Here is a 57,671-nt window from a genome sequence, read left to right as displayed (position 1 = left end):
TGCTGCTCAGCGAGACGGCCGGCTTCACCCTGACCCTGCCCGGCATCGCCGGTCTGATCATCGCCGTCGGTGTCACCGCCGACTCCTTCATCCTGTTCTTCGAGCGCATCCGTGACGAGATGCGCGAGGGCAAGTCGATGCGGGTCGCGGTGGAGACCGGCTGGAAGCGCGCGAAGGTGACTCGCCTCGCGGCGAACACCGTCTCGCTGCTGTCCGCCGCGGTGCTGTACATCTTCGCGACCGGGGCGGTGAAGGGCTTCGGCTTCGCGCTCGGCCTGTCCACGCTGATCGACCTCGCGGTGCTCTTCTGGTTCACCAAGCCCGCGGTGTCCTACCTCGCGCGGTACACGTTCTTCAACGGCGGCGGCCGCCTCTCCGGCCTCAGCCCCGAGACGCTCGGCATGGACCGGGTCCCCGCTGGAGGTAACGCCTGATGGGCAAGTTCTCCCGGCTCGGCAACGAGCTCTACAACGGCCGTCGATCGATCGACTTCGTCGGCCGCAAGCCCCTCTGGTACGGCATGTCGCTGGTGCTGGTGGGTCTCGCCATCGGCGTCATCGTGGTCAAGGGCCTCAACTTCGGCATCGAGTTCACCGGCGGCACGCAGTACCGCGTCGCCGTGGGTGCCTCGGCGGCCACGCAGGACAACGCCGACGCGCTCCGTGAGGCCGTGGCCGACGCGGGGGTCGAAGGTGCCGAGTCGCCCGTCGTCACCACCGCCGGCGAGTCGCTGCTCATCCAGGTCGAGGACCTCGACGCGGAGGAGAACGACCGGGTGGTCGCGGCCATCACCGACACCGTCGCGATCGACGACCCCCTCAACGACATTTCCCAGGACGAGATCGGCGCGAGCTGGGGCCAGCAGGTCGCCGAGCGCGCCGCCATCGGCGTCGCGGTCTTCCTCGCGCTGACGATGATCTTCATCTGGATCTACTTCCGCGAGTGGAAGATGTCGATCGCCGCCATGGTGGCGCTGGCCCACGACATCGCGATCACGGTCGGCATCTACGCCCTGTCCGGCTTCCCGGTGACCCCCTCGGCGGTGACCGGCCTGCTCGCGATCCTCGGCTTCTCGCTCTACGACACCGTCGTGGTCTTCGACAAGGTCCGGGAGAACACCAACGAGTACCTCCAGCCCGGCCAGTCCTACTCCGACGCTGCGAACCTCGCCGTCAACCAGACCCTTGTGCGCTCGATCAACACCGGCATCGTCGCGCTGATCCCGATCGGCGCGATCCTCTATGTCAGCGCGATCCAGCTCGGTGCGAGCTCGCTGCAGGACCTGGCGCTCTCGCAGTTCGTCGGCATGGCGGCCGGCGTCTACTCCTCGGTGGTCATCGCCCCGCGCGTCCTGGTGCACCTGAAGTCCACCGAGACCGACGTCAAGCTGCAGGAGCGGCACGCCAAGGCCAAGGCCCGCGCCCAGGCCGACCGGTACGCCATGGTCCCCGCCGTCACCTCCGACGCACCGGTGGCCGACCAGGCCTGGGACCCCGAGGCGGACCCGGAGCTGCTCGACGACGACACCCCGGAGGTGCAGCGGCCGGTAGCGACGACCCCGCAGCGGCAGCCCGAGGCGAGCGGCCGCGGCCGCGTCGTGCCGGAGGCCAAGGGCGAGGTGCGCCCGAGCGGTGCCGCCGGCCGGGCGCAGCCCTCGCGTGTCACCCGCTCCAAGCGCGGCAAGAAGTAGCGCCCCGGTGACCTCCACGCAACGCGGGTCGCGCCTGGTCGCGGCCCGCGAGGCGCTCGAGCGCCTGGTGGTCGACGTCCCCGACTTCCCCGAGCCGGGAGTCGTCTTCAAGGACATCACGCCGCTCCTCGCCGACCACCAGGGACTGACCGCAGTGGTGGAGGCGATCGCCGAGGCCGGCCGCGACGCCGACGGCAACCCGGTCGTCGACAAGGTCGTCGGCATGGAGGCCCGTGGGTTCATCATCGCTGCGCCGGTCGCGCTCGCCCTGGGAGCCGGCTTCGTGCCGGTGCGCAAGGCGGGCAAGCTGCCGCGCGGCGCGCACGCTGTCTCCTATGCGCTGGAGTACGGCGAGGCGACCCTCGAGCTGCACCACGACGCCGTGTCCGCGGGGGAGCGGGTGCTGCTCGTCGACGACGTGCTGGCCACCGGCGGCACGGTGCGTGCGGCCCGCGAGCTCGTCGAGGCGTGCGGCGCCACACCGGTCGGCGTGGCCGTGCTGATGGAGCTCGGCTTCCTCGGCGGCCGGGACGTCATCGGCGACCTGCCGGTCCACAGCATCGCGGTCATCTGACCGTCCCGCGACGGCCTAGACTGGATCGTGTGACCGAGGACCGCACGCCCGCCAAGACCGGCGGGCGCGCGCCCGCCCGGCCACGGCCGCCTCGTCCGACACCGGCGGAGTCCACCACCTCGCCGCCGTCGAGCACCCGCGGCATGCGTGCGCGCCTGGCGCGGATGGGCACGCGCAGCCAGCCGACCAACCCGGTCCTCGAGCCGCTCTTCCGCTCGGTGCGCGCCAACCACCCCAAGGCCGACCTGGCCCTCCTCGAGCGCGCCTACGACGTCGCCGAGAAGATGCACGGCACGCAGATGCGCAAGAGCGGTGACCCCTACATCACCCACCCGCTCGCGGTCACCACCATCCTGGCCGGCATCGGCATGACCGAGCCGACGCTGGTGGCTTCGCTGCTCCACGACACGGTCGAGGACACGCCGTACACCCTCGACCAGCTGCGCAAGGACTTCGGCGACGAGGTCGCCCAGCTCGTCGACGGCGTGACCAAGCTCGACAAGGTCGTCTACGGCGACACCGCCGAGGCCGAGACCATCCGCAAGATGATCGTCGCGATGTCGCGCGACATCCGGGTGCTGGTCATCAAGCTCGCCGACCGGCTCCACAACATGCGGACCCTGCGCTACGTCAAGCAGGAGACCCAGGAGCGCAAGGCCCGCGAGACCCTCGACATCTACGCGCCGCTGGCCCACCGCCTCGGCATGAACACACTGAAGTGGGAGCTGGAGGACCTCGCCTTCGCGACCCTGCACCCCAAGATCTACGACGAGATCGTCCGCATGGTCGCCGAGCGGGCGCCGTCGCGGGACCAGTTCCTCGCCGAGGTCATCAGCCAGGTCGAGAACGACCTGCGCGAGGCGAAGGTCAAGGCCACCGTCACCGGGCGGCCGAAGCACTACTACTCGATCTACCAGAAGATGATCGTCGGCGGCCGCGAGTTCACCGACATCTACGACCTGGTCGGCATCCGGATCCTGGTAGAGGACGACCGCGACTGCTACTCCGTCCTCGGCGTGCTGCACTCACGCTGGAACCCGGTCCTCGGCCGGTTCAAGGACTACGTCGCGATGCCGAAGTTCAACATGTACCAGTCGCTCCACACGACGGTCATCGGTCCGGCGGGCAAGCCGGTCGAGGTGCAGATCCGCACCTTCGCGATGCACCGCCGCGCGGAGTACGGCGTCGCCGCGCACTGGAAGTACAAGGAGGACGGCCGCGCCGGCCTCGACACCGACCGGCTCGCCGACGGCGACGACATGACCTGGGTCCGGCAGCTGCTGGACTGGCAGAGCGAGGTGGAGGACCCGGGGGAGTTCCTGGAGTCCCTGCGGTTCGAGATCAACCGCGCGGAGACCTACGTCTTCACCCCGCGCGGCGACGTCATCGCCCTCCCGGCCGGCTCGACCCCGGTCGACTTCGCGTACGCCGTGCACACCGAGGTCGGGCACCACACGATCGGCGCGCGCGTCAACGGGCGCCTCGTGCCGCTCGAGTCGACGCTCGAGAACGGCGACGTGGTCGAGGTCTTCACCTCCAAGTCCGAGAACGCCGGACCCTCGCGCGACTGGCTGACCTTCGTGCGGTCCCCGCGCGCCCGTTCCAAGATCCGCCAGTGGTTCTCCAAGGAGCGCCGCGAGGAGGCGATCGAGCAGGGCAAGGAGCAGATCGCCAAGCTCATGCGCAAGGAGGGCCTGCCCCTCAAGCGGCTCATGTCGCACGAGTCGCTCACGCTGGCTGCCCGGCACTTCAACATCGCGGACGTCTCCGCGCTCTACGCCGCCGTGGGCGAGGGCAACCTGTCGGCCCAGTCGGTCGTCCGGCGCGTCATCGAGGAGCACGGCGGCAGCGAGGCCGCGCAGGAGGACCTGGCCGAGGCCGTCACCATCACCGGCCGCCGCGGCCGCTCGAAGGTCGCACCCGCCGGCGGTGACGCCGGCGTCATCGTCAAGGGCGCGCCGGACGTGTGGGTCAAGCTCGCCAAGTGCTGCACCCCGGTGCCGCCTGACGACATCCTCGGGTTCGTCACCAAGGGCGGGGGGGTCTCGGTCCACCGCCAGGACTGCACGAACGCCGCCTCGCTGAAGTCCCAGCCGGAGAAGCTGCTCGACGTCGAGTGGGCGCCGACGGGATCCTCGTCGTTCCTGGTCAACATCCAGGTCGAGGCCCTCGACCGGGCCCGGCTGCTCTCCGACATCACCATGGCGCTCTCCGACGCCCACGTGAACATCCTCAGCGCGAACCTCTCGACCACCCGCGACCGGGTCGCCAAGAGCCGCTTCACCTTCGAGATGGCCGAGGCCAAGCACCTCGACCAGGTGCTCAAGACCGTCCGCGGCGTCCCCGGCGTCTTCGACGCCTACCGCGTCACCTCGTAATCCTGCGGGAAGCAGACCCACCGCGGGGCAGGAACCGGGTCGCATCGCTCGGGACCCGCCCGCTTGGCCCCGGGACCGGTCTGCGGGTGACTTCCAGACTCCCCGCGAAGCACCGCTGCGCGGGTGATATCTCGTCGCGGCTCAAGCTACACCTCGGGACTGAAACACGGCCCTTTCGACGGCGCGGAAACCCAGCATGAATGTTCGTAGCGGAATCTCTGAGAGGTCTTGTTCCCGAACCACGGCCATGGTTAGATGCGCTAACCATCAACTCGGGGCATACCAACAGGCGACTCCTTCGATAGCCATGACGTTCGTCGAATGAATGCTCCCGCTAAACAGAGGAGTGCGGTCTTGAGTCGACTATCAGTTTCCAGCGTGATTGCGTCTGCGCTAGCGGTGGTTGCATCGATGCTATGGGCACCTGCCGCGGTAGCGTCGATTCCCGACGCGGGCGGTGGCACTTGTTCGCGTTCAGTTTCGTCGAGTAAGCCCACTACTTCGACCGTGAAGTACACGTGGACCATCAAGTGTCCGCACGGCGTGAGTTACATCTACCATGGCATGACCTTGCAGGGACCGCCAGGCGTTACGACCAATTCCGGCGCATGTCGCAGTCTGGCAGGCAACCTCACAAGTTGTACGAAGTCGATCACCATTTCAGGCGACAAGGCTGGCCAGCAGAAGTACCAAGGAATCGACGAGTGGTGCGTCGGCTGGGACCCGAATGCCGTGACTTGCATGGTCTCTGGCACTTGGGGTCCAATTTCCTATTACCGCTGAGTTAGTCATCAGTCGGCGAAGATAGACGCGTCAAAGGCCCTCGGCCCAGCCGGAGCACGGCCTTCACAATCCATACCTCGTCCGTTTCGACGCTGACTCGATGACGACGCGAGGTGATAACCCCGGCGATCGCGGTTCGTAGTTGCAGAAAGCGCAGGGCGTCGCGACTGCCTGTGCTACGCCGCAAGCGCGAGGCGCCGTCCAGATGTTACTGGCCGGCGCCTCGTGCTCTTCGAGGGTGCAGTGCGTGTTCGTCTGTTGGTATCGCGGCTGCCGATGGCTCGATCAGCAACTCCGTGTACCTACGCGCGAAAGCCGGCCGCATGCGTATCGCGTCGTCGAGCGGTGGCGTATTGGGGAGGCCGAGAAAGTGCAGCTCCACGGGCCACCGCACCGCCGTCCGGACGTTGCCGGCATTGAGCGTGTCGGCCATCACGTTGTCGGAATTCGGGCGAGTGGCTCGGGAGAGTCGGCCGGGAGGGTCGTCGACCACTGAGTGCACCTAGTGGTGGCTGATCCTGGCCCGGCTTTTGTACGCGGGTGAATGTCGTCGGTCGACCGTGGACTTTCCACCTGCCAGCCTCGGGGATCTTGCCGGGCTTCTTCACATTGACGCGGACCAACTCACCAGGCGCGTCGCGTTCGTAGCGCACCGCGGTGGTTTTGGGTGATCGGCACCTCGTCGGTCGTGGTCGCACTCGCGTAGGTAAAGCACCCATTTGGCGCAGAGCCCGTGACACGGCGCGTGTCGGGATGCCCGAACTCGCGGCCGAGCCAGTCCTGGCCGCGGTTTTCCTGTAGGCGTTTCGCCGCGATACGTTCAGGGGTCGCCACGCGGGCATTGGTGGGGTCGGGAGGAGCGGCCGTGCAGACCGACCTCGCTCTGCTCAGGAAATCGCTTGATCGAATGGTGTGCGCACTGGCGGAGACGTCCTGCGTGTTCCCGGCTTGGGCAAGCGCCCAACCCTGCTCACAGGATCGCTTGACGGGAGAGTTGCCACCCACGCACGTTCAGCCTTGGCACTTCCGTGAGAAACGAAGACCTCCGGAGGGTAGGCGATCTAGAGAACGCCCACCACAGCCGGAGGTCCTCGCTGCGTCGACACCCGTTCCTGAAGGGTCACACCGCCGCCCGGATAGACATATAGCGGGCCAGACTTGTAAGCAACTTCGCTCCGAGCGGTGAGTCAGCCGGAGAAGTCCGCGGAGGCCTTCCGGGCCATGTCGAGGAACTGCTGGCGGGAGGCGAGGTTCTCCTCCAGGTCGCGCACCTTCTTCTCGTTGCCCGCGGCGCGGGCCCGGTCGAGCTCCGCCTGGACCTGGGCGATGGCGGCCTCGAGCTTGAGGACCATGTCGCCGGCGCGGGCCGACTTCTCAGGGTCCGAGCGCTTCCACTGCTCGTCCTCGACGGCGCGGATGGCCTGCTCGACCTTGCGGATGCGGCCCTCGAGCTCCTTCATCCGGTCGCGGGGGACCTTGCCGGCGGCGTCCCAGCGGTCGGCGATGTCGCGGAAGGCGCGCTTGGCGTTCTCCACGTCACCGACGGGCAGCAGGGCCTCGGCCTCGACGAGCAGCTGCTCCTTGACCCCGGCGTTGGCCGCGAACTCCTGGTCCTGCTCCGCCGCCGCGGCGTCGCGGTTGCCGAAGAACGTGTCCTGCGCGGCCCGGAACCGCTTCCAGAGCGCGTCGTCGACCTCCTTCGGTGCGGGGCCGGCGGCCTTCCAGTCCCGCATCAGGTCGCGGTAGCGTCCGGCGGTCGGACCCCACTCGGTGGAGTCGGCGAGCTTCTCGGCCTCGACGACGAGCCGCTCCTTGACCGCCCGCGCGGCGTCGCGCTTCTCGTTCTGCTCGGCGAAGTGCGCCTTGCGGCGCCGGGTGTACGCCGTGCGTGCGGACGAGAACCGCCGCCACAGCGAGTCGTCGGAGGCGCGGTCGATCCGGGGGAGCGCCTTCCACTCGTCGAGCAGCTCGCGCAGCCGGTTGGCGCCGTGCCGCCAGTCCGAGCCCTGGGCCAGCTTCTCCGCCTCGCCGACGAGCTTCTCCTTGGCGGCCTTCGCCTCGGCCGACCGCGCGGCCTTCTCGGCCTTGCGGGCCTCGCGCTGGGTGGCGATGACCGGCCCGAGCGCGTCGAGGCGGGCGCCGAGCGCGGCGAGGTCGCCGACGGCGCGGGCCTCGGTCAACTGGGCGCGGACGGTCTTCACCGACTCGGCCGCCTCCTCGGGGGAGAGCACGCCGGAGCGCACCCGTTGCTCGAGCAGCTCGACCTCGAAGGACAACGCGGCGTACCGCTCGGTGAAGAAGGCCAGCGCCTCCTCCGGGGTGCCCTCGGGGTACTGACCGACGGGGCGCTCCCCGTCTGCGGTCCGGACGTAGACGGTGCCGTCGTCGTCGACTCGGCCCCACTCATGGCTCGTCACTGCTGGTCCCTCGCATCGGTGGTCGCGGGCGGCTCGCTTCCGCAGGCAACGATCCTAGTCAGGTACGGCGCTCGGCGTGGGCCGCGTGCGGCTGCCGGGCCGAATCCCGGTGCGACCGACCGGCCGACCCACGGGTAGCCTGACCCGGTGCTGATCGCCGGATTCCCCGCTGGGCCCTGGGGGACGAACTGCTATGTCGCCGCCACCGGGCCCGGCTCCGAGTGCGTCGTGATCGACCCGGGCAAGGACGCCGCCGACGGCGTGGCGCAGGTCGTCCGGGAGCACCGGCTCAAGCCGGTCGCCGTCCTCGTCACCCACGGGCACGTCGACCACATGTGGTGCGTGGCCCCCGTCGCCGGGACGTACGACGCCACCGCCTGGATCCACCCCGACGACCGGCACCTGCTGTCCGATCCCATGGCCGGCATGTCCCGCGAGACCACGCAGATGATGCTGGGCGGCTCCTACGAGTGGGCCGAGCCCGACGACGTCCGTGAGCTGTCGGACCGCCAGGAACTCGAGCTGGCCGGGCTGCGCTTCGTCGTCGACCACACCCCGGGCCACACCGAGGGCTCGGTGACGTTCCGCTCGCCGTACGAGCAGGAAGGGGTCAGCGAGGTCATGTTCTCCGGCGACCTGCTCTTCGCCGGCTCCATCGGCCGCACCGACCTGCCGGGTGGCGACCACCCGACGATCCTGCGCAGCCTGAAGGAGAAGGTGCTGACGCTGCGCGACGACGTGGTCGTCCTGCCCGGCCACGGCGAGCAGACCTCGATCGGCCGCGAGCGGGCGATCAACCCGTTCCTCCTCGACCTGCAGGACACCGACCTCGACGGCGGCCCGGCCGGCGGCACCGACCCCGTGACCCGGGGGCTGTGACCATGGCCAAGCCGACCCCGCTCAGCGGGTTCCCCGAGCTGCTCCCCGAGCAGCGCTTCGTCGAGCAGCAGGTCGTCGACACCCTGCGCGAGGTCTTCGAGCTGCACGGCTTCGCCGGCATCGAGACCCGCGCGGTCGAGCCGATGGACCAGCTGCTGCGCAAGGGCGACACCTCCAAGGAGGTCTACGTCCTGCGCCGGCTGCAGGAGACCGACGCCGGCACCGACGCCGGGCTGGGCCTGCACTTCGACCTCACGGTGCCGTTCGCGCGCTTCGTGCTGGAGAACGCCGGCAAGCTGGAGTTCCCCTTCCGCCGCTACCAGGTGCAGAAGGCCTGGCGCGGCGAGCGGCCCCAGGACGGCCGCTACCGCGAGTTCACCCAGGCCGACATCGACATCGTCGGCAAGGACGAGCTGCCGTTCCACCACGACGTCGAGGTCACCCGCGTCATGGTCGAGGCGCTGTCCCGGCTCGCCGACCCCGATGTGCTGGGCCTGCCGCCGTTCCGGCTCCAGGTCAACAACCGCAAGCTGATCCAGGGCTTCTACACCGGCATCGGCGCCCCGGACCCGGCCGAGGTCATGCGGCTGGTCGACAAGCTCGACAAGCTCCCGGCCGAGACGGTCAGGGGGATGCTCGTCGACGAGGCCGGCCTCACCGCCGAGCAGGCCGACCGCTGCCTGGAGCTGGCCACGATCCGCAGCGCGGACGACTCCTTCGTCGAGCGGGTGCGCGCCCTCGGCGTCGAGGACCCGCTGCTCGAGGAGGGCCTGACCGAGCTCGCCGCGCTCGTCCGCGGCTGCGCCGGGCTGACCGGCGACAAGGTCTCCATCGAGGCCGACCTGTCGATCGCGCGCGGGCTGGACTACTACACCGGCACCGTCTTCGAGACCCGGCTGGAGGGCAGCGAGTCGCTGGGCTCCATCTGCTCCGGCGGCCGCTACGACGCGCTCGCCAGCGACGGGCGCACGACGTACCCCGGCGTCGGCATCAGCCTCGGCGTGAGCCGCGTGCTGGTCCCGCTGCTCAACCGCGGCGCGCTTTTCGCCGACCGCAAGGTCCCCTCGGTCGTGCTCGTGGCGCTGACCAGCGAGGAGACCCGCGGGGAGTCGGACGCGATCGCGACCGCGCTGCGCGCGAACGGCGTGCCCTGCGAGGTCGCCGCGACCGCGCAGAAGTTCGGCAAGCAGATCCGGTACGCCGAGCGCCGGGGCATCCCGTACGTCTGGTTCACCGGCGACGCGCCGGGTGAGCACCAGGTCAAGGACATCCGCACCGGGGAGCAGGTGGCCGCGGACCCGGCCACCTGGACGCCCCCCACCGACGACCTCCGACCGAAGGTCGTGTCGAGCACAGATCAGGAGCAGCAGTGATCCGCACCCATGACGCCGGCGCCCTCCGCGCCGAGCACGTCGGCCAGACCGTCACCCTCGCCGGGTGGGTGGCCAACCGTCGCGATCACGGTGGCGTGGCCTTCATCGACCTGCGCGAGGCCAGCGGCGTCGTCCAGGTCGTCATCCGCGACGAGGAGGTCGCCCACCAGCTGCGTGCGGAGTTCTGCCTCAAGGTCACCGGCGAGGTGACCGCGCGCAGGGAGGGCAACGAGAACCCCAACCTCGCCACCGGTGCGATCGAGGTCGTCGCCACCGAGGTCGAGGTGCTCAGCACCGCCGCGCCGCTGCCGTTCCCGATCAGCGACGCTCAGTCGTCGAGTGGGGAGGTCGGCGAGGAGGTCCGTCTCAAGTATCGCTACCTCGACCTGCGCCGCTCCGGCCCTGCCGCCGCGATCCGCCTGCGCAGCAAGGTCAACAAGGCCGCGCGCGACGTGCTCGACCGCCACGACTTCGTCGAGGTCGAGACCCCGACGCTGACCCGCAGCACGCCCGAGGGAGCCCGTGACTTCCTCGTCCCCGCGCGCCTGCACCCGGGCAGCTGGTACGCCCTGCCCCAGAGCCCGCAGCTGTTCAAGCAGCTGCTGATGGTCGGCGGCATGGAGCGCTACTACCAGATCGCCCGCTGCTACCGCGACGAGGACTTCCGCGCCGACCGGCAGCCGGAGTTCACCCAGCTCGACATCGAGATGTCCTTCGTCGAGCAGGAGGATGTCATCGCGCTGATGGAGGACGTCCTCGCGGAGATGTGGAAGCTCATCGACGTCGAGATCCCGCGCCCGATCCCGCGGATGACCTACGCCGAGGCGATGGCCAAGTACGGCTCGGACAAGCCGGACCTGCGCATGGGCAACGAGCTGGTCGAGTGCACGGACTACTTCCGGGACACGCCGTTCCGCGTCTTCCAGGCGGAGTACGTCGGCGCCGTGGTCATGCCCGGCGGCGCGAGCCAGCCGCGCAAGCAGCTGGACGCGTGGCAGGAGTGGGCCAAGCAGCGCGGCGCGAAGGGCCTGGCCTACGTCCTGGTCCAGGAGGACGGCACCCTCGGCGGCCCGGTCGCCAAGAACATCACCGACGAGGAGAAGGCCGGCCTGGCCGCCCACGTCGGGGCCGAGCCCGGCGACTGCATCTTCTTCGGCGCCGGCGCCACCAAGTCCAGCCGCGCCCTGCTCGGCGCCGCCCGCCTCGAGATCGGTCGCCGCTGCGGCCTCATCGACGAGTCGGCGTTCGCCTTCACCTGGGTCGTGGACGCACCGCTCTTCGAGCCGGCCAGCGAGGCCGTCGCCAGCGGTGACGTCGCGGTCGGCGGGGGAGCGTGGACCGCGGTCCACCACGCCTTCACCAGCCCCAAGCCGGAGTTCCTCGACACCCTCGAGGAGAGCCCCGGCGAGGCGCTCGCCTACGCCTACGACATCGTCTGCAACGGCAGCGAGCTCGGTGGCGGGTCGATCCGTATCCACCGCGAGGACGTGCAGAAGCGCGTCTTCTCGGTCATGGGCATCGGCGAGGAGGAGGCCCAGGAGAAGTTCGGCTTCCTGCTCGACGCCTTCAAGTACGGCGCGCCGCCGCACGGCGGCATCGCCGTCGGCATGGACCGGATCTGCGCGATCCTCGCCGGCGCGGACTCCATCCGCGACGTGATCGCCTTCCCCAAGTCCGGCGGCGGGTTCGACCCGCTGACGGCGGCTCCTGCGCCCATCACGCCGGCGCAGCGCAAGGAGGCCGGCGTCGACGCCGTGCCGGCGAAGGACGACGCGAGCGGGCCCGAGCAGGCCTGAGCTGGCCTGAGCCGGCCTGAACGACCCGGGGACGGACCGTCCCCGGGGGCTGTGACGCACCGAGCGGACTGGTTGGCCAGATCGTTATACGCCGGTGACCGATTCCTACTGGACGGTCGCTTAGAGTCGCTCCGGCGCCGGGGCGATCCCCCGGCCGGCGCGGGGTCCAGTACCCCCGTCCGGCACGAACCAGCCGATCGACCACCCAACGAACGCACAAGGCAGGACATGACTGCACCGCTCAGCCCGGAGAGCGCGCTCGAGAGCCACTTCGTGGACGAGGAACACGACGACGGCGACTCCGGCCCCATCGTCAGCAAGTCCCCGGGGCAGCTGGCACGGGCCCGCTTCCTCCAGGACAAGCTCTCGATGGTCGCCCTCGTCATCGTGGTCCTCTACGTCCTCGCCGCCATCTCGGCGCCGCTCCTGGTCAAGGTCGGCTTCCTGGACCCGTACGGTTCCAACCAGGACCTGCTCAACGAGTTCCAGCTGCCCATCGGCGCGTGGGGCGGCATCTCCGGCGACCACTGGCTCGGCGTGGAGCCGGGCATCGGCCGCGACGTCCTGTCCCGAGTCTGGTACGGCATCAGCTTCTCGCTGGCGATCTCCCTGACCGCCACGGTCATCGCGGTCCTCATCGGCGTGACCTTGGGCATCGTCTCGGGCGCCTCCGGCGGCTGGGTCGACGCGATCATCGGTCGCGCGATCGACCTGACCCTGGCCTTCCCGCAGACGCTGATGCTCCTGGCCCTCTCCACGGTGGCCATCGCGTTCATCACCGAGGTGCTGGGCGTCCCGGCCGGCCCGCCGGCGCAGTCGCTGTACGTCGTGGTCGTGCTCGGTCTCTTCGGCTGGACCGGCGTGGCGCGCATCGTGCGGGGACAGGTCCTCTCCCTGCGTGAGCGCGAGTTCGTCGCCGCCTCGCAGATGATGGGTGCCTCGAAGTTCCGGCTGTACTTCCGCGAGATCCTGCCGAACCTGTGGGCCCCGATCCTGGTCACGTTCACGCTGATCATGCCGGCCTTCGTCTCCGCCGAGGCGGCGCTCGCGTTCCTCAACGTGAGCATCCGGCCGCCCACCCCCACCCTCGGCAACGTGCTGTCCGACTCGCTGAAGTTCGCCGAGAACGACCCGGTCTACTTCTTCGTACCGGCGATCCTCATCGCCGCGATCGTCGTGAGCTTCAATCTGCTCGGCGATGGCCTGCGCGACGCGCTCGACCCGAAGGGCCACCGGTGACCCGTCCCGGGGCACCACACCGAAGTTTCCGAGGTTTTCGGCGGCACGTCGTCGTCGAAGCTCCCGCCGCTCCTGCGCGGCGCACTAAAGGAGGAAGTGAATGGGAATGAAGCTGAGGAGGACGGTGGCATCGACCGCCGCCTCGGTCCTGGGGCTGACGCTCCTGGCCGCCTGCGGGGGTGGCAGCGACGACGAGTCCGGGAACAACGGCTCGGGCAACGCCGCCGTCGCCGGGGAGAAGGGCGGCACCCTCAAGGTGCTGCAGCACTTCCCGTACGAGGCCGCTGACCCGCAGCGCATCTACTACGGCGTCCAGCTCGCCTGGTACCGCCGCCTGATCTACCGCGGCCTGCTCGCGTTCCCCATGTCGGAGGATGGCGAGGTCGCGACGACCCCCGTGCCCGACCTGGCGACCGACACCGGCACCTCCTCCGAGGGCGGCAAGGTCTGGTCGTTCACCCTCAAGGACGGCGTCAAGTGGGAGGACGGCAGCGACATCACCTGCGAGGACGTGCAGTACGGCACCTCGCGCGTGTTCGCCAACGACCTCATCACCGGTGGCCCGAACTACACGCTGAGCTACATCGACGTCGAGGACTACCCGGGTCCGTACAAGGCGACCCCGGAGCAGCAGGCCGCCTACGAGGAGGCCGTGAGCTGCGACGGGAAGACCATCACCTTCCGCTTCAACAAGCCGTGGGCGGACTTCCCCCAGGCTGTTGCGGGCATGATGATGACCGACCCGTACAAGGAGGAGTTCGACGAGGGCGCCAAGAGCCAGTGGAAGGTCCTCTCCAACGGTCCCTACAAGGTCGAGGGCGGCGAGTGGAGCAAGAACCAGGGCGCCACGCTGGTCCGCAACGAGAACTACGACCCGGCCACCGACGACCCGGAGGCCCTGCGCCTCGCGCTGCCGGAGCAGATCGACTACCAGATCGACCCGTCCGACACCGCCGGTGAGCTCTTCAACGACCGGCTCATCCAGGACGCCGCGGACGTGAAGAACGCCATCACGACCGCCCGCGTCGCGCCGACCCAGTTCCCGCAGATCACCGGCCCGGTCGAGGACCGCTACGTCAACGTCCTCTCGCCGTACAACCAGTACCTGTCGCCGAACTTCAACAACGAGGTCATGCAGGACGTCAACGTCCGTCGTGCGCTGGCGATGTCGCTGAACCTCAACGGCTACGTCAAGGCTCTCGGTGGCGAGGTCGCCGCCGCTCCGGCCGAGACGATCGTCAACCCGGGCGTCTCCGGCTCGACCGAGAACCCGGCGTTCGCCGAGGACAACAACAACGACGGCGACCCCGACGCCGCCCGCGCGCTGCTGGAGGAGTCCGGCGTCGACATGCCGGTCGAGATCAGCCTCGCCTACCCGACGTCGCCGACCGCCGACAAGGCGATGGCGGTCGTGCAGGAGGGCTGGAAGGCTGCCGGCTTCGACGTCACGCTCGAGCCGCAGGGTGACACCTACTACGACGTCATCTCGCGTCCCGACGACGAGTTCGACATCACCTGGGGTGGTTGGGGTGCCGACTGGCCCTCCGCGATGACCGTGATCCCGCCGCTGTTCGACAGCCGCCCGAACTTCTCGCCCACCACGTGTGGCCAGAACTACGGCTGCTACCAGAGCGACGAGTTCGAGGCGCTGGTCGACGAGGCCGCGAACGCCTCCGACGTCGACGCCCAGGTCGAGAGCCTGGTCGAGGCGGACGCGAAGCTGGGCGAGGACGTCGCCTACATCCCGCTGGACGTCAGCAAGTTCAACTGGCTGTACGGCTCGGAGGTCACCGGCTTCACGACGACCGCCGCTTCGTCGTCCTACCCGGAGATCGGCCTCATCGGGGTCCAGCAGTGACCACTGCCTGACCCAGCACGGCTGAACACCTGAGGTGCCGGGTGTGCGAGGACCGCACACCCGGCACCTCACCCGGTCCTGGGCCCAGGACCACGGCTCGACACACCCTGCGTCGAGCCACGTAGACATGCACCCCCACCGGGGTGCTCCCCGACGACCTCGATTGAGGTGAGACCCGACCGATGTGGGCATACATCGTCCGCCGGTTGTTCATCGGTGTCGCGCTGCTCCTAGCGCTCACCCTGGTGACCTTCGTCCTCTTCTTCGCCGCCCCTGTCGACCCGGCGCGCTACGCCTGCGGCAAGAACTGCAGCGAGGAGCAGCGCGACCAGGCGCGTGCGGCGCTCGGCTACGACAAGCCGGTCTACGAGCAGTGGGGGCTGTTCATGAAGGGCGTCGTCGCCGGCCGTGACTTCCCCGCCGACGAGGAGCTGCGCGCAGCGGCACCCGAGGTGGTCACGCACTGCGCCGCGCCGTGCCTGGGCTACTCCCACCTGAACTCCGCGACGGTCAACGACCTGGTCGTGGACGCGGCCCCGGTCTCGATCTCGCTGGCGCTCGTGGCGCTGGTGATGTGGCTGGTCGGCGGCGTGCTGTTCGGCATCCTGGCGGCGGTCTTCAAGGGCTCCTTCATCGACCGCGGCATCGTCGGCCTCACCCTGGTGGCTTATGCCTTCCCCACCTTCTTCATCGCGGTCTTCTTCCTGAAGTACTTGTCGGTGAAGTGGGAGCTGTGGCCGTACCCGACGTACATCTCGCTCGAGGACGGCGGCGTGGCCTCCTGGCTGGGCAACCTCCTCATCCCGGCGTTCACCCTCGCACTCGTCTTCATGGCCGGCTACGTGCGGATGACCCGCGCCTTCATGCTGGAGTCGATGACCGAGGACTACATCCGCACGGCGAAGTCCAAGGGCCTCAAGCAGCGGAGCGTGCTGTTCAAGCACGGCCTGCGCGCGGCGCTGACCCCGCTGGTGACGATGACCGGTCTCGACTTCGCGACGCTGCTCGGCGGGGCGATCATCACCGAGTCGGTCTTCGCCTACCCGGGTCTCGGTCTGCTGACCGTGCAGGCCAGCGACGCCTGGGACCTCCCGACCGTCATCGGCGTGGTGGTGCTGGCCGGGGCGTTCGTCATCCTCATGAACATCATCGTGGACATCTCCTACGCCTTCATCGATCCCCGAGTCCGGCTCGGGTAGGAAGAGACTCATACGGTGGACAACTTCCTCAGCGTGCGAGACCTCCGCGTGCACTTCCCGACGCCGGACGGCGTCGTCAAGGCGACCGACGGTCTGTCGTACGACCTGGCCAAGGGCAAGACCCTCGGCATCGTGGGCGAGTCCGGCTCGGGCAAGTCGGTCTCCAGCTCGGCCATCCTCGGCCTGCACCGCGGGACCAGCGCCCAGGTCAGCGGGCAGATCCTGCTCGAGGGCACGGACCTGCTCACGATCACCGACGAGGAGATGCGGCTGCGGCGGGGCAAGGAGGTCGCGATGATCTTCCAGGACCCGCTGTCGGCCATGCACCCCTACTACACGGTCGGCAACCAGATCGGCGAGGCCTACCGGGTCCACCACGACGTGAGCAAGAAGGCCGCCCGCACCCGGGTGATCGAGATGCTCGAGCTCGTGGGGATCCCGCAGCCGGACCGGCGGGTCGACGACTACCCGCACCAGTTCTCCGGCGGCATGCGCCAGCGCGCGATGATCGCGATGGCGCTCATCAACGACCCGGGGCTGGTCATCGCCGACGAGCCGACGACCGCGCTCGACGTGACGGTCCAGGCGCAGATCCTCGACCTCCTGCAGCAGCTGCAGAAGGAGTTCAACACCGGGATCATCATCATCACCCACGACCTCGGGGTCGTCGCGGAGATGGCCGACGACGTCCTGGTGATGTACGCCGGCAAGGCCGTCGAGTACGGCCCGACCAAGGAGCTGCTCACCCACCCGGAGATGCCCTACACCTGGGGCCTGCTCTCGAGCGTCCCGGACCTGACCGCGGACGTCGAGGAGAAGCTCGTCCCGATCCCGGGCACCCCGCCGAGCCTGCTCAGCCCGCCCAGCGGCTGTGCCTTCCACCCCCGCTGCCGCTACAAGGACCAGGTCGCCGGCGACCTGTGCGTCACGCAGCAGCCGGATCTCACCCCCGGTTCGCGCGGCCCGGGGCACCTCAAGCGGTGCCACCTGACCGACCCGACCGTCCCGAACGAGGAGGAGGTGGCCCAGTCATGACCGTGACCGATGCGGCCCCCACAGGCCCTTCGACCGCCACGGACGGGAGCGCACCCCTGCTCGACGTCCGTGACCTGAAGATGTACTTCCCCGTGAAGTCGTCCGGGCTGATCCGACGTACCGTCGGGCACGTCCAGGCGGTCGACGGCATCAGCTTCCAGATCGAGTCCGGCGGCTCGCTCGGCCTCGTGGGGGAGTCCGGCTGTGGCAAGTCCACGACCGGCCGCCTGGTGACGCGGCTCTACAAGCCGACCGACGGCAGCATCCACTTCGAGGGTCGCGACATCGCGAACCTCGGTGCCCGCCAGCTCAAGCCGCTGCGCCGGGAGATCCAGATGATCTTCCAGGACCCCTACGGCTCGCTGAACCCGCGGCACACCGTCGGCAGCATCGTCGGCGCGCCGCTGGAGATCCACGACGTGGTGCCCAAGAAGCAGGTGCTGAGCCGGGTCCAGGAGCTGCTGGAGATCGTCGGCCTCAACCCCGAGCACTACAACCGCTACCCGCACGAGTTCTCCGGCGGCCAGCGCCAGCGCATCGGCATCGCCCGCGCGCTGACGCTCCAGCCGAAGCTGCTCGTCGCCGACGAGCCGGTCTCCGCACTGGACGTCTCCATCCAGGCGCAGGTCATCAACCTGCTCCAGGACATCCAGCGCGAGTTCAACATCGGCTTCCTGTTCGTCGCCCACGACCTCGCGGTGGTCCGGCACTTCTGCCCGGAGATCGCGGTCATGTACCTCGGCAAGATCGTCGAGATCGGCGAGCGGGACGCGATCTACCAGCACGCCAACCACCCCTACACGCAGGCGCTGCTCTCCGCGGCGCCGGACGTGAAGCAGGCCGCGATCGGCGGCCGGCGCGAGCGGATCCAGCTGCAGGGGGACGTGCCGAGCCCGATCAACCCGCCGTCGGGCTGCCGGTTCCGGACCCGCTGCCCCTTCGCGCAGGACATCTGCGCCGCGGTGGAGCCGCCGCTGATGCAGATCGGTCGCCGGCACAAGGTCGCCTGCCACTTCGCCGGCGAGATCGGCCACCACCCGGCCGAGCCGGTGACCGCGCCGCTGCTCGGCGTCGACCGGCACGGCGACCCCGTCCCCGGGGCCGACCGGAACACCGACATCGGCACCGACTCGGGCTACAGCGACACCTGGTACGACTTCCCGGGCCGCCGGATCGTCCGGGACGAGAGCGCCTGAGCCCGACCTCGTGGAAGGGCTGTTCGACGCGGAGGAGCCGCGGCCGGTGTCCGGCCGCGGCTCCCTGTCGTCGGCGGCCCATGCGTCCAGCCCGCTCGCGGTGCGGATGCGACCGCGGACCCTGGACGAGCTGGTCGGCCAGGAGCAGCTGCGCGCGCCCGGCGCGCCGCTGCGGCAGCTGATCGAGAACGAGCAGTCGATGTCGCTGCTGCTGTGGGGACCGCCCGGCACCGGCAAGACCACGATCGCCTCGATCGTCAGCCAGCAGACCGACCGCCGGTTCGTCGAGGTCTCAGCCGTCTCCGCCGGGGTCAAGGAGGTGCGCGCGGCCATCGACGCCGCGCGCTCCGAGCTCGTGGCGACCGGCCGCGAGACGGTGCTGTTCGTCGACGAGGTCCACCGGTTCAGCAAGGCCCAGCAGGACGCGCTCCTGCCGGGGGTCGAGAACCGCTGGGTGACACTCGTCGCGGCCACCACCGAGAACCCGTTCTTCAGCGTGATCTCGCCGCTGCTGTCCCGCAGCCTGCTGCTGCGGTTGGAGTCGCTCACCGACGAGCACGTCCGCGGCGTGCTCGACCAGGCGCTGGTCGACGAGCGCGGGCTCGCCGGCCGGTTCACGGTGGAGGAAGAGGCGCTCGAGCACCTCGTCCGGCTGGCCGGCGGGGACGCGCGCCGCTCGCTGACGTACCTCGAGGCCGCCACCGGCGCGGCCGCGGCCCGCGGCTCCGAGGTCGTGACGCTGGAGATGGCCGAGACGGCCGTCGACCAGGCCGCGGTCCGCTACGACCGGCAGGGCGACCAGCACTACGACGTCACCAGCGCCTTCATCAAGAGCGTGCGCGGGTCCGACGCGGACGCCGCGCTGCACTACCTCGCGCGGATGATGGAGGCGGGTGAGGACCCACGCTTCATCGCGCGCCGGCTGATGATCCTCGCCAGCGAGGACATCGGCCTCGCCGACCCGACGGCACTGCCGACCGCGGTCGCGGCGGCCCAGACGGTGCAGCTGATCGGCATGCCGGAGGCCCAGCTGACGTTGGCGCACGCGACGATCGCGCTCGCGGTCGCCCCCAAGTCCAACGCGGTCACGACCGCCATCGGTGCGGCCGTGGCCGACGTCCGCGCGGGCAAGATCGGGCCGGTGCCGGCGCACCTGCGCGACGCCCACTACTCCGGCGCCAAGAAGCTGGGGCACGGGTCGACCTACCAGTACAGCCACGACCAGCCCTTCGGCATCGCCGAGCAGCAGTACGCACCCGACGTCGTGCTCGACCGGGAGTACTACCGACCGACCTCGCTCGGCGCCGAGGCGGCGGTCAAGGAGCGCTGGCAGCGGGTACGCCGCCTGGTGCGCGGAGCGGGTGGTCCGGAGGCGAAGGGCACCCGGTCCGGACGGTAGGGTCGGGCACCATGGTCGAGGAGTGGAGCCTGCCGGGCTGGGCGGTGGTCGCGGCAGCCGTGGCGGTGCTCGTCCTGCTCGCGCTCGCGGTCGCGCTGGGCGTCGCCGGCGCACGCGGCCGGCGTCGTGCGGAGCGGGACCTCGCGGCCGCCCGCGCCGAGGCCGAGGAGCTCCGCACCCGCGTCGAGGCGGTCGAGCAGCGGCTGCTCGCTGCGGACCGAGCGGCCCCCAACGCCGCCGCGGAGGAGTACGTCATCACCCGCGTCGGCGACCTGGACGCCGACCCGTCGGCCGACGGCGGCGTGCGGGCACCCGCCGTACCCGCTCCGCTCTTCGCCGACCTGGTCCTGCGGGAGTCGGTCGTGCAGGTCGCGTCGCTCGCGGCCGGGGTCCGGCGGGCGCTGGCGCCCGAGACCCGCAACCGGATCCGGTTCGAGGTCAAGCGGGAGGTCCGCCGCTCGCGCAAGCAGCGCCGTGCCGACCTGCGGGCCGCCCGCCGCCACGTACCCGGCAGCCCGGCATGAGATCACCCCACGAATCCGCTCGCTGCGCTCCCGGATCCGCAGGGACCCCGAAATGAGTCGCGGCCTCTGGTTCGTCGCCGGGGCCGGAGCGGGGGTCTACGCCATGGTGCGGGGCCGCCGCGCCGCCGAGGCGCTCACCGCCGACGGGCTCCGCGACCGGTGGAACGGCCTGGCGCACGGCGCCCGGCTGCTCCGCGACGAGGTGGCGCAGGGCAGGGCCGACGCCGAGGTCGACCTCCGGGCCCGGCTGGGCCTGACGCCGGCCGGGACGCCCGAGCTGGCCGCGCCGGCGGGTCCGACCGCCCCACCGACCGATCACACCGATACCGAAGCACCGAACGAGGAAGGCACCACCTGATGGAGACCGCGGAGATCCGACGGCGGTTCGTGGCCCACTTCGAGGCCAACGCGCACACGGTGGTGCCGTCGGCGTCGCTGCTGCTGGACGACCCGAACCTGCTGTTCGTCAACGCCGGCATGGTGCCCTTCAAGCCGTACTTCCTCGGGCAGGAGTCCGCGCCGTACGACCGCGCGGTCAGCGTGCAGAAGTGCGTGCGCACCCTCGACATCGAGGAGGTCGGCAAGACCACGCGGCACGGCACGTTCTTCCAGATGTGTGGCAACTTCTCCTTCGGCGACTACTTCAAGGAGGGGGCGATCCGCTTCGCCTGGAGCCTGATCACCGGCTCCGTCGAGGAGGGTGGCTTCGGCTTCGACCCGGAGAAGATCTGGGTGACGGTGCTGCCCTCGGACGACGAGGCGCGCGACCTGTGGCGGTCGATCGCCGGCCTGCCCGACGAGCGGATCCAGGAGCGCGGGCTCAAGGACAACTACTGGTCGATGGGCGTGCCCGGGCCGGGTGGTCCGTGCTCGGAGATCTACGTCGACCGCGGGCCGGAGTTCGGCCCCGACGGCGGCCCGAACGCCGACGAGGACCGGTTCCTGGAGATCTGGAACCTCGTCTTCATGCAGGAGTCGCTCAGCGCCGTGCGCGCCAAGGACGACTTCGACGTCGAGGGGCCGCTTCCGGCGAAGAACATCGACACCGGCATGGGCCTCGAGCGGGTCGCGTACCTGCTCCAGGGCAAGCAGAACATGTACGAGATCGACGAGGTCTTCCCCGTCATCGAGCGCGCCAGCGAGCTGACCGGGCGGGCCTACGGCGCGGACCCGGAGGACGACGTCCGCTTCCGCGTCGTGGCCGACCACGTCCGCAGCGCGCTCATGCTGATCGGCGACGGCGTCACGCCGGGCAACGAGGCCCGTGGCTACGTCCTGCGCCGGCTGCTGCGCCGCGCGGTCCGGTCGATGCGGCTGCTCGGCTACGAGGACCGCGCGCTGCCCGAGCTGCTGCCGGTGAGCATGAGCCGGATGAAGGCGTCCTACCCCGAGCTCGAGGCGGACTTCGAGCGGATCAGCCGGGTGGCGTACGCCGAGGAGGACGCCTTCCGCAAGACGCTCCAGGCCGGCACCCAGATCTTCGACCAGGCCGCCCATCAGGTGAAGGCGTCCGGGTCGACCCGGCTGGCGGGCGACCAGGCGTTCGCGCTGCACGACACCTACGGCTTCCCGATCGACCTCACGCTCGAGATGGCCTCCGAGGCCGGGCTGAGCGTGGACGAGGAGGGCTTCCGCGCGCTCATGACCGAGCAGCGCGAGCGGGCGAAGGCCGACGCGCGCGCGAAGAAGGGCCAGCACGCCGACACCGGTGTCTACCGCGGCATCCTCGACGCCCACGGCCCGACCGAGTGGCTCGCCTACGAGACCCTCGAGACCGAGTCCCGCCCGCTGGCGCTGCTCTCCGGCGGCGCGCCGGCCCGGTCGCTGGCGGCCGGCGAGGTCGGCGAGCTCGTGCTCGACCGCACGCCGTTCTACGCGGAGTCCGGAGGCCAGGCGGCCGACGCCGGCCTCATCGAGTTCGACGGCGGCCGGCTCGAGGTGCTCGACGTGCAGCGGCCGGTCCGCGGGCTGGTCGTGCACCAGGTGCGGGTGGTCGACGGTGAGCTCGAAGCCTCCTCGACGGCACAGCTGCACGCCCGCGTCGACCCCGAGTGGCGCACCGGCGCACGGCAGGCGCACTCGGGCACCCACGTCGTGCACGCGGCGCTGCGCGAGGTGCTCGGCCCCACCGCGCTGCAGTCCGGCTCCTACAACCGGCCGGGCTACCTCCGGCTCGACTTCGGCTGGACCACCGGCCTGAGCCCGCAGCAGGTCCGTGACATCGAGCAGGTCTCCAACCACGCACTGCGCGCCGACCTGCCGGTCTCCTGGCAGTACATGACGCTCCCCGAGGCCAAGGACTGGGGCGCGATCGCGCTGTTCGGCGAGACGTACGACGACTCCAAGGTGCGCGTGGTCGAGATCGGCGGCCCGTGGTCGCGCGAGCTCTGCGGCGGCACGCACGTGGACCACTCCTCCCAGATCGGCACGATCGTGGTCACCGGCGAGTCGTCGGTCGGGTCCGGCAACCGCCGGATCGAGGCGTTCACCGGCGTCGAGGGCTTCGCCTACCTCGCCCGCGAGCGCGACGTCGTCAGCCAGCTCACCGGGCTGCTCAAGACCCAGCCCGACGACCTCGTCGGCCGCGTCTCCGAGCTCGTCGAGCGCCTCCGCGCGGTCGAGAAGGAGGCCGAGAAGGCGCGCGTCGCCCAGCTCCTCGCCGCCGGTGGCCAGCTGGCGGCCGGCGCCGAGGTCGTGGCCGGCGTGCACGTCGTGGCCCACCGCGCCGACGGAGCGGGCGGCGGCGACGTGCGCACGCTGGCGATGGACGTCCGCAGCCGGCTGCCGCAGGGCGAGCCCGGCGTGGTCGTCGTCATCGGCGTCGCCGACGGCAAGGTCGCGGTCGTCGCGGCCGTCACCGACGCGGCGCGCGAGCGTGGGCTGTCGGCCAACGCGCTGGTCCGCGCGGTCGGGCCGCTGGTCGGCGGCAAGGGCGGCGGCAAGGACGACGTGGCCCAGGGCGGCGGCACCGACGCGACCCGGGTCGACGAGGCGCTCGCCCTGGTGACCGCCGAGGTCGCACGGACGGCGGGCGTTTGAGGCACGGCGTACGGCTCGGCATCGACCCGGGGGATGCCCGGATCGGCGTGGCGCGCAGCGACCCGACCGGGTTCCTCGCCACGCCCGTCGAGACCGTGCGCCGCGGCAAGGGCGACCTCGCCCGGATCGCGCGGATCCTGCGCGAGATCCGCGACGAGTCCGAGGTCGCCGAGGTCGTCGTCGGGCTGCCCCGCAGCCTGTCCGGCGGCGAGGGGCCGGCGGCGGTCAAGACCCGCGAGTTCGCCGCCCGCCTGGCCGAGCGGGTCGCGCCGACACCGGTCCGGCTGGTCGACGAGCGGCTGACCACGGTCTCGGCGGAGGCTATGCTCCGCGACCGGGGCCGGTCCGGCAGCAAGCGCCGGGCGGTCGTCGACCAGGCCGCTGCGGTCCTGATCCTGCAGCACGCGCTCGACACGGAGCGCACGACGGGGACCGCCCCCGGCGAGATCGTCCGGGCAGCGCCCGAGGAGCCCGAGGAGACCCAGTGAGCGACCCGAGCCACCCCAGCGACCCGCTCCTGCCGGGGGACGGCACCGTGCCCGCCAGCGGTCGCCGGCGCCGCAAGCGCCGCGGCCTGCCCGGCTGCCTCGCCGTCCTCGTCGCCCTGGCGATCGTGGCCGGCGGCCTCTACTTCGCGGTGACGCGGGGGGTCGCGTGGGTCGAGGACCAGTTCGCCGAGCCCGACGACTTCGCCGGTCCGGGCAGGGGTGAGGTCGCCTTCGAGGTGGTCGAGGGCGACTCGAGCGCCGCGATCTGCCGTGGGCTCAAGGCCGACGGCGTCGTCGCCTCGGTGCAGGCCTGCATCGACGCCGCCGCCGCGAACCCGGACTCCCCGGGCATCCAGGTCGGCTTCTACCCGCTCAAGAAGGAGATGGCCTCCGAGGACGCCATCGACGTGCTCGTCGACCCCGCCAACATCATCACCAACGCCGTGACGATCCCCGAGGGCCTCAACACCGACCAGGTCGTCGAGATCCTCGCCGAGAGCACCGACTTCCGCGCCGGCGCCTTCGAGAGGGTGCTCGACCAGCCCGACAGGATCGGCCTGCCGGAGTACGCCGGCGGCAACCCCGAGGGCTACCTGTTCCCCTCGACGTACTCCTTCGGGCCGAACGCCAAGCCGCTCGACATGGTGCAGGCGATGGTGACCCGGTGGCGCCAGGCGGCCGACGAGGCCGGTCTCGAGGACGCCGCTGCCGAGCTCGGCTACACCCCGCACGAGCTGATGACCGTGGCCAGCCTGGTCGAGGCCGAGGGGCGCGGCGACGACATGCCGAAGGTCGCGCGGGTGATCTACAACCGCGTCGAGAACCCCGACAACGGCCAGACCAACGGCCTGCTGCAGATCGACGCCGCGGTCAACTACGCGCTCGGCAAGGAGCCGATCGCGGTGCTCAGCCAGGACCAGATCGACTCGGTGGCGGACTCGCCGTACAACACCTACACCCAGCCGGGGCTCCCGCCCGGCCCGATCGAGGCACCGGGCGACGCGGCGATCCAGGCGGCGGCGAACCCCGCCGAGGGCTCGTGGCTCTACTACGTGACGGTCGACCTCTCGACGGGCGAGACCAAGTTCACCGACAGCTACGACGAGTTCCTGTCGTTCAAGAGCGAGCTGCAGGCCTACTGCGCCAACGAGTCCGACCGCTGCTGATGCGCTGCGCCGTCCTCGGCGACCCGATCGCCCACTCGCTGTCACCGGTGCTGCACCGGGCGGCGTACGCCGAGCTCGGCCTGGACTGGACCTACGACGCCGTCCGCGTGCCGGCCGGCGGACTGCCCGACTTCCTCGCCGGTCTGGACGAGTCGTGGCGCGGCCTGTCGCTGACGATGCCGCTCAAGCGCGAGCTGATGGCCCTGGTCGACGACGTCTCCGACCGCGCGGCGCTCGTCGGCGCCGCCAACACGCTGGTGCTGGACGGGGGAGCGCGGCACGCCGACAACACGGACCTGCCGGGCGCCGTCGCGGCGGTCCGGGAGCGCCACGACGGGCCGGTCCGTGCCGGCGCGGTGCTGGGCGGGGGCGCGACCGCGGCGTCGACCGGGCTGGCGCTGTGCGAGCTCGGCGCGGAGCGGGTGACCCTGCACGTGCGCTCGGAGGCGCGCGGCGAGGAGGCCGCCGAGGCCGTACGCCGCCACCCCGCCGCGCCCGAGGTCGTGCTCGCGTCCCTGGCGGACCCGCCGCGGGCCGACGTCGTCGTCTCGACGATCCCGGCCGCGGCCCAGACGGACGCGCTGGTGGCCGGCTGCCGCGACGTGCCGGTGGTCTTCGAGGTCGTCTACGACCCGTGGCCGACGCCGCTGGCCGCGTCCGTGATCGAGCAGGCGGACACCGGGCAGGCGGACACCGGGCGGGTGCTCGTGAGCGGGCTCGACCTGCTCGTCCACCAGGCGGCGCTCCAGGTCGAGCTGTTCACCGGCCGGCTGCCGTCGGTCGCCGCCATGCGGGCCGCCGGCGAGGCGGCGCTGCACGGGACGCACGGGGGCGGGGGAGCGCCGCGGTGAGCGACCAGGTCGCCGCCGCCGTGGCGCTCGCGCTGATCTGTGGGGGGCTGGGCCTGCTGGTGCCGGCGCTGGTCGCGTGGATCCCCGAGCCGGAGCCGACCACCACCGACGACACGGTCGCCGAGCAGGACGCCCCGGTCGCCGGCGGCGTGGACGTTGCAGGCGAGGCGGAGGAGCCCAAGGAGCCCTACGCCGACATCGCCCGCCTGCCGGGACTGGTCTGGAAGGCGACGCTCGCCTCCGCCGCGGCCGGAGCGCTGGTCGGCTGGTCGGTCGGCGCCGACTGGGACCTGCTGCCGCTGGCGCCCGTGGTGCCGGTCTCGGTCGCCCTCGCGGTGGTCGACTGGCGCACCCGGCTCCTCCCGACGAAGGTGATCGCGCCGACGTACCTCGTCACGATCGCCCTGACGCTGGTCACCTGGGTGGTCACGCGGGAGACCGACGACCTGGTCCGCGCGTTCTGGGGCTGGCTGCTCGCGGGCGGCATCTTCTTCGTCCTGTGGTTCGTGCACCCGCGCGGCCTCGGCTACGGCGACGTGCGGCTCGCCGGCGTGCTCGGCATCGCGCTCGGGCACCTGGGCTGGGGCGAGCTGCTCGTCGGCGTCTACGGCGGGTTCCTGCTCGGCGGCGTCGGCGGCGGCCTGCTGTCGCTGCTGCGGGTGGTGGAGCGCAGGGCCTTCCCGTTCGGGCCGTTCATGCTGGTGGCGGCGCTGGTGGGCGTGTGGGTCGGCGAGCCGGTGCTCGACGGTCTCGTCACCGGGTGAGCGTCCGGTCGCGGCGGAGGCTCGTGGGAGACTGACGCCCATGCTTCGTTGGCTCACCGCGGGCGAGTCCCACGGCCCCTCCCTGGTCGCGATCCTCGAGGGACTGCCCGCGCACGTGCGGGTGACCTCGGCCGACATCCAGGACTCCCTGGCCCGTCGCCGGCTCGGCTACGGCCGCGGCGCCCGGATGAAGTTCGAGCAGGACGAGGTCACGCTCGTCGGCGGCGTGCGCCACGGCGAGTCCCAGGGTGGACCGGTCGCGATCCAGGTCGGCAACACCGAGTGGCCGAAGTGGGAGAAGGTCATGGCGGCCGACCCGGTCGACCCCGCCGAGCTCGCGTCGATGGCCCGCAACGCGCCGCTGACCCGCCCCCGCCCCGGCCACGCCGACCTCGCCGGGATGCAGAAGTACGACTTCGAGGACGCCCGACCGATCCTCGAACGCGCCTCGGCCCGCGAGACCGCGGCCCGCGTCGCCCTCGGTCGCGTGGCCAGCAACTTCCTCGAGCAGGCCGTCGGCGCCCGCATCGTCTCCCACGTCATCGAGCTCGGCGGGGTCCGCGCGCCCGACGGGCTCTGGCCGCAGGCCGACGACGTCGCCCGGCTCGACGAGGACCCGGTGCGCTGCCTCGACGCCGACACCTCGCAGCGGATGGTCGAGCGGATCGACGACGCGCACAAGGACGGCGACACCCTCGGCGGCGTGGTCGAGGTCGTCGTCCACGGCCTCCCGCCGGGCCTCGGCTCCCACGTGCACTGGGACCGCCGCCTCGACTCGCGCCTGGCCGGCGCGCTCATGGGCATCCAGGCGATCAAGGGCGTCGAGGTCGGCGACGGCTTCGAGCTGGCCGCCACGCCGGGGTCGCTCGCCCACGACGAGATCGTCCCGACCGACGAGGGCATCCGCCGCGTCTCGGGCCGCTCGGGCGGCACGGAGGGCGGCATGACCACGGGCGAGGTGCTGCGCGTGCGCGCCGCGATGAAGCCGATCGCGACCGTCCCGCGCGCCCTGCGCACCGTCGACGTCGCGACCGGCGAGGAGTCGGTCGCGCACCACCAGCGCTCCGACGTCTGCGCGGTCCCGGCCGCCGGCATCGTGGCCGAGGCGATGGTGGCGCTGGTGCTCGCGGACGCGGTGACGGAGAAGTTCGGCGGCGACTCGGTGGCGGAGACCCGGCGCAACGCCGAGTCATACCTCGCCGCCCTGCGCTACCGGTGACGGGGCCACCGGTGAGCTCGTCCGTGACCCCCACGACCGGGCCGCGCGCGGTGCTCGTCGGCCCGATGGGTGCCGGCAAGACGACCGTGGCCGCGCTGCTCGCCGAGGCCTGGGGCGTGGCCGCCCGCGACACCGACCAGGACGTCGAGGCGGCCGAGGGCCGCTCGGTCTCCGACATCTTCGTCGACTCCGGCGAGGCGCACTTCCGCCGGCTCGAGGCGGCCGCCGTCGCGACGGCGCTGGCCGAGCACGACGGCGTCCTCGCGCTCGGTGGGGGAGCGGTCCTGGACCCGGCGACCCGCGAGCGGCTCGTCGGCCACACCGTGGTGTTCCTGCGCGTGGGCCTGGCCGACGCGGTCAAGCGGGTCGGCCTCGGCACGTCGCGGCCGCTGCTGGTCGGTGGCGTACGGTCGCGGGTCAAGGCGCTGCTCGACGAGCGTGCGCCGGTGTACGAGTCGGTGGCCACCCTGGTCGTCGACACCGACGGGCGCACCCCGCAGCAGGTCGCCGACGAGATCCTGGAGGCCCTTCCCCGATGACTGACCCCACCCCCACCGCGGGCACCGCCGAGACCACGCTGCACGTCGGCGGCGCCTCGCCGTACGACGTCGTGGTCGGCACCGACCTGGCCCGCCACCTGCCGGCCATGGTCGGCGACGCCGCGGAGCGGGTCGCGATGGTCGTGGACACGCGGCTGCAGCCCTACGCCGACGACCTGGTCGACATCCTCGGCGAGCGCGAGGTCCTGGTCTTCGCAGTGCCGGAGGGCGAGGAGGCGAAGTCGGTCGAGGTCGCGGCCGAGATCTGGAACGCGCTGGGCCAGGAGGGCTTCACCCGGTCCGACGTGGTCGTCACCCTCGGCGGTGGCGCGACCACCGACCTCGGCGGGTTCATCGCCGCCACTTGGCTGCGCGGCGTCCGCGTCGTGCACGTGCCGACCACGCTGCTCGCCATGGTCGACGCCGCCGTCGGCGGCAAGACCGCGGTCAACACCGAGGCCGGCAAGAACCTCGTCGGCGCCTTCCACGAGCCGGCCGGCGTGCTGTGCGACCTGTCCTACCTGCGCACCCTCGCCGGCGAGGAGCTCGTCTCCGGCCTGGCCGAGGTCATCAAGTGCGGCTTCGTCGCCGACCCGGAGATCCTCCGGCTCGCCGAGTCCCTCGAGCCCGGCGCGCTCGGGGTCGACGACCCGGTGCTCCGCGAGCTCGTCGAGCGCGCGATCCGCGTGAAGATCGACGTCGTCGTCGCCGACCTGCGCGAGACCGGCGGCCGCGACGGCCACCCCGGTCGCGAGGTACTCAACTACGGCCACACCCTCGGGCACGCGATCGAGGCGATCAGCGGCTACACCATCCGTCACGGCGAGGCCGTCTCGCTCGGCTGCGTGTACGTCGCCGAGCTGGCGCGGCTCGAGGGCCGGATCGGCCCCGACCTGGTGCAGCGGCACCGCGAGCTGTTCGGCCGCTTCGGCCTGCCGACCGGGATGTCGGGCCCGTCGTTCGACGACGTGCTCGAGCTGATGCGCGTGGACAAGAAGGCGCGCGGCTCGCAGCTGCGGTTCGTGGTGCTGGACGACGTCGCGCGGCCGGCGGTGCTGGCCGGGCCGTCCGAGGCGAACCTGCGCGCGGCGTACGACGCCCTCGAGCTCGGGGAAGAGGCGCCGGAGCAGCCGTGAGGGTCCTCGTCCTCAACGGGCCGAACCTCGGCCGGCTCGGTCGGCGCCAGCCGGAGATCTACGGCACCACGACCCACGCCGAGCTCGCCGACCTCTGCGTCGCGTGGGGCGCGGAGCTCGGGCTCGCGGTCGAGGTGCGCCAGACCAACCACGAGGGCGTGATGGTCGACTGGCTCAACCAGGCCGCGGACGACCGGACGCCGGTGGTGCTCAACGCCGCCGCGTGGACGCACTACTCCTACGCCGTGCTCGACGCGTGCGCGCAGCTCGAGGCGCCCCTGGTCGAGGTGCACCTCTCCGACCCGAGCAAGCGGCCCGAGGAGTTCCGGCACCACTCGGTCGTCACGGCGTACGCCGTCGAGGTCGTCGCGGGCCACGGGGTCGGCGGCTACCGGATGGCCCTCGAGGTGCTCGCGCGCGGCTGACCCCCTGCGGTCTCGTGCTGCCCACCGTGCGTCCTGGCGCTCGTTGGGCAGCACGAGGCCCGTATTCGGGGGAAGGAGCGCCGCGCCGGTAGACTCGTGCGCCGTGCCCGGAGGCGCCGGTGAGGCGGCCACGAGCACCTCCGCCCACCGGACGACGACGAAGGCTGACAACGCGCGCATGGCAACGACGAACGACCTCAAGAACGGCATGGTCCTCAACATCGACGGGCAGCTCTGGTCCGTGGTGGAGTTTCAGCACGTCAAGCCGGGCAAGGGCCCCGCCTTCGTGCGGACCAAGCTCCGCAACGTCGAGTCGGGCAAGAACGTCGACAAGACCTTCAACGCCGGCACCAAGGTCGAGACCGCCACGGTCGACCGTCGCACCATGCAGTACCTCTACAACGACGGCACGTCGTTCGTCTTCATGGACGTCCAGTCCTACGACCAGCTCGAGGTCGCACCGGAGATCGTCGGCGACGCGCAGAACTTCCTGCTCGAGAACCAGGAGGTCATCGTCGCGACGAACGAGGGCCGCGTGCTCTTCATCGAGATGCCCGCCTCCGTCGAGCTCGTCATCACCTTCACCGAGCCCGGCCTCGCCGGCGACTCCGCCACCGGCCGCACCAAGCCGGCGACGCTGGAGACCGGTCACGAGATCCAGGTGCCGCTCTTCATCAACGAGGGCGAGAAGGTCAAGGTCGACACCCGCGACTCCTCCTACCTGGGACGCGTCAAGTCCTGATGTCGGCTCGTTCCACGGCGCGGTCCAAGGCCCGCAAGCGCGCGCTCGACGTCCTCTACGCCTCCGACATGCGAGGCGAGTCGCCGGTCGAGGCGCTCGACCGGGCGATCGCCGAGGGCGAGGCTCCGACCAACCCCTACACCGCCACGCTGGTGCGCGGCGTGGTCGAGCAGCAGGCACGCATCGACGGCCTGCTGCGGGACTACGCCGAGGGCTGGACCCTCGAGCGGATGCCCGCGGTGGACCGCAACGTGCTGCGCCTGGGCCTGTGGGAGCTGCTCTACGCCGAGGACGTCCCGGACTCGGTCGCGATCAGCGAGGCGATGGCGCTCGTGCGCGACCTGTCGACCGACGAGTCGCCGCAGTTCGTCAACGGCGTGCTGGGCAACCTCTCGCGGAACAAGGCGAGCCTGGACTGAGGTCCCGCCAGGGGTTGCCAGTGCCGGCCGAGGCCGGCTTGACCGTCGCGCCATGCTGGCGCGATGAGCAACGAGCAGCAGCAGGTGCACGAGGTGGACCTCGTCGTCGTCGGCCTCGGGCCCGGCGGCGAGGCCCTGACCACCGGCGCGGCGCGGGCCGGCCTGTCGGTGGTCGCGGTCGACAAGCGCCTCGTCGGCGGTGAGTGCCCCTACTACGGGTGCATCCCGTCGAAGATGATGCTCCGCGCCGCCGGCACCCTCGCCGAGGCACGACGCGCGGGGACGCTGGCCGGTGACGTCGATGTGACCCCGTCCTGGGCGCCGGTCGCGCGCCGCATCCGCGAGGAGGCCACCGACGACTGGGACGACACGGTCGCGGTCCGCCGGCTCGAGGACGCCGGCGCGACGGTGCACCACGGCACCGCCCGCCTCGACGGGGTACGCCGCGTGGCGGTCGAGCTCCGCGACGGCTCGACCCGGACCTACACGGCCCGGCGCGGCGTGGTCCTCAACCCCGGCACCCGTCCCGCGGCGCCACCGGTGCCCGGCCTGGAGGGCACGCCGTTCTGGAGCAACCGCGAGGCGCTGGAGGCGACCGAGGTGCCGGCCTCGCTGGTGGTGCTCGGCGGCGGGCCGATCGGCTGCGAGCTGGCGCAGGTCTTCGCGCGGTTCGGCAGCCGGGTCACCGTGCTCCAGCACAACGAGCGGCTGCTGCCCCACGACGAGCCCGAGGCGTCGGCCGCCCTCGAGCGGGTGCTCGTCGAGGAGGGCGTGCGGGTGGTCACCGGCGCGGAACCCACCAGGGTCGAGTGGGCCGACGGCGGCTTCACGGTCGTCGTGGGGGAGGAGCGGGTGACGGGCGACCGGCTGCTCGTCGCCACCGGGCGCACGCCGAACCTGGACGGGCTCGGCCTCGACACCGTCGGGCTGGACCCGTCCGCGCGGAGCGTCGAGGTCGACGAGCGGCTGCGGGCGGCCGAGGACCTCTGGGTCCTCGGCGACGTGACCGGGCACGGCGCCTACACGCACGTGTCGATGTACCAGTCCGCGATCGCGCTGCGCGACGTGCTCGACCAGGACGGGCCGCCGGCGGCGTACGCAGCGGTGCCGCACGTGACCTTCACCGACCCCGAGGTGGCCGGCGTCGGCATGACCGAGCAGCAGGCGCGCGCCGCCGGTCTGCAGGTGCGTACCGGCTCGACCGACCTGGCGTCGTCCTCGCGCGGGTTCGTGCACGGTCCGGGCGCGGCCGGCCTGGTCAAGCTCGTCGAGGACGCGGAGCGGGGCGTGCTCGTCGGCGCGACCGTGGTCGGCCCGGCCGGTGGGGAGGTGCTGCACGCGCTCGCGGTCGCCGTGCACGCGGCCGTGCCGGTCGAGCAGCTGCGCACGATGATCTGGGCCTACCCGACGTTCTCCCGCGCGATCGAGTCCGCCCTGGCCGACCTGGGTAACTGACCCGTGTGACCGACCTGCACGAGCACGCCCGCCGCGCCGACGCCAGCCCCTGGTTCGACCGGGCGGTGCGGGTGGGGCTCGTCGCCTACGGGACGGTCTACGTCGTCATCGCCTGGCTGGCCGTCCAGCTCGCGCTCGGTGACCGGCAGGGCGAGGCGTCGACCAGCGGCGCGGTGCGCGAGCTCGCGCAGCAGCCGTTCGGCGAGGTGCTCGTCTGGCTGGTCGCGATCGGCATGTTCCTGCTCGTCCTGTGGCGCGCGTTCGAGGCGGCCGTCGGCCACCGCGACGAGGATGGCGTGACCCGGCTGCGCAAGCGGCTCACCTCCGCCGGCAAGGCGGTCGTGTACGCCGCGATCGGGGTCAGCGCCGTCCGCATCGCCACCGGCTCCGGCGGCGGCTCCGGTGGCGGCTCCGGTGGCGGCTCCGGTGGCGGCTCCGGTGGCGGTGGCGGTGGCGGTGGCGGGGGCGGCGGGAAGTCGTCGGAGGAGACCTTGACCGCGACGCTGATGAACCTGCCGCTCGGCCAGGCGATCGTGTTCCTGGTCGGCCTGGCGATCATCGGCTACGGCGTCGCGCTCGTCGTCCGTGCCTGCACCGACAAGCTGAAGAAGGACCTCAGCGCCCAGGGCCGCAGCGGCGACACCGGCACGGCGTACGTCTGGCTCGGCCGGGTCGGCCACGTCGCCAAGGGCATCGCGCTCGGGATCGTCGGCGGGCTCTTCTGCTACGCCGCCGCCACGCACGACGCGAAGAAGTCCGGCGGGCTCGACGAGGCGCTGAGGGAGGTGCTCGAGCAGCCGTTCGGCCCGGTGCTGCTCGTGCTCGTCGGCGTGGGGATCGGTTGCTACGGGCTGTTCACCTTCGCCCAGGCCCGGCACCTGTCGCGATGAGCGCACCCGTCGAGGTCGACATCGTCGTCCTGGGGCTCGGCGCCGGCGGCGAGCACGTCGCGATCAAGCTGGCCCGCGAGGGGCTCGAGGTCGTGGGTGTCGAGAAGGACCTGGTGGGCGGTGAGTGCCCGTTCTGGGGCTGCACCCCTTCGAAGCTGATGATCCGCGGCGCGCACGTCCTGGCCGAGGCCCGGCACGTCGACGAGCTCGCCGGGCGGGCCACGGTCGAGCCGGACCTGGCCCCGACCGCGCGCCGGATCCGCGAGGCCAACCACGACTGGAGCGACGACGGGCACAGCCTGCCGCTGCAGGAGGCCGGCGTGCGGCTGGTCCGCGGCGCTGGCCGCCTCGACGGACCGGGCCGGGTGGTCGTCGAGACCACCGACGGGGCCCGGGTCTACGTCGCCCGGCGCGGCGTCGTGCTCGCGACCGGCACCGAAGCGGACGCCCCACCGGTCCCGGGCCTGGCCGGCGCGCCGTACTGGACCAACAAGGAGGTCGTCCACGCCACCGCCGCCCCCGCGCGCCTCGGCGTGCTCGGCGGCGGACCGATCGGGGCGGAGCTGGCGCAGGCGTTCGCGCGGTTCGGCTCCGCGGTCACGCTGCTCGAGGTGGGGCGGCGGTTGCTCGGCCCCGAGGAGCCGGAGGCCAGCGAGGCGGTCACCGCGGCGTTCACCCGCGAGGGGATCGACGTGCGCGCCGGGGTGGAGGTCGAGCGGGTCGAGCACCGCGCCGGGGAGTTCCGCCTCTCGCTGCCCGGCGGCGAGGTGGTCGTCGACGAGTTGCTCGTGGCCACCGGGCGGCGGGCGAACCTGCACGGCATCGGCCTGGAGACCGTCGGGCTCGACCCGGACGCCGGCCGGGTCGAGGTCGACGAGCACCTCCGCGCCGGCGACCGGCTCTGGGCGGTCGGCGACGTGACCGGGGAGGGGCCGTTCACCCACGTGGCGAAGTACCAGGCCGTCGGCGTCGTCGCGGACGTGCTCGGCCGCGGGGTGCGCCCGGCCGACTACCGCGCACTGACCCGCGTCACGTTCACCGACCCCGAGGTGGGCGCCGTCGGTCTCACCGAGCAGCAGGCCCGCGACGCCGGCGTCGACGTGCGGGTCGGGCTCGCCGACGTGCCTCGCTCCAGCCGCGGCTGGATGCACGGCCCGGGGAACGAGGGCGTCGTCAAGGTGGTGGCCGACGCCGAGCGCGGCGTGCTCGTCGGCGGCACGGTCGTCGCGCCGTACGGCGGCGAGGTGATGGGGCTGCTGTCGACCGCCATCCACGCCGAGGTCCCGGTCGAGGTGCTCCGCGGGATGCACTTCCCGTTCCCGACCTTCCAGCGCGCCGTCGAGACCGCGCTGCGCCGCCTGGACCTCTGAGCACCGGTGACCTGCGCGGACGTGTGACCGGCGGCCGGCGGGGGAAGGAGCCTCGGAGCACTGACCGAGACACCGTGACCGAGCGGTCTCGACGACGGAGGAAGCCCGGATGAGCCAGCCGCAGGACCCCTACCAGCGGACCGACCAGCACGACCTCTCCGACACCAGCGACCGGCTCTACACGCCCGAGGAGCTGGGGGCGTACGCCGCCGGGCAGCGCGCCGCCGCCGACCCGCTGACCGACCCGCTCGCGGACCCGTTGTCCGACCCGATCGCCCCGCCGGCTGCTGACCCCGCGGGGGACCAGCGGCACAACACCCGCGAGGTGCCGCAGGTCCCTCCGCACGCGAGCGCGCCGCCGACGGCACCGCCGACGGCACCGCCGACTGCACCGCCGGCGGGGCCGCCGCAGGCGAACCCGTGGCCGATCAGCCCGCCGCCGGCCGCGCCGCCCGCCGCAGCCCCCGCGGCGCCGCCGGCCGCACCGCCCGCCGCGCCCCCCGTCGTACCTCCCGTCGAGGCGGCGCCCGGTCAAGGGGGCAGGCAGGCGGGCGACCACCAGGCCGAGCCGCGCCGGTTCATGACCGCGACCGACTTCCTCGACCGCCGCGCGGACGAGGTCGACCACGGCCCGGCGACCTGGGGCTGGCGCGGCAAGGTCCGGCGCTGGAGCGGTGGGCTGATCTCGCCGCGGATGGGGCCGGCCGAGACCGATCACGAGAACGACCGGCGCACCATCCAGCGCGACTTCGAGGGTCCCCGCACGATCGCGTTCATCAACCCCAAGGGCGGCGCCGCGAAGACGACCGGCGTGCTGGCGGCCGGCTACACGTTCGGCACGGTCCGCGGTGGCGGCGTCGTGGCGTGGGACAACAACGAGACGCGGGGGACGCTCGGGATCCGCGGCACCCGCAGCACCCACCGCAACACCACGCGGGAGCTGTTGGAGGACCTCAACCGGTTCAGCGACGTCTACCAGTCGCGGATCGGCGACCTGGGGGCGTTCGTCCGGTCCCAGGGCGACGCCCACTTCGACGTGCTGGCCTCCGACGAGCGGCCCGACGTGACCGGCATGATCCGGGCGCAGGACTTCCAGGCGGTGCACAAGCTGCTCGAGCGGTTCTACCGGGTGATCCTCGTCGACACCGGCAACAACATGCGGGCCGAGAACTGGCTGGCCGCCGCCGACGCCGCGGACCTGCTCGTCGTGACCAGCACCGTCCGCGAGGACACCGGCTACTCCGGCCTGTGGATGCTCGACGCGCTCCAGGACGCGGGCTACCAGGACCTCAAGCACAAGACCGTCACCGTTCTCTCCGACCCCTCCGCCCAGGTCGACAGCAAGCTGGCCCACGACCTGGTGCAGGTCTACGAGCAGCGGACGCGTGCGGTCTACCGCGTCCCGTACGACCCCGCCCTCGTCTCCGGCTCGGTCGTCCCCTACGCCTCGCTCTCCGAGGCCACCCGCCGCCAGTGGCTCAAGGCCTGTGCGGGCATGTCCGCCGCGCTCTGACCCGTGCGCTCCGGTCCGCCGGTCCGCCGGTTGGTCGTGAGGTTCATCGGCCCGCCGATGAACCTCACGGTCCGCCGCTGAAATTTCATCGGGGGACCGTCAGTTCCATCGGCCCGCCGATGAAGCTGGCGGCCGCCCGCCCCGTCCGGATCCGGACGCAGGAAGGGGTCGGGATGGGCGATGATGCACGCGTGTCTCGGACCACCACCCTGGCCCGTCCCGGCCAGCCGGATCTGGTGACCAGCAAGCCGGTCGTCGGTGACTACCGCTGGGACGGCAAGCGGTGGCGGCGGTGGACCGGGCGGCGCTGGGCGTCGGCGGCCTACTCCGCCGACCTGGCCGCCCTGCACCGGCCCGAGCGGTTCGACCTCGGCCGCCGGATCGCCGAGTCCCAGCGCCAGCGGGTGCTCGACCTCGCCGTCGAGCGGCAGGTGCTCGACGAGGGCGCCTCGGTTGTCCACGCCGGGCCACACGGCACCGTGCTGGCGTACAAGCGACCGGTGTCGCACCTCGCCCACGCCATCGGCACGCTGGTGACCGGCGGCCTGTGGGTCGTGGTCTGGCTGGTGTGCGCCATCGCCCGCTCCGAGGACCGCGTCCGCCTCGAGTGCGACCCCTGGGGCCACGTCTGGGCGCTGCGGGCCACCAGCCGCTGACCCCGTCGTGCAGCCGCGGCGGCGGATGTCGGTTCATCCAGGTATGCAGACGAACCAGCAGCGACCAGCCGAGCTCAGTCCTTCGCGGCACCCCACCCGTGCCAACGGTCGACGGTCATCCAGGCGCTGACGCGGGGCGACTCGCGGTCGGGGTAGGGCCGGCCGCCGTAGTGGGTGCTGCACCGGTCGATGTCGACCAGGCCCTCGTCGTCGCGCATCTCGGTGACGCGGCCGAGAAGGGAGACGTGGGTGTACCAGCTCGCCTCGTCGAGCACCGACAGCGAGACGCGGGGGTCGCGGCGCAGGTGCGCCAGGCGCACGCGGGTGGCGTCCATGTTGAGCAGGACGCGGTCGTCGTCCTCGAGGAGGTACCACGTGGGCACCGTGACCGGTGTCCCGTCGGAGCGCAGGGTGGCGACGACGGCCGGGTTCGGCTTGAGCAGCAGCGCGCGGACGTCGTGAGGGAACGGCAGCTCGGGCATGGATCCTCCTGGTCGCGGGTTACCGGGTGAGGAGCATCCCGTACCCAGCGACACCACAGCGAGGAAGAGCATGCGCGCAGTCGTCTACCGCCAGACCGGTCCGTCGAGCGTCCTGGAGGTGGTCGAGCGCGACGTGCCGGAGCCGGGGATCGGCGAGGTGCGGGTGCGGCTGGTCCGCGCGGGGGTCAACCCGACCGACTGGAAGTTCCGTGCCGGGATGATGAGCGGGCACGACGAGGTCACGCCCGGCATGGACGGCGCCGGCGTGGTCGACGCGGTCGGCCCGGACGTCGTCGGGTTCGCCGTGGAGGACCGGGTCTGGGTGTTCCTCGCCCAGCACGGCCGGCCGCACGGCACGGCCGCCGAGCACGTCGTGCTGCCCGCGACGCAGGTCGTGCACCTCCCGGTCGGGGCGTCGTACGACGTCGGCGCGGCGCTCGGCGTACCGGCCGTCACCGCGCACCGCGCGCTCACCAGCGGCGAGGACGTCGACCGGCTCGCCCCGGGGGCGCTCGAGGGGCGCACGGTGCTGGTCGCCGGGGGAGCGGGGGCGGTCGGCAACGCGGCGATCCAGCTGGCCCGCTGGGCCGGAGCGACCGTGCTGACGACCGTGAGCAGCGACGAGAAGGGCGCGCTGGCGATCGCCGCAGGCGCCCACCAGACCGTCAACTACACCGTCGGCGACCCGGTCGCCGAGATCCGCAAGCTCGCGCCCGAGGGCGTCGACCTGGTCGTCGAGGTCGCCCCGGCGCAGAACAACGACCTCGACCGCGCCGTCACCCGCGTCCGAGGCACGATCGCGATCTACGCCAACAACGGCGGCGACGAGTTCTCGATCCCGGTGCGGGAGACGTTCTCGAAGAACCTGCGGTACCAGTTCGTGCTGCTCTACACCCTCGGCGAGGACCTGCTGCGGGCCGCGGCCGAGGACGTCACCGCAGCGCTGAAGGACGGCGCGTTCGCGGTCGGCGAGGACGCCGGGCTGCCGGTGCACCACCTCCCGCTCGAGGAGACCGCCGCGGCCCACGACGCCGTCGAGCAGGGTGCCGTCGGCAAGGTCCTGCTCGACATCGCCGAGGAGTGAGCCCGCCGGCGCTGGTAGGGTCGCCGCCGTTCGACATCCTTTAACGAGCCGTCCCGTGAGGCGGAGAAGGAGGTCATGGCACCCGTGCCTGCCCAGCCCGAAGCCCCTCCCGGCGCCACGCCGGAGCCCGGCCGCGTCGTCCTCGACGCCCGCGACATCGCCCGCGCGTTGACGCGCATCTCCCACGAGATCCTCGAGCGCAACAAGGGCGCCGGCGACCTCGTCCTCCTCGGCATCCCGAGCCGCGGCGTGCCGCTGGCCGAGCGGATCGCCGAGCGCATCGCCTCGGTCGAGGGGTACGACGTGCCCACCGGCTCGCTGGACGTCACGATGTACCGCGACGACCTGCGCCTGAAGCCGGCCCGCGCGCTGCTCCACACCGAGATCCCCGAGGAGGGCATCGACGGGAGCACCGTCGTCCTCGTCGACGACGTGCTCTTCTCCGGCCGCACGATCCGCGCCGCCCTGGACGCCCTCAACGACCTCGGCCGGCCGCGCGCCGTCCGGCTGGCCGTGCTGGTCGACCGCGGCCACCGCGAGCTGCCGATCCGCGCGGACTTCGTCGGCAAGAACCTCCCGACCTCGCTGGTCGAGCGGGTCAAGGTGACCCTGGCGGGGATCGACGACGTCGACGCGGTGACGATCCACGGCGAGCCCGGCACGCCCGGCGCACCGGCGGGGGAGCGCCCGTGAAGCGCCACCTGCTCAGCGCCGCCGACCTGAGCCGCGACGACGCCGAGCTGGTCCTGCAGACCGCCGCGGAGCTCCGCTCACTCGCCGACCGGCCGATCAAGAAGCTGCCCGCGCTGCGCGGCCGCACGGTGGTCAACCTCTTCTTCGAGGACTCCACCCGCACCCGGATCTCCTTCGAGGCGGCCGCCAAGCGGCTCAGCGCGGACGTCATCAACTTCTCCGCGAAGGGCTCGAGCCTGTCCAAGGGCGAGAGCCTCAAGGACACCGCGCTCACGCTGGAGGCGATGGGCGCGGACGCGGTCGTCGTCCGCCACGGCGCCAGCGGCGCGCCGCACCGGCTCGCCCACTCCGGCTGGGTCCGCTCCAGCGTCGTCAACGCCGGCGACGGCACCCACGAGCACCCCACCCAGGCGCTGCTCGACGCGTTCACGCTCAGCCGCCACCTGGGCCGGGGGAAGGCCGGCAGCCTCGACGGCCGCCGCGTCGCGATCGTCGGCGACGTCCTGCACAGCCGGGTCGCCCGGTCCAACGCGCTGCTGCTGGCCACGCTCGGCGCCGAGGTCACGCTCGTCGCGCCGCCCACCCTGCTGCCCGTCGGTGTCGACAGCTGGCCGGTCGAGACGTCGTACGACCTCGACGCGGTCATCCCGAAGGCGGACGCCGTGATGATGCTGCGCGTCCAGCGCGAGCGGATGAACGGCGGGTTCTTCCCGACGCCGCGGGAGTACTCCCGTCGCTACGGCCTCGACGGCCGCCGGATGGCCACGCTGCAGGACCACACGATCGTGATGCACCCCGGCCCGATGGTCCGTGGCATGGAGATCAGCGCCGACGTCGCCGACTCCGACCGCTCCGTGATCGTCGAGCAGGTCACCAACGGCGTCGCCGTGCGGATGGCCGTCCTGTACCTCCTCCTCGGGGGAGCCCAGCCCGGAGGAGAAGAGTGAGCACGAGCTACCTGGTCAAGAACGTCTCGGTCCTCGGCGGCGAGCCCACCGACCTGCTGCTGCGCGACGGCGTCGTCGCCGAGGTCGGCGCCGGGCTCGAAGCCGACGACGCGGAGGTCGTCGACGCGACCGGCCTGGTCGCGCTGCCCGGCCTGGTCGACCTGCACACCCACCTGCGCGAGCCGGGCCGCGAGGACGCCGAGACCGTCGAGTCCGGCACGCAGGCGGCCGCGCTGGGCGGCTTCACCGCCGTCCACGCGATGGCCAACACCGAGCCGGTCGCCGACACGGCGGGCGTCGTCGAGCAGGTCTGGCGGCTGGGCCGCGAGGCCGGCCACTGCGACGTCTACCCGGTCGGTGCCGTGACCGTCGGCCTGCAGGGCGAGCGGCTCGCCGAGCTCGGCGCGATGGCCGACTCCGCCGCGCGCGTGCGGGTCTTCTCCGACGACGGGAAGTGCGTGAGCGACGCGGTGCTCATGCGGCGGGCGCTGGAGTACGTCAAGGCGTTCGACGGCGTCGTCGCCCAGCACGCCCAGGAGCCGCGGCTGACCGAGGGCGCCCAGATGAACGAGGGCGAGCTCTCCGGCCGGCTGGGGCTCACCGGGTGGCCGGCGGTCGCGGAGGAGGCGGTCATCGCCCGCGACTGCCTGCTCGCCGAGCACGTGGGGTCCCGCCTGCACGTCTGCCACGTCTCGACGGCCGGCTCGGTGCAGATCGTCCGCGAGGCCAAGGCGCGCGGCGTCGACGTCACCGCCGAGGCCTGCCCGCACCACCTGATCCTCACCGACGAGCTCGCCGCGACGTACGACCCGATCTACAAGGTCAACCCGCCGCTGCGCACCCGCGCCGACGTCGAGGCGCTGCGCGCCGGCCTCGCCGACGGCACGATCGACGTCGTCGCCACCGACCACGCCCCGCACCCGCACGAGGACAAGGACTGCGAGTGGGCCGCCGCGGCGTTCGGCATGCTCGGCCTCGAGACCGCGCTGTCGATCGTGCAGGAGACGATGGTCGACGCCGGCCTGCTGGACTGGGCGGGCGTCGCCGAGCGGATGTCGTACGCCCCGGCCCGCATCGGCCGCGTCGCCGACCACGGGCAGCCGCTCGAGGTCGGGGCACCGGCGAACGTCGTGCTCTACGACCCCTCGGTGCGCCGGACCGTCGACCCGGCGCAGTCGGCGAGCCTGAGCCGCAACACGCCGTACCGCGGGATGGAGCTGCCCGGCCGCGTCGTCGCCACCTTCCTGCGCGGGCGGCCGACGGTGCTGGCCGGTGCGCTGGTCTGACCTCGACCTCCCCGACCTCCCGGTCAGGGCCGGCCTCCCGGCACTGACCGAGGCGCTGCGCGAGCGCTCGGCAGCCGTCCTCTGGGCGCCGCCGGGCAGCGGCAAGACCACGCTCGTGCCGCCGGCGGTCGCCGCGCTGGGGCCCGGCCGGGTCGTCGTCACCCAGCCCCGCCGGATCGCCGCCCGGGCGGCAGCCCGGCGCCTGGCCGGGCTGCTCGGCGAGCCGGTCGGGCAGACGGTGGGGTACGCCGTGCGCGGCGAGCGCCGCTCGTCCCCGGCGACCCGGGTCGAGATGGTCACCACCGGCGTGCTGCTGCGCCGGCTCCAGCGCGACCCCGACCTGCCGGGCGTCGCCGCCGTGGTGGTCGACGAGGTGCACGAGCGGGCGCTCGACGCCGACCTGCTGCTCGCGCTGCTCGTCGACGTCCGCGCCCACCTGCGTGACGACCTGCGGCTGGTCGCCATGTCGGCGACGATCGAGGCCGAGCGCACCGCGGCCCTGCTCGGCTCGCCGCCCGTGCCGGTGGTGGAGGTGCCCGGTGCGCTGCACCCCGTCACGACGACGTACGCCGCTCTCCCGCCGGCCGTGCGCCGGCTCGACGACCGCGGGGTGACGCCGGCGCTCCTCGACCACGTGGCCGCGACCGTCCGCCGCGCGCTCGCCGAGCAGCCCGGCGACGTGCTGGCCTTCCTGCCCGGCGTGGCCGAGGTCGACGGCGTGGTGCGGCGGCTGGCCGGTGCTGGGCCCGGTCTCGGGGCCGACCTACGTCCGCTGCACGGCCGGCTGCCCGCCGCGGAGCAGGACCTGGCGCTCACCCCGGGGCCGCGCCGTCGGGTGGTCGTCTCCACGGCGGTCGCCGAGTCCTCGCTGACCGTCCCGGGCGTGCGCACCGTGGTCGACGCCGGCCTGGTGCGGCAGCCGCGCACCGACCACCGCCGCGGCCTCGCCGGGCTGGTGACCGTGCGGGTCAGCCGGGCCGCCGCCGACCAGCGGGCCGGCCGCGCCGGGCGCGAGGGACCGGGGGCGGCGTACCGCTGCTGGGCGGAGGCCGAGCACGCCCACCTGGCCGCCCACCCCGAGCCGGAGATCGCGGTCGCCGACCTGACCGGCCTCGCGCTCGAGCTGGCGGTGTGGGGGAACCCCGACGGCGCCGGCCTGGCGCTGCTGGACCCGCCGCCCGCAGCCGCGCTCGCGACGGCCCGCCGCACGCTGGCCGACCTCGGCGCGGTCGACGGCTCCGGCGCGGTGACCGAGCGCGGCCGGGCCATTGCGCGGGTGCCCGCCGACCCGCGCCTGGCGCGAGCACTCCTGGACGGCGCGGCCATGGTCGGCGCCCGTCGGGCCGCCGAGGTCGTCGCGCTGCTGTCGGAGGACACCCGCGCGCCCGGGGGCGACCTGCTGGCCGCGTTGCGGCAGGCGCGACGCGAGCGGCCCGCGGCCTGGCGGAAGGTCGTCGCGGACCTGCAGGTGCACGCCGCGGACGCGGGTGCCGGGAGCGAGCGGATGACCGACGACCTGGCCGTCGGCGCCGTGGTCGCGCTCGCCCACCCGGACCGGGTCGCGCGGCGCCGGCCCGGGGCGGCCGACACCGCGGCGTACCTGATGGTCGGCGGGACGGGCGCGGTGCTGCCGCGCGGGTCGGGACTGGCGGGCACGGCGTGGCTCGCGGTCGGCGACGTGGACCGGAAGCCGGGGGAGCGGGACGCGACGATCCGCGCCGCGGCCCCGATCGACGAGGACCTCGCGCTCGAGGCCGCCGGCGCCCGGTGGAGCGAGGACGACGAGGTCGGCTGGACCGACGGTCGGGTGGTCGCGCGCCGGGTGGCCCGCCTGGGCGCGATCGAGCTGGCCTCCACCCCGCTCGCCCAGCCGCCGGTCGCGGGCGTCGCCGCCGCCGTGCGCGACGGGCTGCGCCAGGAGGGGCTAGCGGTGCTGCCGTGGACCGACGCGGCCCGGTCGCTGCGCGAACGGGTCGCCTTCCTCTCGCGTGCGCTCGGCGAGCCGTGGCCCGAGCTCTCCGACGAGACGCTCACCGCGGACGTCGAGACGTGGCTCGGCCCCGAGCTGGCCCGGGTCCGTGGCACCCGCGACCTCGGTCGCATCGACGTCCTCACCGCGCTGCGTCGGCTGCTGCCGTGGCCGGAGGCCGGCCGCATCGACGAGCTCGCGCCCGAGCGGCTGGCCGTGCCGAGCGGGTCGGCGGTGCGCGTCGACTACGCGGGCGAGCAGCCGGTGCTCGCCGTCCGGCTGCAGGAGACGTTCGGCTGGGCCGCCACGCCCCGGGTGGCCGACGGCCGGGTGCCGGTGCTGCTGCACCTGCTCTCGCCCGCGCGCCGGCCGGTCGCGGTGACGGCCGACCTGGCGTCGTTCTGGGAGAACGCCTACCCGCAGGTGCGCGCCGAGCTCCGCGGCCGCTATCCCAAGCACGCCTGGCCGGAGGACCCGTGGACCACGCCGCCGACGCGGGGGACGGGAAGGAACCGGCGCTCCTGAACGTTGCGCCGGGCATGACCGTCCCGCTCTCGATCCTCGACCTCGCCCCCATCGCCGACGGCGAGACCGTCACCAGCAGCATCGCCGCCAGCGTCGCGCTCGCGCAGCGTGCGGAGCAGCACGGCTACGAGCGGGTCTGGTACGCCGAGCACCACAACATGCCGCGCATCGCCTCCTCGGCGACCAGCGTGCTCATCTCCCACGTCGGCGCGCAGACCTCGACGATCCGGCTCGGCGCCGGCGGCGTGATGCTGCCCAACCACGCGCCGCTGACGATCGCCGAGCAGTTCGGCACGCTCGAGGCGATGTACCCCGGTCGCATCGACCTCGGGCTCGGCCGGGCGCCCGGCTCGGACCAGAACACGATGTACGCCCTGCGCCGCGACCCGCGCTCCTCCGAGCGGTTCCCCGAGGACGTGCTCGAGCTGCAGGCCTTCCTGGCCGGCGACTCGCGCGTGCCCGGCGTGCAGGCCGTGCCGGGCCGCGGGTCGAACGTCCCGCTGTTCATCCTCGGCTCCTCGATGTTCGGCGCCCACCTCGCCGCGCAGCTCGGGCTCCCGTACGCCTTCGCCAGCCACTTCGCCCCGCAGGCGCTCGAGGGGGCGGTCGAGGCCTACCGCCGCGAGTTCCGTCCCTCGGCGCAGCAGGAGCAGCCGTACGTCATCGCCGGCGTCAACGTCATCGCCGCCGACACCGCCGAGCAGGCCCGCGAGCACCACGCCGCCGTGCGCCGCACGCTCGCGATCGGCCTCTTCGGCAACGGCCAGGAGCTCTCCGACGTCGAGGCCGACGTGCTGCTGCGCCGCGGCGCCGGCACCCACGTCGACTCGATGCTGACCTACTCCGCCGTCGGTGCTCCCGGCGAGGTCGGCGACTACCTCCGCGCGTTCGCGGAGCGGGTCGGGGCCGACGAGCTGATCACCGCCCACCAGGCCCCGACGACCGAGGCACGGCTGCGCTCGGTCACCCTCGCGGCCGAGGCGATGGAGCGCCTGGCGGCTTGATCCGGGGCCCGTTCCCGCTCGACGTGACGGGCGCCTCGCAGGGCTGGTCCACCGCGAGGCGTGCACCGGGCCGGAGGCTCGCGCGCTGGTAGGGTCGGCGCCGTTCGACATCCTTTAACGATCCGTCCCGTGAGGCGGAGAAGGAGGTGCGGCGTGCCGACGCATGCCCCCGCGATCCTGGTCCTCGAGGACGGTCGCAGCTTCACCGGAGAGGCCTTCGGAGCCCCCGGCGAGACGTTCGGAGAAGCGGTCTTCAACACCGGCATGACCGGCTACCAGGAGACGCTGACCGACCCGTCCTACCACCGCCAGGTGGTCGTCATGACCGCCCCGCACGTCGGGAACACCGGCATCAACGACGAGGACCCCGAGTCCCGCCGGATCTGGGTGGCCGGGTACGTCGTCCGCGACCCGGCCCGGGTCCCCTCGAGCTGGCGCAGCCGCCGCACGCTCGACGACGAGCTGCGCGAGCAGGGGGTCGTCGGCATCAGCGGCGTCGACACCCGTGCGCTCACCCGCCACCTGCGCGAGCGCGGCGCGATGCGCGTCGGCATCTCCACCACCGAGACCGACCCCGCGGCCCTGCTGGAGCGCGTGCGCGCGTCGTCGGAGATGACCGGCCTCGAGCTGGCCGACGAGGTCACCACGCCGGAGGCCTACGTCGTCCCGGCGCAGCCCGGTCCCTGGGGCGAGAAGCGGTTCACCGTGGCCGCCCTCGACCTCGGCATCAAGACGATGACGCCGCACCGCATGGCCGAGCGCGGCATCGAGGTGCACGTGCTGCCCGCCACCGCGACGCTCGACGACGTCCTCGCCGTCCGGCCCGACGGGCTCTTCTACTCCAACGGCCCCGGCGACCCGGCCGCGACGACCCACCAGGTCGAGGTGCTCCAGGGCGCGCTGGCGCAGGAGGTGCCGTACTTCGGCATCTGCTTCGGCAACCAGCTCTTCGGCCGCGCGCTGGGTTTCGGCACCTACAAGCTCACGTACGGCCACCGTGGCATCAACCAGCCGGTCATGGACCGCACCACCGGCAAGGTCGAGGTCACCGCCCACAACCACGGGTTCGCCGTCGACGCCCCGCTCGAGGGCAGCACGACCACCCCCTACGGCGAGGCGAGCGTCAGCCACGTCTGCCTCAACGACGACGTGGTCGAGGGCCTCGAGCTGCGGGACGCGGCCGGGGCGCTGAAGAGCTTCTCGGTGCAGTACCACCCCGAGGCGGCCGCCGGTCCGCACGACGCGGCGTACCTCTTCGACCGCTTCGTCGACCTCATGTCCGACCGGACCGCCGGCCAGACCGACCGGAAGGGCGCCTGACATGCCCAAGCGCACCGACATCTCGTCCGTCCTGGTCATCGGCTCGGGGCCGATCATCATCGGCCAGGCCGCGGAGTTCGACTACTCCGGCACCCAGGCCTGCCGCGTGCTGCGCGAGGAGGGCCTGCGGGTCGTCCTGGTGAACTCCAACCCGGCCACGATCATGACCGACCCCGAGTTCGCCGACGCCACCTACGTCGAGCCGATCACCCCGGAGTTCGTCGAGAAGGTGATCGCCAAGGAGCGCCCCGACGCGCTGCTGGCGACCCTCGGCGGGCAGACCGCTCTCAACACCGCGATGGCGCTGGACCGCGACGGCGTGCTGGACAAGTACGGCGTCGAGCTGATCGGCGCCAACATCGAGGCGATCGACCGCGGCGAGAACCGCCAGGTGTTCAAGAAGATCGTCGAGGACCTCGGCGGCGAGTCCGCCCGCTCAGCGATCTGCCACTCGATGGAGGACTGCCTGGCGGCGGTCGAGGAGCTCGGCTACCCGGTCGTCGTGCGCCCGTCGTTCACCATGGGCGGCACCGGCTCGGGCATGGCGTACGACGAGACCGACCTGCACCGCATCGCCGGCGCCGGCCTCGACGCGAGCCCGACCACCGAGGTGCTCCTGGAGGAGTCGATCCTCGGGTGGAAGGAGTACGAGCTCGAGGTCATGCGCGACACCGCGGACAACGTGGTGATCATCTGCTCGATCGAGAACCTCGACCCGATGGGCGTCCACACCGGCGACTCGATCACGGTCGCGCCGGCGATGACGCTGACCGACCGCGAGTACCAGGAGATGCGCGACCTCGCGATCGGCATCATCCGCGCCGTGGGCGTCGACACCGGCGGCTGCAACATCCAGTACGCCGTGAACCCGGCCGACGGCCGCCTGGTCGTCATCGAGATGAACCCGCGGGTCAGCCGCTCGTCGGCCCTGGCCTCGAAGGCGACCGGCTTCCCGATCGCCAAGATCGCGGCGAAGGTAGCGATCGGCTACACCCTCGACGAGATCCCCAACGACATCACGACCCGCCCCGACGGCCACTCCACGCCGGCCAGCTTCGAGCCGACGCTGGACTACGTCGTGGTCAAGGTGCCGCGCTTCGCGTTCGAGAAGTTCCCCGGTGCGGACCCGACGCTGACCACGCACATGAAGTCGGTGGGTGAGGCGATGGCGATCGGTCGGAACTTCACCGAGGCGCTGCAGAAGGCGCTGCGGTCGTTGGAGAGCCCGAACGCGGTCTTCGACTGGCACCAGGAGTGGGTCGACCTCGACAAGGACGCGATCCTGGCGTCCATCCGCACGCCGCACGACGGGCGGCTCCGCGAGGTCATGGACGCGATCCGCGCCGGCGCCACGCCGGAGGAGATCTTCGACGCGACCGGCATCGACCCCTGGTTCCTCGACCAGCTCGCGCTGATCAACGAGATCGCCGCCGAGGTGACCGCCGCCGCCGAGCTCACGCCGGACCTGCTGCGCCGCGCCAAGCGGCACGGCTTCTCCGACGTCCAGATCGGCAAGATCCGCGGCATGTCGCCCGACGTCGTCCGCGGCGTCCGGCACGCGCTGGGCATCCGCCCGGTCTACAAGACCGTCGACACCTGCGCCGCGGAGTTCGCCGCGGCCACGCCGTACCACTACTCCTCCTACGACGAGGAGACCGAGGTCGCGCCGCGCGAGAAGCCGGCCGTCATCATCCTCGGCTCCGGCCCGAACCGGATCGGCCAGGGCATCGAGTTCGACTACTCGTGCGTGCACGCGTCGCTGGCGCTCGGCCAGGGCGAGGGTGGCGCGGGCTACGAGACCGTGATGGTCAACTGCAACCCCGAGACGGTCTCGACCGACTACGACACCTCCGACCGGCTCTACTTCGAGCCGCTCACCCTCGAGGACGTCCTCGAGGTCGTCCACGCCGAGCAGGCCGCCGGCCCGGTGGCCGGCGTCATCTGCCAGCTGGGCGGCCAGACCCCGCTCGGGCTGGCCCAGGGCCTGGCCCGCGCGGGGGTGCCGGTGGTCGGCACCTCCCCGGACGCGATCGACCTGGCGGAGGAGCGCGGCGCGTTCGGCCGGGTCCTCGCCGAGGCCGGGCTGACCGCTCCCAAGCACGGCACGGCGACGTCGTACCCCGAGGCGCAGCGGATCGCCAACGAGATCGGCTACCCGGTGCTGGTGCGGCCGTCGTACGTCCTCGGCGGCCGCGGCATGGAGATCGTGTACGGCGACGAGGCCCTCGAGACCTACCTGGAGAAGTACGTCGCCGCGGGGCTGATCTCGCGGGAGGCGCCGGTGCTGGTCGACCGGTTCCTCGACGACGCGGTCGAGATCGACGTCGACGCGCTCTTCGACGGCGAGGAGCTCTTCCTCGGCGGCGTGATGGAGCACATCGAGGAGGCCGGCATCCACTCCGGCGACTCTTCCTGCGCGCTGCCGCCGATCACGCTGGGCGCCCGCGAGATCGCGCGGATCCGCGAGGCGACGGAGGCGATCGCCCGCGGCGTCGGCGTGCTCGGCCTGCTGAACATCCAGTTCGCGCTCGGCTCGGACATCCTCTACGTGCTCGAGGCCAACCCGCGCGCGTCGCGGACGGTGCCGTTCGTCTCCAAGGCGACCGCGACCCCGCTGGCCAAGGCCGCGGCACGGATCATGCTGGGGGAGAGCATCGCCGAGCTGCGCGCGCTCGGGCTGCTGCCCGCGACCGGCGACGGCGGCACGCTGCCCGCCGACCAGCCGATCGCGGTCAAGGAGGCGGTGATGCCGTTCAACCGGTTCCGCACCCCCGACGGCGCGCAGGTCGACACCGTCCTCGGCCCGGAGATGAAGTCGACCGGCGAGGTCATGGGCTTCGACCGCGACTTCGGCACGGCGTTCGCCAAGTCGCAGGCCGCGGCGTTCGGCCCGCTGCCCACCGAGGGCCGGATCTTCGTGTCGATGGCCAACCGCGACAAGCGGTCGATGATCTTCCCGGTCAAGGTCCTCGCCGACCTCGGCTTCGAGATCCTCGCGACCGCCGGCACCGCCGAGGTGCTGCGCCGCAACGGCGTCGCCGCCACCGTCGTGCGCAAGCACTTCGAGGGCCCGGGCGCGGGCGGCGAGAAGACCACCGTGCAGCTCATCCTCGACGGCGAGGTGCAGATGGTCGTCAACACGCCGTACGGCGCCGGCGAGGGCCAGGCGCGCCTCGACGGCTACGAGATCCGCACCGCCGCGGTCCGCGCGAACGTCCCGTGCATCACCACCGTGCAGGGGCTCGGCGCGGCCGTCCAGGGCATCGAGGCCGCGCGGCGCGGCGACATCGAGGTCCGCAGCCTGCAGGAGTGGGCGAGCCGGTGACGGCGTACTCGCTGCTCTTCGACCACGTCGCGACGCGGGTCGACGCGGAGAGGGCCCACCACCTGGGCTTCCGCGCGGTCCGGGCGGGTGCGGCGGTGGCGTCCCGGCTGCCCAGGCCGGGGCAGCCGGTGCCGGCGCTCGGCCTGACGTTCCCGAACGTCCTGGGGGTGGCGGCCGGCTTCGACAAGAACGCCGTCGGCATCGACGCGCTGGCCGCGCTCGGCTTCGGCCACGTCGAGGTCGGCACGGTCACCGGTGAGGGGCAGCCCGGCAACCCCAAGCCGCGGCTCTTCCGGCTCCCGGCGGACCGTGCGGTGGTCAACCGGATGGGCTTCAACAACGACGGCGCCGAGGTGGTCGCCCGCCGGCTGGCCGAGCGCGCCGCGCGGGTGCAGGGCCGTGCGGGCGGGCCCGTCCTCGGCGTCAACATCGGCAAGACCAAGGTCGTGCCCGACGACGACCAGGCCGCGGTGGAGGCTGACTACGCCAAGAGCACCCGGCTGCTGGCGCCGTTCGCGGACTACCTCGTGGTCAACGTCAGCTCGCCGAACACGCCGGGCCTGCGCAACCTCCAGGCGGTCGAGAAGCTCCAGCCGCTGCTCGAGCACGTCCGCCGGACCGCGGACACCGTGACCTCCCGGCGGGTGCCGCTGCTGGTCAAGATCGCCCCCGACCTCGCCGACGACGACGTGCTCGCCGTGGCCGACATGGCGCTGGCGATCGGGCTGGACGGGATCATCGCGACCAACACGACGACCTCCCGCGCCGGGCTCGCCAGCCCGGACGCCGTGGTCGAGGCGATCGGCAACGGCGGCCTGTCCGGTCGCCCGGTCCGCGAGCGGGCGCTCGAGGTGACCCGCCTGCTGCGCGGCCGCCTCGGCGCGGGCACGACGATCATCGGCGTCGGCGGCATCACCACGCCCGAGGACGCCCGGGCCCGGCTGGAGGCCGGCGCGGACCTCCTCCAGGGCTACTCCGCGTTCGTCTACGAGGGGCCGCTGTGGCCCCGTCGCATCGTCGCCGGTGTCGCACCGGTGGGGGCGGGGTGAAGGCTCCGCTCCACACCACCGGTGAGGTGCTGTCCAGCAAGCGGGTCGGCGCCTACCAGCACCTCACCGTCGTCGCGCCGGGCGTCGCCGAGCGGTTCCGTCCCGGCACGTTCGTCGCGGTCTCCGTCGACGGCACCCGCCTGGCCCGCCGCGCGCTGTGGATCCACGGCGTCCGGGCGGTGGGTGGCCACGGACCGGCGCTCCAGCTCGTCGTCGAGCCGGTCGGCCCCGGCACCCGCTGGCTCGCCGAGCGCCCCGTCGGCGCCCGGCTGGAGCTGACCGGCCCGCTCGGCCGGGCCTTCGCCCTCCCGAAGGAGCCGGTCGCCACCCTGCTCGTCGGCGAGGGATACGCCGCCGCGCCGCTCTTCCCGCTCGCCGAGCGGCTGCGCGAGCGCGGCTGCCAGGTCAACCTGCTGCTCGCCGCGCCCGACGAGCGGCACCTGCTGTCCGCGCTGGAGGCGCGCCGCTCGGCCCGCGCGGTGACGGTCGTGACCGCGGACGGCTCGGTCGGTCGCCGCGGCTCGGTCGCCGACGTGGTGGCGGGCGTGCTCGCCCAGGCCGCCGCCGAGGTGGTGTACGCCGCCGGGCCGGTGCCGACGCTGCACGCGGTCGCGGCGGTGGCCGAGCAGGCGGGTGCCTGGAGCCAGACGGCCGTCGAGCAGCCGCTGACCTGCGGCACCGGGCTCTGCCACGGCTGCCCGCTGCCGGTGGTCGGCGAGGACGGCGTCGCCCGCGTCGTCCGCGCCTGCACCGAGGGTCCCGTCGTCCGCGGCGACCGCGTCCGCTGGGCCGAGCTGGCCGGGACACGGCCGGGAGCCGGGGGGCCGGCGTGATCGACCTCCCGAACCCGGTCGTCGTGGCCGCCGGCTGCGGCGGCACCGGCCGCGAGCTCGCGGCGCTGGGCGCGCTCGAGGGGATCGGCGCGTTCACCACCCGCTCGCTCACCCTCAACCCCCGCGCCGGAGGCCCGGCCCCGCGGATCGCCGAGACGCCCTCCGGTCTCGTGCACAGCACCGGGCTGCCCGGGCCCGGGCTGGAGATCTTCCTCGCCACCGAGCTGCCGTGGCTGGTGCAGCAGGGCCTGCGCGTCGTCGTGTCGCTTTCGGGTGCGTCGGTCGCCGAGCACGCCGAGGTGGCCCGCCGACTGGCGCAGGCGCCCGGCATCCGCGCCCTCGAGGTCGACCTGGCCGTCCCCGACGCCCGCGCACACGGGCTGCTCGACGTGCGCGAGCCGTTCCACGCCGCCAACGTCGTCGCAGCCGTCGTCCGCGAGGCGCAGGACCTGCCGGTGCTCGCCAAGGTCCGCTCCGACGTGCTCCGCGTCGCGGAGTCCGCCCGCGTCGTCACCGACGCCGGCGCCTCGGCCGTCGTCGTCGGCGGCCCGCAGGCGGCCGCGCTGCCCGACGGCCGCCCCGCCGGGCTCAGCGGCCCCGCGGTGCTGCCCCTCGCCCTGCGCTGCGTGGGCGAGGTGCGCGCCGCCCTGCCCGGCGTACCCGTCATCGGCTGCGGTGGCATCAGCACCGCCGCCGACGCCCGGGCGTTCCTCGACGCCGGCGCGGTGGCGGTCCAGGTCGGCACCGCCCTGCTGCACGACCCCACCACCGCCGCCCGGATCGCGGCCGACCTCGCGGGAGGACCCTCATGACCACCACTCGGCTCAGCACGTTCGGGGCGCGGCTGCGCGAGGCCATGGACGAGCGTGGCCCGCTCTGCGTCGGCATCGACCCGCACGCCGGCCTGCTGGCCGAGTGGGGCCTCGGCGACGACGTCGCGGGACTGCGCCGCTTCGCGCTGACGGCCGTCGAGGCGGTGGCCCCGCACGCGGCGGCGCTCAAGCCGCAGTCGGCGTTCTACGAGCGGTTCGGCAGCGCCGGGGTCGCGGTGCTCGAGGAGGTCGTGGCCGCCGCCCGCGCCGCCGGCACGCTCGTGGTGATGGACGCCAAGCGCGGCGACATCGGCTCGACCTCGCAGGCGTACGCCGACGCCTACCTCGACCCGGCGTCGCCGCTCGGCTCCGACGCGGTGACGGTGAGCCCGTTCCTCGGCTTCGGCTCGCTCGACCCGTTCGTCGACGCCGCCCGGCGCCACGGTGGTGGGCTCTTCGTGCTCGCGCTGACGTCCAACGAGGAGGGGCCCGAGGTCCAGCACGCCCGCCTCGAGGACGGCTCCACCGTCGCCGGCCGGGTCCTGGACCACCTGCGCCGGCTCAACGCGGGCGCGGACCCGCTCGGGTCCTTCGGTGCGGTCGTGGGCGCCACCATCGGGGAGACCGAGGAGGACCTCGCGTTCCACGGGCCGATCCTGGCGCCCGGGTACGGCGCCCAGGGCGGCACCGCCGCCGACGTGCGCCGCATCTTCGGCACCGCGGCCGCGAACGTCCTGGCCAGCTCCTCGCGCGACGTGCTCCGCAAGGGACCGGACGTCGCGGCCATGCGCGACGCCGTGCGGGCCGCCACCGACGAGCTCGCGGCGCTGCGGTCGTGACCCGCGCGCGCCGCCTCCTCGCCGGCGGGTTCCTGCTCCTGCCGCTCGCCGTCGGCTGCTCGGAGGACCCCTTCGACGCCTACTGCGAGGTGGTCGAGGAGGAGCGGCCCGACCTCTCCGAGGCCGTCGCCGCCGGCTCGCCGACCGCCCTGATCGAGGCGCTGCCCAGCCTCGAGGCGCTCGAGGACGCCGCGCCGCGCGACCTGCGCGACGAGTGGGACCTCGTCGTCGGCCGGGTGCGCGAGCTGCGCGACGCGCTCGAGGACGCCGGCGTCGACCCCGCGGCGTACGACGCCGAGCGCCGCCCCGCGGGTGTCAGCGACGAGCAGGACGCCCGGATCGACGCCGCCGCCCGCCAGCTGGTCTCCGGCGCCACCGTGACGGCGCTGGCCGGCATCCAGCAACAGGCCCGCGACGTGTGCGGGACCCCGCTGACGCTCTGACGCGACGGGTGGCGGCGGTCGTCGGCCGGGGGAGACCTGCGTTGCCGGGGGCAAAGAGTTCTGACTAGATTGACCCTGCCCTCCGTAGCTCGACCCAAAGGACATGCCCCGTGGCGCTCCCGCCCCTCACGCCGGAACAACGCCAGGCGGCCCTCGAGAAGGCAGCCGCGTCCCGCCGGGAGCGGGCCGAGATCAAGAACCGGCTGAAGAACTCGGGCGCCTCGATCGTCGACGTCCTCCGCGAGGGCCAGGAGAACGAGGTCGTCGGCAAGATGCGCGTCGTCGACCTGCTCCAGTCGATGCCCGGCCTGGGGAAGGTGCGGGCGCGGCAGGTGATGGAGCGCCTCGGCATCGCCGAGAGCAGGCGCGTCCGCGGGCTCGGGACCAAGCAGGTCGCCGCGCTCGAGAAGGAGTTCGGCTCGCGCGGTCAGGCGTGACCGAGCCCGAGCGCCGCTCGCGTCTCGTCGTCCTCGCCGGTCCCACGGCCGTCGGCAAGGGCACGGTCGCCGCGCACATCCGCGAGCACCACCCCGAGGTCTGGATCTCGGTCTCCGCGACCACCCGTCCGCCGCGCCCCGGCGAGGTCAACGGCGTGCACTACTGGTTCGTCTCCGACGAGGAGTTCGACCGGATGGTCGCCGAGGACGACCTGCTGGAGTGGGCGGTCGTCCACAAGGCCGCGCGGTACGGCACGCCCCGGCAGCCGGTCGACCTCGCGCTGGCGTCGGGCCGCCCCGCGATGCTCGAGATCGACCTCCAGGGCGCGCGGCAGGTGCGCCGGACCATGCCGGAGGCGCTCTTCGTCTTCCTCAAGCCGCCGTCCTGGGAGGAGCTGGTGCGCCGGCTCGTCGGCCGCGGCACGGAGACCGAGGAGGAGCGCGAGCGCCGGCTCTCCACCGCCCGCGCGGAGCTCGACGCCGAGTCGGAGTTCGACCGGACGATCGTCAACCACGAAGTTCACGCTGCCGCGGACGAGTTGGTAGCCTTGATGACGCTCGACTGATTTCGCGCTGCGCGCTCCGCGCCTGCGGCGCCCGTCGGGCAACCATTCCACCGATCAGTGAGGCTTCACGCGTGTCTGCCCCCAACATCGACGCCCAGGGTGTCACCAACCCCTCGATCGACGACCTGCTCACCAAGACCGACAGCAAGTACAAGCTGGTCCTCTACAGCGCCAAGCGCGCCCGGCAGATCAACGCCTACTACTCCCAGCTCGGCGAGGGCCTGCTGGAGTACGTCGGCCCGCTCGTGGACACCCACGTCCAGGAGAAGCCCCTCTCCATCGCTCTGCGCGAGATCAACGAGGACCTGCTGACCTGCGAGGACGTCGACCCCGCCGAGCTCGCCGCCGAGGAGGCCGCCGCCAAGGCCGCCGCCATCGACGCGTCGTTCACCCCCGGCGAGTGATCCACTGAGCACCAGCTCCGACCACGAGGCCGCGCCCCCATCGGGGACGCGGCCCGTTGTCGTCCTCGGGGTGACCGGCGGGATCGCGGCGTACAAGGCGTGCGAGCTGCTGCGCCGGCTCACCGAGTCCGGGCACGACGTGACCGTCGTGCCCACCGAGTCCGCGCTGGAGTTCGTCGGCGCCCCCACCTGGGCGGCGCTGTCGGGCAAGCCGGTCGCCACCGACGTGTGGACCGACGTGCACCGCGTGCCGCACGTGCGGCTGGGCCAGTCCGCCGACCTCGTCGTCGTCGCACCGGCCACCGCCGACACGATCGCCCGGGCCGCGCACGGCCTCGCCGACGACCTGCTCACCAACACGCTCCTCACCGCCCGCTGCCCGGTGGTGCTCGCGCCGGCGATGCACACCGAGATGTGGGAGCACCCGGCGACGCAGGCGAACGTCGCGACCCTGCGCGAGCGGGGCGTGCTGGTGGTCGAGCCGGCCGAGGGCCGGCTGACCGGCAAGGACACCGGCAAGGGCCGGCTGCCCGAGCCGGCCGAGATCTTTGAGCTGTGCACGCAGGTGCTCGCCCGCAGCGCGGCCGGGGGCGGAGCCACCGGGCAGGACCTCGCCGGGCGCCACGTCGTGGTCTCGGCCGGCGGCACGCGGGAGTACCTCGACCCGGTCCGCTTCCTCGGCAACCGCTCGTCCGGCCTGCAGGGCTTCGCGCTGGCGCGGGCAGCGGCGGCGCGGGGTGCCGAGGTCACCCTCGTCGCGGCGAACGCCAACCTGCCCGACCCGGCCGGCGTGAAGGTCGTGCGGGTCGAGACCATCGCCGAGCTGCGCGACGTCGTCGTCCCGGCCGCGGCCTCGGCCGACGCCGTGGTCATGGCGGCCGCGCCGGCGGACTTCCGCCCGGCGACGTACAGCGACGCGAAGATGAAGAAGGCCGCGGACGGCTCCGCCCCGGCCATCGAGCTGGTGCAGAACCCCGACGTGCTGCGCGAGCTCAGCACCTCCCGTGCACGCCCCGACACGGTGGTCGTCGGCTTCGCCGCCGAGACCGGGGACGACACCGGCTCGGTGCTCGACCTGGCGCGCGCCAAGCTCGCGCGCAAGGGCTGCGACCTGCTCGTCGTCAACGACGTCAGCGGGGGAGCGGTCTTCGGCAGCCCCGAGAACGAGGCGGTCATCCTCGGCGCCGACGGCACCGCGACCGACGTGCCGCGCGGGTCCAAGGCCGCCCTGGCCCACGCCATTTGGGACGAAGTCGCCCGCAGGCTGCAGGATCGCCCCCGGCGGACCTGACCCTCCGCGGACATCGCGCCGACCAAAATGGGGGACAGGGTCGTGAGACGGCCGTCCCACGACCTGGGACGCCCCCTAACCTGAGCACCACCCGATCGACAGGAGCTGTGCTGTGGCTGGACGACTCTTCACCTCGGAGTCCGTGACCGAGGGTCACCCGGACAAGATCGCCGACCGCATCAGCGACACGGTGCTCGACTACCTGATGGCCAACGACGGCGACAAGGAGAACCTCCGCGTCGCCGTGGAGACCCTCCTGACCACCGGCCTGGTCGTCGTGGCCGGAGAGGTCCGCACCAACGCCTATGCCCCCGTGGCCGAGCTGGTCCGCGAGGCGATCCTCGACATCGGCTACGACTCCTCCGAGAAGGGCTTCGACGGCACCACCTGCGGCGTGCAGGTCGCCATCGGCGGCCAGTCCGTCGACATCGCCCAGGGCGTCGACCACGGCCACGAGTCGCGCGTCGGCACCTCTGAGGACGAGCTGGACCGCCGCGGCGCCGGCGACCAGGGCCTGATGTTCGGCTACGCCTGCGACGACACCCAGGTGCTGATGCCGCTGCCGATCGTCATCGCCCAGCGTCTCTCCGAGCGGCTCACCGAGGTCCGCAAGACCGGCGTCATGGACAACCTGCGTCCCGACGGCAAGACCCAGGTCACCATCGAGTACGACGCCGACGACCGCCCGGTCCGCGTCGACACCGTCGTGCTGTCCACGCAGCACTCGGAGGAGACCGACCTCGCCAAGCTCGAGATCGAGATCAAGCAGAACGTCATCGACCCGGTCCTCGCGACCTTCGACATCCCCTCCGACGACTACCGGCTGCTGGTCAACCCGACCGGCCGCTTCGTCGTCGGCGGCCCGATGGGCGACGCCGGCCTGACCGGCCGCAAGATCATCGTCGACACCTACGGCGGCATGGCGCGCCACGGGGGCGGCGCCTTCTCCGGCAAGGACCCGTCGAAGGTCGACCGCTCCGCCGCCTACGCCATGCGCTGGGTCGCCAAGAACGTCGTCGCCGCCGGCCTCGCCCGCCGCTGCGAGGTCCAGGTCGCCTACGCGATCGGCAAGGCCCAGCCGGTCGGCCTCTTCGTGCAGACCTTCGGCACCGGCGTCGTCTCCGACGAGGAGATCCAGAAGGCCGTCCTCGAGGTCTTCGACCTGCGCCCCGCGGCGATCCTGCGCGACCTCGACCTCCTGCGCCCGATCTACGCCAAGACCGCCGCCTACGGCCACTTCGGCCGCGAGCTCCCCGAGTTCACCTGGGAGCGCACCGACCGCGCCGACGCCCTGAAGGCCGCCGCCGGCATCTGAGGCGCTCGACCAGCGGGGAGCCGGTGACGCACGAG

51 protein-coding genes (1 of these 51 only partly in view) are annotated in these 57,671 nt (G+C 72.7%); 49 read left to right on the top strand and 2 right to left on the bottom strand.

The window, feature by feature from the left end; genetic code table 11:
- The 4 genes from secD to H7344_RS06165 all read left to right on the top strand — a co-directional run.
- Positions 1-434, top strand: the end of a protein-coding gene (gene secD / locus H7344_RS06180; protein ID WP_186345157.1) for a protein translocase subunit SecD. It extends 1,387 nt beyond the left edge of the window; only the last 434 of its 1,821 coding nucleotides appear in the window; its start codon lies off the left edge, out of view; the stop codon is at positions 432-434.
- The gene (gene secF / locus H7344_RS06175; protein WP_186345156.1) at positions 434-1,690 is read left to right on the top strand and encodes a protein translocase subunit SecF; all 1,257 of its coding nucleotides are present in this window, start codon (positions 434-436) and stop codon (positions 1,688-1,690) included. The genes secD and secF overlap by 1 nt, the downstream gene beginning before the upstream one ends.
- 34 nt (positions 1,691-1,724) lie before the next feature.
- Positions 1,725-2,264, top strand: coding sequence for an adenine phosphoribosyltransferase (locus H7344_RS06170; RefSeq protein ID WP_186345450.1), 540 nt, complete (start codon positions 1,725-1,727; stop codon positions 2,262-2,264).
- 143 nt (positions 2,265-2,407) lie between these two features.
- On the top strand, positions 2,408-4,642 hold the full coding sequence (locus H7344_RS06165; RefSeq protein ID WP_186345449.1) for a RelA/SpoT family protein: 2,235 nt from the start codon (positions 2,408-2,410) through the stop codon (positions 4,640-4,642).
- 1,970 nt (positions 4,643-6,612) lie between these two features.
- On the opposite strand, the gene H7344_RS06155 is transcribed toward H7344_RS06165, so the two are convergent.
- Entirely contained in the window at positions 6,613-7,842 is a 1,230-nt protein-coding gene (locus tag H7344_RS06155; RefSeq protein WP_186345154.1) for a DUF349 domain-containing protein, read from the bottom strand.
- A gap of 147 nt (positions 7,843-7,989) precedes the next feature.
- Between H7344_RS06155 and H7344_RS06150 the strand changes: the two genes are divergently transcribed.
- The 27 genes from H7344_RS06150 to H7344_RS06020 all read left to right on the top strand — a co-directional run bounded on the left by H7344_RS06150 (position 7,990) and on the right by H7344_RS06020 (position 37,012).
- Positions 7,990-8,721, top strand: coding sequence for an MBL fold metallo-hydrolase (locus H7344_RS06150; protein ID WP_186345153.1), 732 nt, complete (start codon positions 7,990-7,992; stop codon positions 8,719-8,721).
- Positions 8,722-8,723: 2 nt separating this feature from the next.
- Entirely contained in the window at positions 8,724-10,094 is a 1,371-nt protein-coding gene (gene hisS, locus H7344_RS06145) for a histidine--tRNA ligase (protein WP_186345152.1), read from the top strand.
- Positions 10,091-11,890, top strand: coding sequence for an aspartate--tRNA ligase (gene aspS / locus H7344_RS06140; protein WP_186345151.1), 1,800 nt, complete (start codon positions 10,091-10,093; stop codon positions 11,888-11,890). The genes hisS and aspS overlap by 4 nt, the downstream gene beginning before the upstream one ends.
- A gap of 228 nt (positions 11,891-12,118) precedes the next feature.
- The gene (locus H7344_RS06135) at positions 12,119-13,129 is read left to right on the top strand and encodes an ABC transporter permease (protein ID WP_186345150.1); all 1,011 of its coding nucleotides are present in this window, start codon (positions 12,119-12,121) and stop codon (positions 13,127-13,129) included.
- 124 nt (positions 13,130-13,253) lie between these two features.
- Positions 13,254-14,987, top strand: coding sequence for an ABC transporter substrate-binding protein (locus H7344_RS06130; RefSeq protein WP_229707078.1), 1,734 nt, complete (start codon positions 13,254-13,256; stop codon positions 14,985-14,987).
- Between the two features lie 182 nt (positions 14,988-15,169).
- The gene (locus tag H7344_RS06125) at positions 15,170-16,186 is read left to right on the top strand and encodes an ABC transporter permease (protein WP_186345148.1); all 1,017 of its coding nucleotides are present in this window, start codon (positions 15,170-15,172) and stop codon (positions 16,184-16,186) included.
- 15 nt (positions 16,187-16,201) lie between these two features.
- The gene (locus H7344_RS06120) at positions 16,202-17,221 is read left to right on the top strand and encodes an ABC transporter ATP-binding protein (RefSeq protein ID WP_186345147.1); all 1,020 of its coding nucleotides are present in this window, start codon (positions 16,202-16,204) and stop codon (positions 17,219-17,221) included.
- Positions 17,218-18,417: an ABC transporter ATP-binding protein gene (locus H7344_RS06115; RefSeq protein ID WP_186345146.1), complete on the top strand. Its 1,200-nt coding sequence runs from the start codon at positions 17,218-17,220 to the stop codon at positions 18,415-18,417. Before H7344_RS06120 ends, H7344_RS06115 begins: the two co-directional genes overlap by 4 nt.
- A gap of 10 nt (positions 18,418-18,427) precedes the next feature.
- Positions 18,428-19,816: a replication-associated recombination protein A gene (locus tag H7344_RS06110; protein WP_229707079.1), complete on the top strand. Its 1,389-nt coding sequence runs from the start codon at positions 18,428-18,430 to the stop codon at positions 19,814-19,816.
- Between the two features lie 11 nt (positions 19,817-19,827).
- A complete protein-coding gene (locus tag H7344_RS06105; protein WP_186345145.1) occupies positions 19,828-20,340 on the top strand; it encodes a hypothetical protein in 513 nt (170 codons plus the stop codon).
- Positions 20,341-20,392: 52 nt separating this feature from the next.
- The gene (locus H7344_RS06100) at positions 20,393-20,698 is read left to right on the top strand and encodes a DUF6167 family protein (protein ID WP_186345144.1); all 306 of its coding nucleotides are present in this window, start codon (positions 20,393-20,395) and stop codon (positions 20,696-20,698) included.
- Positions 20,698-23,379, top strand: a complete 2,682-nt coding sequence (gene alaS / locus H7344_RS06095) for an alanine--tRNA ligase (RefSeq protein ID WP_186345143.1) — start codon at positions 20,698-20,700, stop codon at positions 23,377-23,379. The genes H7344_RS06100 and alaS overlap by 1 nt, the downstream gene beginning before the upstream one ends.
- Positions 23,376-23,867, top strand: a complete 492-nt coding sequence (ruvX, locus tag H7344_RS06090; RefSeq protein WP_186345142.1) for a Holliday junction resolvase RuvX — start codon at positions 23,376-23,378, stop codon at positions 23,865-23,867. The genes alaS and ruvX overlap by 4 nt, the downstream gene beginning before the upstream one ends.
- Positions 23,864-25,033 carry an endolytic transglycosylase MltG gene (mltG, locus tag H7344_RS06085; protein WP_186345141.1) on the top strand — a complete coding sequence of 390 codons (1,170 nt, stop codon included), beginning with the start codon at positions 23,864-23,866 and terminating at the stop codon, positions 25,031-25,033. The genes ruvX and mltG overlap by 4 nt, the downstream gene beginning before the upstream one ends.
- Positions 25,033-25,884, top strand: a complete 852-nt coding sequence (locus H7344_RS06080) for a shikimate dehydrogenase (protein ID WP_186345140.1) — start codon at positions 25,033-25,035, stop codon at positions 25,882-25,884. Before mltG ends, H7344_RS06080 begins: the two co-directional genes overlap by 1 nt.
- Positions 25,881-26,648 (top strand): prepilin peptidase, encoded by a 768-nt coding sequence (locus H7344_RS21085; protein ID WP_186345139.1) that lies wholly within the window; start codon positions 25,881-25,883, stop codon positions 26,646-26,648. Before H7344_RS06080 ends, H7344_RS21085 begins: the two co-directional genes overlap by 4 nt.
- Before the next feature lie 40 nt (positions 26,649-26,688).
- Entirely contained in the window at positions 26,689-27,867 is a 1,179-nt protein-coding gene (gene aroC, locus H7344_RS06070) for a chorismate synthase (RefSeq protein ID WP_186345138.1), read from the top strand.
- 11 nt (positions 27,868-27,878) lie between these two features.
- The gene (locus H7344_RS06065) at positions 27,879-28,406 is read left to right on the top strand and encodes a shikimate kinase (protein WP_444544112.1); all 528 of its coding nucleotides are present in this window, start codon (positions 27,879-27,881) and stop codon (positions 28,404-28,406) included.
- The gene (gene aroB, locus H7344_RS06060; RefSeq protein WP_186345137.1) at positions 28,403-29,542 is read left to right on the top strand and encodes a 3-dehydroquinate synthase; all 1,140 of its coding nucleotides are present in this window, start codon (positions 28,403-28,405) and stop codon (positions 29,540-29,542) included. The genes H7344_RS06065 and aroB overlap by 4 nt, the downstream gene beginning before the upstream one ends.
- Positions 29,539-29,967 carry a type II 3-dehydroquinate dehydratase gene (locus H7344_RS06055; protein ID WP_186345136.1) on the top strand — a complete coding sequence of 143 codons (429 nt, stop codon included), beginning with the start codon at positions 29,539-29,541 and terminating at the stop codon, positions 29,965-29,967. Before aroB ends, H7344_RS06055 begins: the two co-directional genes overlap by 4 nt.
- A 178-nt stretch (positions 29,968-30,145) precedes the next feature.
- Positions 30,146-30,709: an elongation factor P gene (efp, locus tag H7344_RS06050; RefSeq protein ID WP_186345135.1), complete on the top strand. Its 564-nt coding sequence runs from the start codon at positions 30,146-30,148 to the stop codon at positions 30,707-30,709.
- Positions 30,709-31,128, top strand: coding sequence for a transcription antitermination factor NusB (gene nusB / locus H7344_RS06045; RefSeq protein ID WP_186345134.1), 420 nt, complete (start codon positions 30,709-30,711; stop codon positions 31,126-31,128). Before efp ends, nusB begins: the two co-directional genes overlap by 1 nt.
- 63 nt (positions 31,129-31,191) lie before the next feature.
- Complete coding sequence (locus H7344_RS06040) at positions 31,192-32,583, top strand: dihydrolipoyl dehydrogenase family protein (protein ID WP_186345133.1); 1,392 nt, start codon at positions 31,192-31,194, stop codon at positions 32,581-32,583.
- A 5-nt stretch (positions 32,584-32,588) separates the two neighbouring features.
- On the top strand, positions 32,589-33,473 hold the full coding sequence (locus tag H7344_RS06035) for a DUF1206 domain-containing protein (protein ID WP_186345132.1): 885 nt from the start codon (positions 32,589-32,591) through the stop codon (positions 33,471-33,473).
- Positions 33,470-34,843: a dihydrolipoyl dehydrogenase family protein gene (locus H7344_RS06030; protein WP_186345131.1), complete on the top strand. Its 1,374-nt coding sequence runs from the start codon at positions 33,470-33,472 to the stop codon at positions 34,841-34,843. The genes H7344_RS06035 and H7344_RS06030 overlap by 4 nt, the downstream gene beginning before the upstream one ends.
- 109 nt (positions 34,844-34,952) lie before the next feature.
- Positions 34,953-36,356: a MinD/ParA family ATP-binding protein gene (locus tag H7344_RS06025; RefSeq protein ID WP_186345130.1), complete on the top strand. Its 1,404-nt coding sequence runs from the start codon at positions 34,953-34,955 to the stop codon at positions 36,354-36,356.
- Between the two features lie 191 nt (positions 36,357-36,547).
- The gene (locus H7344_RS06020) at positions 36,548-37,012 is read left to right on the top strand and encodes a hypothetical protein (RefSeq protein WP_186345129.1); all 465 of its coding nucleotides are present in this window, start codon (positions 36,548-36,550) and stop codon (positions 37,010-37,012) included.
- A 74-nt stretch (positions 37,013-37,086) separates the two neighbouring features.
- On the opposite strand, the gene H7344_RS06015 is transcribed toward H7344_RS06020, so the two are convergent.
- Positions 37,087-37,494: a PPOX class F420-dependent oxidoreductase gene (locus H7344_RS06015; RefSeq protein WP_186345128.1), complete on the bottom strand. Its 408-nt coding sequence runs from the start codon at positions 37,492-37,494 to the stop codon at positions 37,087-37,089.
- 70 nt (positions 37,495-37,564) lie between these two features.
- Between H7344_RS06015 and H7344_RS06010 the strand changes: the two genes are divergently transcribed.
- The 18 genes from H7344_RS06010 to metK all read left to right on the top strand — a co-directional run bounded on the left by H7344_RS06010 (position 37,565) and on the right by metK (position 57,636).
- Entirely contained in the window at positions 37,565-38,578 is a 1,014-nt protein-coding gene (locus H7344_RS06010) for an NADPH:quinone reductase (protein ID WP_186345127.1), read from the top strand.
- A 75-nt stretch (positions 38,579-38,653) separates the two neighbouring features.
- Positions 38,654-39,271 (top strand): bifunctional pyr operon transcriptional regulator/uracil phosphoribosyltransferase PyrR, encoded by a 618-nt coding sequence (gene pyrR, locus H7344_RS06005; protein ID WP_186345126.1) that lies wholly within the window; start codon positions 38,654-38,656, stop codon positions 39,269-39,271.
- Complete coding sequence (locus H7344_RS06000; protein WP_186345125.1) at positions 39,268-40,218, top strand: aspartate carbamoyltransferase catalytic subunit; 951 nt, start codon at positions 39,268-39,270, stop codon at positions 40,216-40,218. Before pyrR ends, H7344_RS06000 begins: the two co-directional genes overlap by 4 nt.
- A complete protein-coding gene (locus H7344_RS05995) occupies positions 40,215-41,504 on the top strand; it encodes a dihydroorotase (RefSeq protein WP_186345124.1) in 1,290 nt (429 codons plus the stop codon). The genes H7344_RS06000 and H7344_RS05995 overlap by 4 nt, the downstream gene beginning before the upstream one ends.
- Positions 41,491-43,998 (top strand): ATP-dependent helicase HrpB, encoded by a 2,508-nt coding sequence (gene hrpB / locus H7344_RS05990; protein WP_186345123.1) that lies wholly within the window; start codon positions 41,491-41,493, stop codon positions 43,996-43,998. The genes H7344_RS05995 and hrpB overlap by 14 nt, the downstream gene beginning before the upstream one ends.
- 14 nt (positions 43,999-44,012) lie before the next feature.
- Positions 44,013-45,002, top strand: a complete 990-nt coding sequence (locus H7344_RS05985; RefSeq protein WP_186345122.1) for an LLM class flavin-dependent oxidoreductase — start codon at positions 44,013-44,015, stop codon at positions 45,000-45,002.
- Positions 45,003-45,155: 153 nt separating this feature from the next.
- A complete protein-coding gene (carA, locus tag H7344_RS05980) occupies positions 45,156-46,322 on the top strand; it encodes a glutamine-hydrolyzing carbamoyl-phosphate synthase small subunit (protein ID WP_186345121.1) in 1,167 nt (388 codons plus the stop codon).
- 1 nt (position 46,323) lies between these two features.
- Positions 46,324-49,647 (top strand): carbamoyl-phosphate synthase large subunit, encoded by a 3,324-nt coding sequence (gene carB, locus H7344_RS05975; RefSeq protein WP_186345120.1) that lies wholly within the window; start codon positions 46,324-46,326, stop codon positions 49,645-49,647.
- On the top strand, positions 49,632-50,696 hold the full coding sequence (locus tag H7344_RS05970; RefSeq protein WP_229707080.1) for a quinone-dependent dihydroorotate dehydrogenase: 1,065 nt from the start codon (positions 49,632-49,634) through the stop codon (positions 50,694-50,696). The genes carB and H7344_RS05970 overlap by 16 nt, the downstream gene beginning before the upstream one ends.
- Entirely contained in the window at positions 50,693-51,529 is an 837-nt protein-coding gene (locus H7344_RS21080; RefSeq protein ID WP_186345119.1) for an iron-sulfur cluster-binding protein, read from the top strand. The genes H7344_RS05970 and H7344_RS21080 overlap by 4 nt, the downstream gene beginning before the upstream one ends.
- Positions 51,526-52,341 carry a tRNA-dihydrouridine synthase gene (locus tag H7344_RS05960; RefSeq protein ID WP_186345118.1) on the top strand — a complete coding sequence of 272 codons (816 nt, stop codon included), beginning with the start codon at positions 51,526-51,528 and terminating at the stop codon, positions 52,339-52,341. Before H7344_RS21080 ends, H7344_RS05960 begins: the two co-directional genes overlap by 4 nt.
- The gene (gene pyrF, locus H7344_RS05955; RefSeq protein ID WP_186345117.1) at positions 52,338-53,180 is read left to right on the top strand and encodes an orotidine-5'-phosphate decarboxylase; all 843 of its coding nucleotides are present in this window, start codon (positions 52,338-52,340) and stop codon (positions 53,178-53,180) included. The genes H7344_RS05960 and pyrF overlap by 4 nt, the downstream gene beginning before the upstream one ends.
- A complete protein-coding gene (locus H7344_RS05950) occupies positions 53,177-53,623 on the top strand; it encodes a hypothetical protein (protein ID WP_186345116.1) in 447 nt (148 codons plus the stop codon). The genes pyrF and H7344_RS05950 overlap by 4 nt, the downstream gene beginning before the upstream one ends.
- Positions 53,624-53,733: 110 nt before the next feature.
- A complete protein-coding gene (gene mihF / locus H7344_RS05945; RefSeq protein WP_166188893.1) occupies positions 53,734-54,060 on the top strand; it encodes an integration host factor, actinobacterial type in 327 nt (108 codons plus the stop codon).
- Positions 54,057-54,626, top strand: a complete 570-nt coding sequence (gene gmk / locus H7344_RS05940) for a guanylate kinase (RefSeq protein ID WP_186345115.1) — start codon at positions 54,057-54,059, stop codon at positions 54,624-54,626. The genes mihF and gmk overlap by 4 nt, the downstream gene beginning before the upstream one ends.
- Positions 54,627-54,697: 71 nt before the next feature.
- Entirely contained in the window at positions 54,698-55,030 is a 333-nt protein-coding gene (gene rpoZ / locus H7344_RS05935) for a DNA-directed RNA polymerase subunit omega (RefSeq protein WP_166188889.1), read from the top strand.
- 70 nt (positions 55,031-55,100) lie between these two features.
- A complete protein-coding gene (coaBC, locus tag H7344_RS05930; protein ID WP_229707081.1) occupies positions 55,101-56,321 on the top strand; it encodes a bifunctional phosphopantothenoylcysteine decarboxylase/phosphopantothenate--cysteine ligase CoaBC in 1,221 nt (406 codons plus the stop codon).
- A gap of 112 nt (positions 56,322-56,433) precedes the next feature.
- Entirely contained in the window at positions 56,434-57,636 is a 1,203-nt protein-coding gene (gene metK / locus H7344_RS05925) for a methionine adenosyltransferase (RefSeq protein WP_186345114.1), read from the top strand.
- Positions 57,637-57,671 lie beyond the last annotated feature (35 nt).

Source organism: Nocardioides deserti (assembly GCF_014266025.1).
Classification (GTDB): domain Bacteria; phylum Actinomycetota; class Actinomycetes; order Propionibacteriales; family Nocardioidaceae; genus Nocardioides; species Nocardioides deserti.
Note: the sequence above shows the minus strand (reverse complement) of the source record. Positions and strands in the feature narration are given on the sequence as shown.

What these genes read in the sequence shown, in the direction of transcription:
- H7344_RS06025 (WP_186345130.1), top strand. Translation starts at nt 34,953, where the DNA reads ATGAGCCAGCCGCAGGACCCCTACCAGCGGACCGACCAGCACGACCTC.
- hisS (WP_186345152.1), top strand. Translation starts at nt 8,724, where the DNA reads ATGGCCAAGCCGACCCCGCTCAGCGGGTTCCCCGAGCTGCTCCCCGAG.
- carB (WP_186345120.1), top strand. Translation starts at nt 46,324, where the DNA reads ATGCCCAAGCGCACCGACATCTCGTCCGTCCTGGTCATCGGCTCGGGG.
- H7344_RS06105 (WP_186345145.1), top strand. Translation starts at nt 19,828, where the DNA reads ATGGTCGAGGAGTGGAGCCTGCCGGGCTGGGCGGTGGTCGCGGCAGCC.
- efp (WP_186345135.1), top strand. Translation starts at nt 30,146, where the DNA reads ATGGCAACGACGAACGACCTCAAGAACGGCATGGTCCTCAACATCGAC.
- nusB (WP_186345134.1), top strand. Translation starts at nt 30,709, where the DNA reads ATGTCGGCTCGTTCCACGGCGCGGTCCAAGGCCCGCAAGCGCGCGCTC.
- secF (WP_186345156.1), top strand. Translation starts at nt 434, where the DNA reads ATGGGCAAGTTCTCCCGGCTCGGCAACGAGCTCTACAACGGCCGTCGA.
- aroB (WP_186345137.1), top strand. Translation starts at nt 28,403, where the DNA reads ATGACTGACCCCACCCCCACCGCGGGCACCGCCGAGACCACGCTGCAC.
- aroC (WP_186345138.1), top strand. Translation starts at nt 26,689, where the DNA reads ATGCTTCGTTGGCTCACCGCGGGCGAGTCCCACGGCCCCTCCCTGGTC.
- H7344_RS06115 (WP_186345146.1), top strand. Translation starts at nt 17,218, where the DNA reads ATGACCGTGACCGATGCGGCCCCCACAGGCCCTTCGACCGCCACGGAC.
- H7344_RS06125 (WP_186345148.1), top strand. Translation starts at nt 15,170, where the DNA reads ATGTGGGCATACATCGTCCGCCGGTTGTTCATCGGTGTCGCGCTGCTC.
- H7344_RS06165 (WP_186345449.1), top strand. Translation starts at nt 2,408, where the DNA reads ATGCGTGCGCGCCTGGCGCGGATGGGCACGCGCAGCCAGCCGACCAAC.
- pyrF (WP_186345117.1), top strand. Translation starts at nt 52,338, where the DNA reads ATGACCACCACTCGGCTCAGCACGTTCGGGGCGCGGCTGCGCGAGGCC.
- H7344_RS06040 (WP_186345133.1), top strand. Translation starts at nt 31,192, where the DNA reads ATGAGCAACGAGCAGCAGCAGGTGCACGAGGTGGACCTCGTCGTCGTC.
- H7344_RS05985 (WP_186345122.1), top strand. Translation starts at nt 44,013, where the DNA reads ATGACCGTCCCGCTCTCGATCCTCGACCTCGCCCCCATCGCCGACGGC.
- H7344_RS06135 (WP_186345150.1), top strand. Translation starts at nt 12,119, where the DNA reads ATGACTGCACCGCTCAGCCCGGAGAGCGCGCTCGAGAGCCACTTCGTG.
- H7344_RS06080 (WP_186345140.1), top strand. Translation starts at nt 25,033, where the DNA reads ATGCGCTGCGCCGTCCTCGGCGACCCGATCGCCCACTCGCTGTCACCG.
- pyrR (WP_186345126.1), top strand. Translation starts at nt 38,654, where the DNA reads ATGGCACCCGTGCCTGCCCAGCCCGAAGCCCCTCCCGGCGCCACGCCG.
- H7344_RS06030 (WP_186345131.1), top strand. Translation starts at nt 33,470, where the DNA reads ATGAGCGCACCCGTCGAGGTCGACATCGTCGTCCTGGGGCTCGGCGCC.
- alaS (WP_186345143.1), top strand. Translation starts at nt 20,698, where the DNA reads ATGGAGACCGCGGAGATCCGACGGCGGTTCGTGGCCCACTTCGAGGCC.
- H7344_RS06100 (WP_186345144.1), top strand. Translation starts at nt 20,393, where the DNA reads ATGAGTCGCGGCCTCTGGTTCGTCGCCGGGGCCGGAGCGGGGGTCTAC.
- H7344_RS06010 (WP_186345127.1), top strand. Translation starts at nt 37,565, where the DNA reads ATGCGCGCAGTCGTCTACCGCCAGACCGGTCCGTCGAGCGTCCTGGAG.
- H7344_RS06015 (WP_186345128.1), bottom strand. Translation starts at nt 37,494, where the DNA reads ATGCCCGAGCTGCCGTTCCCTCACGACGTCCGCGCGCTGCTGCTCAAG.